At 40.9% G+C, this 57,671-nt stretch carries 51 protein-coding genes (1 of these 51 running past the window's edge); 13 read left to right on the forward strand and 38 right to left on the reverse strand.

Going from position 1 to position 57,671, the window contains the following annotated elements:
- Positions 1 to 188: cold-shock protein (locus tag DWA30_RS10125; RefSeq protein ID WP_136073187.1), on the forward strand; the 188-nt coding region annotated here is incomplete at its 5' end.
- A gap of 52 nt (positions 189 to 240) precedes the next feature.
- On the opposite strand, the gene DWA30_RS10130 is transcribed toward DWA30_RS10125, so the two are convergent.
- On the reverse strand, positions 241 to 690 hold the full coding sequence (locus DWA30_RS10130) for a nucleoside deaminase (protein ID WP_114492427.1): 450 nt from the start codon (positions 688 to 690) through the stop codon (positions 241 to 243).
- Between the two features lie 116 nt (positions 691 to 806).
- Here DWA30_RS10130 and dxs point away from each other — a divergent pair, with 116 nt between their 5' ends.
- Positions 807 to 2,582 carry a 1-deoxy-D-xylulose-5-phosphate synthase gene (dxs, locus tag DWA30_RS10135; RefSeq protein ID WP_114492505.1) on the forward strand — a complete coding sequence of 592 codons (1,776 nt, stop codon included), beginning with the start codon at positions 807 to 809 and terminating at the stop codon, positions 2,580 to 2,582.
- A gap of 47 nt (positions 2,583 to 2,629) precedes the next feature.
- Here dxs and DWA30_RS10140 read toward each other — a convergent pair whose 3' ends face one another.
- On the reverse strand, positions 2,630 to 5,254 hold the full coding sequence (locus DWA30_RS10140; protein WP_114492428.1) for a T9SS-dependent M36 family metallopeptidase: 2,625 nt from the start codon (positions 5,252 to 5,254) through the stop codon (positions 2,630 to 2,632).
- 139 nt (positions 5,255 to 5,393) lie between these two features.
- On the reverse strand, positions 5,394 to 6,731 hold the full coding sequence (locus DWA30_RS10145) for a deoxyguanosinetriphosphate triphosphohydrolase (RefSeq protein WP_114492506.1): 1,338 nt from the start codon (positions 6,729 to 6,731) through the stop codon (positions 5,394 to 5,396).
- A 173-nt stretch (positions 6,732 to 6,904) separates the two neighbouring features.
- Between DWA30_RS10145 and DWA30_RS10150 the strand changes: the two genes are divergently transcribed.
- Both DWA30_RS10150 and DWA30_RS10155 read left to right on the forward strand, forming a co-directional pair.
- A complete protein-coding gene (locus DWA30_RS10150; protein WP_114492429.1) occupies positions 6,905 to 9,685 on the forward strand; it encodes a TonB-dependent receptor in 2,781 nt (926 codons plus the stop codon).
- Positions 9,686 to 9,715: 30 nt separating this feature from the next.
- Positions 9,716 to 10,927, forward strand: coding sequence for a beta-helix domain-containing protein (locus tag DWA30_RS10155; RefSeq protein WP_114492430.1), 1,212 nt, complete (start codon positions 9,716 to 9,718; stop codon positions 10,925 to 10,927).
- A 76-nt stretch (positions 10,928 to 11,003) separates the two neighbouring features.
- On the opposite strand, the gene DWA30_RS10160 is transcribed toward DWA30_RS10155, so the two are convergent.
- A complete protein-coding gene (locus DWA30_RS10160; RefSeq protein WP_114492431.1) occupies positions 11,004 to 11,366 on the reverse strand; it encodes a toxin-antitoxin system YwqK family antitoxin in 363 nt (120 codons plus the stop codon).
- A 428-nt stretch (positions 11,367 to 11,794) separates the two neighbouring features.
- Here DWA30_RS10160 and DWA30_RS10165 point away from each other — a divergent pair, with 428 nt between their 5' ends.
- Both DWA30_RS10165 and DWA30_RS10170 read left to right on the forward strand, forming a co-directional pair.
- Positions 11,795 to 13,018 carry a porin gene (locus DWA30_RS10165; protein ID WP_114492432.1) on the forward strand — a complete coding sequence of 408 codons (1,224 nt, stop codon included), beginning with the start codon at positions 11,795 to 11,797 and terminating at the stop codon, positions 13,016 to 13,018.
- 74 nt (positions 13,019 to 13,092) lie between these two features.
- Entirely contained in the window at positions 13,093 to 15,336 is a 2,244-nt protein-coding gene (locus tag DWA30_RS10170) for an inorganic phosphate transporter (RefSeq protein WP_114492433.1), read from the forward strand.
- A gap of 384 nt (positions 15,337 to 15,720) precedes the next feature.
- Here DWA30_RS10170 and DWA30_RS10175 read toward each other — a convergent pair whose 3' ends face one another.
- The 5 genes from DWA30_RS10175 to DWA30_RS10195 all read right to left on the reverse strand — a co-directional run bounded on the left by DWA30_RS10175 (position 15,721) and on the right by DWA30_RS10195 (position 23,038).
- A complete protein-coding gene (locus tag DWA30_RS10175) occupies positions 15,721 to 18,141 on the reverse strand; it encodes a ribonucleoside-diphosphate reductase subunit alpha (protein ID WP_114492434.1) in 2,421 nt (806 codons plus the stop codon).
- 125 nt (positions 18,142 to 18,266) lie between these two features.
- Positions 18,267 to 19,244: a ribonucleotide-diphosphate reductase subunit beta gene (locus tag DWA30_RS10180; protein WP_114492435.1), complete on the reverse strand. Its 978-nt coding sequence runs from the start codon at positions 19,242 to 19,244 to the stop codon at positions 18,267 to 18,269.
- A gap of 448 nt (positions 19,245 to 19,692) precedes the next feature.
- The gene (locus DWA30_RS10185; RefSeq protein WP_114492436.1) at positions 19,693 to 21,456 is read right to left on the reverse strand and encodes a T9SS type A sorting domain-containing protein; all 1,764 of its coding nucleotides are present in this window, start codon (positions 21,454 to 21,456) and stop codon (positions 19,693 to 19,695) included.
- Between the two features lie 293 nt (positions 21,457 to 21,749).
- Positions 21,750 to 22,352, reverse strand: coding sequence for a hypothetical protein (locus DWA30_RS10190; protein ID WP_114492437.1), 603 nt, complete (start codon positions 22,350 to 22,352; stop codon positions 21,750 to 21,752).
- A gap of 119 nt (positions 22,353 to 22,471) precedes the next feature.
- Positions 22,472 to 23,038: a DUF3109 family protein gene (locus tag DWA30_RS10195; RefSeq protein ID WP_114492438.1), complete on the reverse strand. Its 567-nt coding sequence runs from the start codon at positions 23,036 to 23,038 to the stop codon at positions 22,472 to 22,474.
- Between the two features lie 122 nt (positions 23,039 to 23,160).
- Between DWA30_RS10195 and DWA30_RS10200 the strand changes: the two genes are divergently transcribed.
- Complete coding sequence (locus DWA30_RS10200) at positions 23,161 to 23,742, forward strand: MarC family protein (protein WP_114492439.1); 582 nt, start codon at positions 23,161 to 23,163, stop codon at positions 23,740 to 23,742.
- 9 nt (positions 23,743 to 23,751) lie between these two features.
- Positions 23,752 to 23,946 (forward strand): hypothetical protein, encoded by a 195-nt coding sequence (locus tag DWA30_RS10205; protein WP_114492440.1) that lies wholly within the window; start codon positions 23,752 to 23,754, stop codon positions 23,944 to 23,946.
- Here DWA30_RS10205 and DWA30_RS10210 read toward each other — a convergent pair whose 3' ends face one another.
- From DWA30_RS10210 to mfd, 4 genes are all read right to left on the reverse strand, one after another.
- Positions 23,947 to 25,545, reverse strand: a complete 1,599-nt coding sequence (locus tag DWA30_RS10210) for a S41 family peptidase (RefSeq protein WP_114492441.1) — start codon at positions 25,543 to 25,545, stop codon at positions 23,947 to 23,949.
- Entirely contained in the window at positions 25,546 to 25,977 is a 432-nt protein-coding gene (locus DWA30_RS10215) for a deoxycytidylate deaminase (protein ID WP_114492442.1), read from the reverse strand.
- Between the two features lie 135 nt (positions 25,978 to 26,112).
- A complete protein-coding gene (locus tag DWA30_RS10220; protein WP_114492443.1) occupies positions 26,113 to 26,691 on the reverse strand; it encodes a HupE/UreJ family protein in 579 nt (192 codons plus the stop codon).
- Positions 26,692 to 26,761: 70 nt separating this feature from the next.
- Complete coding sequence (mfd, locus tag DWA30_RS10225) at positions 26,762 to 30,115, reverse strand: transcription-repair coupling factor (RefSeq protein ID WP_114492444.1); 3,354 nt, start codon at positions 30,113 to 30,115, stop codon at positions 26,762 to 26,764.
- Between the two features lie 103 nt (positions 30,116 to 30,218).
- Here mfd and DWA30_RS10230 point away from each other — a divergent pair, with 103 nt between their 5' ends.
- Positions 30,219 to 31,571, forward strand: coding sequence for a dihydrolipoyl dehydrogenase family protein (locus DWA30_RS10230; RefSeq protein ID WP_114492445.1), 1,353 nt, complete (start codon positions 30,219 to 30,221; stop codon positions 31,569 to 31,571).
- 8 nt (positions 31,572 to 31,579) lie between these two features.
- On the opposite strand, the gene DWA30_RS10235 is transcribed toward DWA30_RS10230, so the two are convergent.
- The 6 genes from DWA30_RS10235 to DWA30_RS10260 are packed head-to-tail and all read right to left on the reverse strand — an operon-like array spanning position 31,580 to position 39,266.
- Entirely contained in the window at positions 31,580 to 32,722 is a 1,143-nt protein-coding gene (locus DWA30_RS10235; protein ID WP_114492446.1) for an aminotransferase class V-fold PLP-dependent enzyme, read from the reverse strand.
- Complete coding sequence (locus DWA30_RS10240; RefSeq protein ID WP_114492447.1) at positions 32,722 to 33,519, reverse strand: TspO-related membrane protein; 798 nt, start codon at positions 33,517 to 33,519, stop codon at positions 32,722 to 32,724. The genes DWA30_RS10235 and DWA30_RS10240 overlap by 1 nt, the downstream gene beginning before the upstream one ends.
- 38 nt (positions 33,520 to 33,557) lie before the next feature.
- Positions 33,558 to 34,202, reverse strand: a complete 645-nt coding sequence (pdeM, locus tag DWA30_RS10245) for a ligase-associated DNA damage response endonuclease PdeM (RefSeq protein WP_114492448.1) — start codon at positions 34,200 to 34,202, stop codon at positions 33,558 to 33,560.
- Entirely contained in the window at positions 34,199 to 36,655 is a 2,457-nt protein-coding gene (locus DWA30_RS10250; RefSeq protein WP_114492449.1) for a ligase-associated DNA damage response DEXH box helicase, read from the reverse strand. The genes pdeM and DWA30_RS10250 overlap by 4 nt, the downstream gene beginning before the upstream one ends.
- Positions 36,652 to 38,244 carry an ATP-dependent DNA ligase gene (locus DWA30_RS10255; RefSeq protein ID WP_114492450.1) on the reverse strand — a complete coding sequence of 531 codons (1,593 nt, stop codon included), beginning with the start codon at positions 38,242 to 38,244 and terminating at the stop codon, positions 36,652 to 36,654. Before DWA30_RS10255 ends, DWA30_RS10250 begins: the two co-directional genes overlap by 4 nt.
- Positions 38,241 to 39,266 carry a ligase-associated DNA damage response exonuclease gene (locus DWA30_RS10260; protein WP_114492451.1) on the reverse strand — a complete coding sequence of 342 codons (1,026 nt, stop codon included), beginning with the start codon at positions 39,264 to 39,266 and terminating at the stop codon, positions 38,241 to 38,243. Before DWA30_RS10260 ends, DWA30_RS10255 begins: the two co-directional genes overlap by 4 nt.
- Before the next feature lie 170 nt (positions 39,267 to 39,436).
- Here DWA30_RS10260 and DWA30_RS10265 point away from each other — a divergent pair, with 170 nt between their 5' ends.
- The gene (locus DWA30_RS10265; RefSeq protein ID WP_114492452.1) at positions 39,437 to 39,865 is read left to right on the forward strand and encodes a tellurite resistance TerB family protein; all 429 of its coding nucleotides are present in this window, start codon (positions 39,437 to 39,439) and stop codon (positions 39,863 to 39,865) included.
- A 4-nt stretch (positions 39,866 to 39,869) separates the two neighbouring features.
- On the opposite strand, the gene fbp is transcribed toward DWA30_RS10265, so the two are convergent.
- Positions 39,870 to 40,880, reverse strand: coding sequence for a class 1 fructose-bisphosphatase (fbp, locus tag DWA30_RS10270; RefSeq protein WP_114492453.1), 1,011 nt, complete (start codon positions 40,878 to 40,880; stop codon positions 39,870 to 39,872).
- An 82-nt stretch (positions 40,881 to 40,962) separates the two neighbouring features.
- Here fbp and DWA30_RS10275 point away from each other — a divergent pair, with 82 nt between their 5' ends.
- The 3 genes from DWA30_RS10275 (at position 40,963) to DWA30_RS10285 (ending at position 44,584) form a co-directional block, all read left to right on the forward strand.
- Positions 40,963 to 41,445: a GNAT family N-acetyltransferase gene (locus DWA30_RS10275; protein WP_114492507.1), complete on the forward strand. Its 483-nt coding sequence runs from the start codon at positions 40,963 to 40,965 to the stop codon at positions 41,443 to 41,445.
- A complete protein-coding gene (locus DWA30_RS10280) occupies positions 41,442 to 42,698 on the forward strand; it encodes an aspartate kinase (protein ID WP_114492454.1) in 1,257 nt (418 codons plus the stop codon). Before DWA30_RS10275 ends, DWA30_RS10280 begins: the two co-directional genes overlap by 4 nt.
- 68 nt (positions 42,699 to 42,766) lie before the next feature.
- Positions 42,767 to 44,584 (forward strand): GNAT family N-acyltransferase, encoded by a 1,818-nt coding sequence (locus DWA30_RS10285; RefSeq protein WP_114492455.1) that lies wholly within the window; start codon positions 42,767 to 42,769, stop codon positions 44,582 to 44,584.
- An 11-nt stretch (positions 44,585 to 44,595) separates the two neighbouring features.
- Here DWA30_RS10285 and DWA30_RS10290 read toward each other — a convergent pair whose 3' ends face one another.
- The 18 genes from DWA30_RS10290 to DWA30_RS10375 form a co-directional block, all read right to left on the reverse strand.
- Positions 44,596 to 45,564: a YitT family protein gene (locus DWA30_RS10290; RefSeq protein WP_114492456.1), complete on the reverse strand. Its 969-nt coding sequence runs from the start codon at positions 45,562 to 45,564 to the stop codon at positions 44,596 to 44,598.
- An 83-nt stretch (positions 45,565 to 45,647) separates the two neighbouring features.
- Positions 45,648 to 46,361 carry a flavodoxin family protein gene (locus tag DWA30_RS10295; protein ID WP_114492457.1) on the reverse strand — a complete coding sequence of 238 codons (714 nt, stop codon included), beginning with the start codon at positions 46,359 to 46,361 and terminating at the stop codon, positions 45,648 to 45,650.
- A gap of 35 nt (positions 46,362 to 46,396) precedes the next feature.
- Entirely contained in the window at positions 46,397 to 47,377 is a 981-nt protein-coding gene (locus tag DWA30_RS10300) for an MBL fold metallo-hydrolase (protein WP_114492458.1), read from the reverse strand.
- Positions 47,378 to 47,485: 108 nt separating this feature from the next.
- Positions 47,486 to 47,923 carry a hypothetical protein gene (locus DWA30_RS10305; RefSeq protein WP_114492459.1) on the reverse strand — a complete coding sequence of 146 codons (438 nt, stop codon included), beginning with the start codon at positions 47,921 to 47,923 and terminating at the stop codon, positions 47,486 to 47,488.
- Positions 47,924 to 48,279: 356 nt separating this feature from the next.
- Positions 48,280 to 50,385, reverse strand: coding sequence for an ATP-binding protein (locus tag DWA30_RS13505; protein ID WP_245933900.1), 2,106 nt, complete (start codon positions 50,383 to 50,385; stop codon positions 48,280 to 48,282).
- Positions 50,386 to 50,447: 62 nt separating this feature from the next.
- A complete protein-coding gene (locus DWA30_RS10315; protein ID WP_210725402.1) occupies positions 50,448 to 50,864 on the reverse strand; it encodes an arsenate reductase ArsC in 417 nt (138 codons plus the stop codon).
- Positions 50,865 to 50,876: 12 nt separating this feature from the next.
- Positions 50,877 to 51,368, reverse strand: a complete 492-nt coding sequence (locus DWA30_RS10320) for a DUF6428 family protein (RefSeq protein WP_114492461.1) — start codon at positions 51,366 to 51,368, stop codon at positions 50,877 to 50,879.
- Between the two features lie 4 nt (positions 51,369 to 51,372).
- Entirely contained in the window at positions 51,373 to 51,732 is a 360-nt protein-coding gene (locus DWA30_RS10325; RefSeq protein ID WP_114492462.1) for an ArsR/SmtB family transcription factor, read from the reverse strand.
- 112 nt (positions 51,733 to 51,844) lie between these two features.
- The gene (locus DWA30_RS10330; protein WP_114492463.1) at positions 51,845 to 52,243 is read right to left on the reverse strand and encodes a TM2 domain-containing protein; all 399 of its coding nucleotides are present in this window, start codon (positions 52,241 to 52,243) and stop codon (positions 51,845 to 51,847) included.
- Between the two features lie 17 nt (positions 52,244 to 52,260).
- On the reverse strand, positions 52,261 to 52,623 hold the full coding sequence (locus DWA30_RS10335) for a TM2 domain-containing protein (RefSeq protein WP_114492464.1): 363 nt from the start codon (positions 52,621 to 52,623) through the stop codon (positions 52,261 to 52,263).
- A gap of 77 nt (positions 52,624 to 52,700) precedes the next feature.
- On the reverse strand, positions 52,701 to 53,087 hold the full coding sequence (locus DWA30_RS10340) for a VOC family protein (protein ID WP_114492465.1): 387 nt from the start codon (positions 53,085 to 53,087) through the stop codon (positions 52,701 to 52,703).
- A 1-nt stretch (position 53,088) separates the two neighbouring features.
- On the reverse strand, positions 53,089 to 54,045 hold the full coding sequence (locus DWA30_RS10345; protein ID WP_114492466.1) for a 2-hydroxyacid dehydrogenase: 957 nt from the start codon (positions 54,043 to 54,045) through the stop codon (positions 53,089 to 53,091).
- A 3-nt stretch (positions 54,046 to 54,048) separates the two neighbouring features.
- Positions 54,049 to 54,414, reverse strand: a complete 366-nt coding sequence (locus DWA30_RS10350) for a cupin domain-containing protein (protein ID WP_114492467.1) — start codon at positions 54,412 to 54,414, stop codon at positions 54,049 to 54,051.
- A 10-nt stretch (positions 54,415 to 54,424) separates the two neighbouring features.
- The gene (locus tag DWA30_RS10355) at positions 54,425 to 54,817 is read right to left on the reverse strand and encodes an acyl-CoA thioesterase (protein WP_245933901.1); all 393 of its coding nucleotides are present in this window, start codon (positions 54,815 to 54,817) and stop codon (positions 54,425 to 54,427) included.
- The gene (gene mgtE, locus DWA30_RS10360) at positions 54,814 to 56,163 is read right to left on the reverse strand and encodes a magnesium transporter (RefSeq protein WP_114492469.1); all 1,350 of its coding nucleotides are present in this window, start codon (positions 56,161 to 56,163) and stop codon (positions 54,814 to 54,816) included. The genes DWA30_RS10355 and mgtE overlap by 4 nt, the downstream gene beginning before the upstream one ends.
- Positions 56,141 to 56,977 carry a 16S rRNA (adenine(1518)-N(6)/adenine(1519)-N(6))-dimethyltransferase RsmA gene (rsmA, locus tag DWA30_RS10365; RefSeq protein ID WP_114492470.1) on the reverse strand — a complete coding sequence of 279 codons (837 nt, stop codon included), beginning with the start codon at positions 56,975 to 56,977 and terminating at the stop codon, positions 56,141 to 56,143. Before rsmA ends, mgtE begins: the two co-directional genes overlap by 23 nt.
- Positions 56,967 to 57,275: a DUF4286 family protein gene (locus DWA30_RS10370; RefSeq protein WP_114492471.1), complete on the reverse strand. Its 309-nt coding sequence runs from the start codon at positions 57,273 to 57,275 to the stop codon at positions 56,967 to 56,969. Before DWA30_RS10370 ends, rsmA begins: the two co-directional genes overlap by 11 nt.
- Positions 57,276 to 57,671 carry the 3' portion of a hypothetical protein gene (locus DWA30_RS10375; RefSeq protein ID WP_114492472.1) on the reverse strand. 264 nt of this gene lie beyond the right edge of the window, so 396 of the gene's 660 nt are visible here — the last part of the coding sequence; its start codon lies off the right edge, out of view; it ends in the stop codon at positions 57,276 to 57,278.

Here is a 57,671-nt window from a genome sequence, read left to right on the forward strand (position 1 = left end):
CAGTAAAGTTTTTTAACGAATCAAAAGGGTATGGTTTTATCACCAATGATGACACCGGAAAAGACATTTTTGTACACGTTACCGGTCTTAATGGTGAAGCCCTTAATGAAGGTGACAAAGTAGAATATGTTGAAGAAGAAGGAAGAAAAGGAATGGTTGCCGCTCAAGTGCGCGTAATTCATGACTAAGATATACGAACAACCACCAAACGAACAAAAGCCCGCTAATAGCGGGCTTTTTTTAATTTAAGTTTCGCTTCTCTATAAAAAACCGCGTAAGCAACTTCGAAGCTTCCTCTGCCATTACGCCCCCTTTCATTACAGTTTTTGGATGCAAGGTTGTTTTTAATGCTATACACCCGCGTTGCTCATCTCGAGCGCCATATACGATTTTAGAAATTTGACTCCAAAACAAAGCCCCGGCACACATTTGGCAAGGCTCGATGGTTACGTATAATGTACAATCCTTAAGGTACTTCCCTCCTAAAAAGTTAGCAGCCGCTGTAATCGCTTGCATTTCGGCATGCGCCGTAACATCGTTTAACAATTCCGTTAAATTGTGCGCTCTTGCAATTATTTGATTATTCGCTACTATAACCGCTCCAATGGGAATTTCTCCCTTTTCGAAAGCAATATTGGCTTCTTGAAGCGCTTTTTTCATAAAATAAGTGTCGTCGTGGGGCTCTATCATTATCTATTTTCTTTGAATATCAAAACTACAAAATACACCCTAGGATGCCTAATGAAGCTTTTGGAAAACTCGAGCGAGCTGATTCATTATCTCAATTCAAAATGTATCTTTGTCCTGTGTCAACAAAACTCTTAGATAGTATTCAATTCCCTGATGACCTTCGGAAACTGCAACGGTCTCAATTGGATTTGGTAGCACAAGAATTACGTGAATTCATTATAAACATTGTGGCGGTTAAAGAAGGACACCTTGGTGCCAGTCTAGGAGTGGTCGAATTAACCGTTGCTTTACACTATACCTTTAATACACCCGATGATGTTCTAGTGTGGGATGTGGGACATCAAGCCTATGGTCATAAGATCATAACCGGTCGAAAGGATGTATTTGATACGAACCGACAACTACACGGAATTAGTGGCTTTCCGAAGCGAAAAGAGAGCGAATACGATGCTTTTGGGACCGGACATAGCAGTACAGCCATATCTGCTACACTCGGAATGGCCATCGCCGCGAATTTAAAGGGCAACATGACGCGTCAACACATTGCCGTTGTTGGAGATGCTTCCATAGCTAGTGGAATGGCATTCGAAGCTTTAAATCATGCCGGCGTCACTAACACCAACCTCCTAGTTATTTTAAACGATAATGCGATAGGAATCGATCCCAGTGTTGGTGCTTTAAAAGCGTACCTTTCTAAGGTTACCTTAGACGGTGCGCCTGAAACCGATAACATTTTCGAAGCCTTGCATTTTACGTATTCCGGTCCCGTAGATGGCCACGATCTTGAGCAACTATTAAAGAAACTGGAAGAACTTAAAGAGATACCAGGCCCTAAACTCTTACACGTAATCACCAAAAAAGGAAAAGGATTACGACAAGCCGAGGAACAGCAGATCACGTATCATGCACCCGGAAAATTTGATGCAAAAACCGGAGAACTACATCCAAAAGATACAGCAAATCTTCCCCCAAAATTTCAAGATGTTTTCGGAAAAACACTCGTTCGTTTGGCAGAAAATAATCCGAACATCGTGGGGATTACTCCTGCAATGCCAACAGGAAGTTCGCTAAAATATTTGATAGAGGCCTTTCCCGATCGTGCCTTCGATGTTGGAATAGCCGAACAACATGCTGTGACTTTCGCGGCTGGTCTGGCAACACAAGGGCTACATGTTTTTTGTAATATCTATTCCACTTTTTTACAACGTGCCTACGATCAAGTAATACACGATGTGTGTTTGCAAAACTTAGCGGTTATTTTCTGTTTAGACCGGGCAGGAATTGTGGGGCAAGATGGAGCGACACATCACGGTATCTTCGACTTGGCGTATTTACGCTGTATCCCGAATCTAATTATTTGTGCCCCCCGAAATGAGGTCGAACTGCGTAATATACTGTATACAGCCCAATTAGGACTTGAACATCCTATCGCAATACGCTATCCGAGAGGTCGTGGCACCATGGTTGAATGGGAAGTTCCTTTTTCTAAAATTCAAATTGGAAAAGGAGAAGAACTTAAGTCCGGTAAACATATTGCTGTTTTAACTATAGGCACCATGGCTACCAACGCTATGAACGCCATAGAAAAACTTTCCGAAGAAAAAGAAATTGCGTGCTACGATATGCGATTTGCCAAACCTTTAGATACCGATCTACTTCATACGATCTGCCAAAATTTTAATACCATCCTTACCATAGAAGATGGCGTGATCGCCGGTGGCTTTGGCAGTGCAATTTCAGAATTTATAACTACAAATAACTATACGGTCTCGTTGGAAATGCTTGGGGTACCCGACCTATTCCCGGAACATGGTTCGGTTGAAGAATTACATCATCTTTGTGGTATTTCTTCGGAAGCCATTTATGAAAAACTTTTATACTTACTTCCATAAAAAAAAGAGGCCATAAAGCCTCTTTTTTACTAGTGAATCCGGTCAACTTATTGTATCAACAACTTAGCTGAGTGGGTGTAATTATTACCATCGATTTTCACGACATACACGCCTGTATCTAAAGATCCTGCATTAATACTTACTATATTCTGCAGATCGGCTTGGGTTGTAAATACCTTTCTTCCGTTCAGATCAAAGATCGAAATCGTTACATCGCCAACTGCAACTACAGAGCGAATATTAATTTCTCCATTTGAAGGGTTCGGATAAATGATAAAGTTATTATCATAAGAATTGGTCTCTCCCACAGAAAGCGTACAATCGGGACCTTCAGGAATATCGAAGTTCTCTACTTGGTCACTTCTACTAAATCGACTCCCTTGATCGGCATCTACACCTAACCCGCGAGCTGCAAAAACTCCCCAGATCAAGCATCGGTTTGCGCCTCCATTTGCCAACTCGTCGGCTTGTAAGATAGCATCTCTCGCGTCTTCAAAACCTGGGCTACAGATTTGAAGTTTCATACCGTCAATAACTAATTGTAATGCTTTATTATTTCCACCGGTACCATTATAGATATCCGGATCATATCCGTCTTGGTCTATAAATGCCCACGTTAGATCCCATAACATGGTCGCCCAAACGAATCCAATCCCATGAGGTTGTGAAACTCCGGCGTTGGTATCGCCGTAGGTAAAATCGTTTATAGCAAAATCAGTACTATAAGGTGCATTTCTGTCCGGCAATCCGGTTCCTTGCGGCGATTGTCCAAGGACATAGGTTCCAATTCCGCGAACATCGTCGCCTTGGTCACCTGGCTTCATGGTCAACATAAGGCCTAAGTAATCACTCCAGCCTTCTCCCATTTGCTCATCGTTCTGTAAACATCCCGCTTGTCCAGGTCCACCGGTTAATCTATTTGATACACCGTGACCGTATTCATGGGCTATAATTACATTATCTAAGTCGCCATCACGTTGAAAAGGGTCTTCACCGGACCCATCATCTTCTAATGTCGCATTGATAGTATCTCCATTTAATAATGAGGTAATGATTGGTTCTCCATCTGCTTCAAAGATCATAATTGCAGGGATTCCTATACCGGCACCGGTTCCTCCCATCGGGATAGGGTCTGTTGGTACATTATTAACAACAACTACGGCAATTGCGCCTGCTGCTTCAGCAGATGCTACTTTAACCGTAAAATTACACTCGCCTCTTCGCACCACGGCAATATTCCCGTTTAGTGCTCCGGCATTGGTTATATTGTCACATCCGTCGTAAGGATCGGTCGATGCTCCTGCATCGTCGTCTTCCATAACAACAAGGTCTGCTGTAATTGGTGTCGTTGGTAACGGTGTTCCTCCAAAATTAGAATCGAATGCCAAGTACTGCCCAGCCAGTGGTCCATTATTAACCGTCAAAAAAGTACCTAATACTTCTCCCGGTGCACTCCACAAGAACATTTGCATGACACCATTTTGTCCATCTGGCGGCGTTCCGAAGTTAGCATTGTTCAGACCTCCACCGTCTTGTGATTGCGCAAATACAAAATCGGATTGTGCTCCACCATTTCCGTAGTTATTCTGTTGGAAATTTCCACTGGGCTCATCAAAACCATATTGATACATTACATCGTGCATGATATTGTTCCAGTAGAATAAGTTGGTCGTTGCAGCGTCTAAGAAATTAATAGGCTGCTGTGGTAAGCCATACGGAAAATCAAACTCTAAAGTTGGTCCTCCATCGGGTCCAAATACTACATCGTTGTTTCCATTTATATCGTCATGTGCGTCTACATTATTTCCTTTAGTTCTGGTAAACTCAGGTCCGGCGATACCATTAATGTCATGCCATCCAAAGGGTGACGCCGTCGCATCAGAAGGGTCGGAAACCAATTGGTCAGGTCCATCATTTGGACTTTCCAAAGGCAATGGAAACACTCTGTACGAGTTAGATCCAGCAATTATTTCAGCATCGCGATACGGATTAGGATATTTTGCTTCTAGCACGCTCATTTCGTTATTATGACCAGCGTGAGGTCCGGTACCTATGGTACAATTAACCACCCAATCATCTGTAGCGATCAAATTACCTGTAACGGCGTCTATACGTACGCTATACCAATGACTTCTATCGGTAAGATAGATGCTTAGGTCCCAAGCTAGGCGTAGGCTATTTTCCTCGGAGGGTTGAAACACCAATCGAACAGGAATTTCTTCCAATGAAATGGATCCATTCGAATACACGAACGAATGCGAATTAATTGTTTCTTCCAAAATCAAGCCCGACGGACTTGACAGTCCTAGTTGATTTGCGGCCTTGTTGATTGCTGTTTCGGCGGTAATTGCAGGAGTAACTGTGTTTATCTTATTCTGTAGTCCGGCAGTGAACGATAGATTGGCCACAACCACTTCGTTGTTTTTAATAGCCATTGGTGAACTAGAGTTTAGAATCTCTATGCCTTCAAAGCGTTGAGAGACATACACATTGTCCACATTCATACTTTGAGAATAACTTTGAGCGTTAATCACGAAATCGCTAACATCTTCAGGCTGTAAACCTAATGCTGAGCGATTCGCAGTTAAGTACGAACTAACAACTCCTTCATAATTTTGTGCACTCGAAATACCTGTAAATAGTACGACGAGTAAGAGTAATAATTTTTTCATAGTAAGTGTTTAATTAAAATGTGACCGAAAAGTACATCGACAATCACATTTGTTGTTGGAAATCATAATTTACTAAAAATATCACAAATGAACCAATTTTGCTATGATACTGTGCTATTTAACATTTTAAAACCCATTTTTAAGCGTTTCCTTTAATTTTCTGAAACATTTGTAGTGCATTTCCGTCAGTTAGCCTGGAAATATAGTTACAGCAATCCATAAGTTGCTCATAAATGGTTTGCTCTTCGGAAAAATTAGTGTTCAAACTTGCAAGCAGTAATGAATCGTAATGACGAAGTGATCCATTTCTATAATTTTCTGAAGCAGTAGTGTAGGCATCTAACAAGGTAGTTAGTACGGTGTACCCTGCAATTTCTTTTTCGATTACTTCATTGCTCTTATAGATCTTCTCGATACTGATCTTTAGTATATCCGCGATTTGTGCCTTATAACTACTATGCTCTAAAAGTGCCGCTTCGAAGGTGCCTTCGAGTATGGCTTCCTCATGTTCCAAAAAGATCATAGCAGCTTCAGAAATTAACGTATTAATCGCCAGCGATCGCAAATAGGCCAACCTGTCTGATGCTGTTTGTAGTGAATGGTATTTCGTCGTATTTATGGAATTGCTAACCAGTTTGATCAAATACTCTAACGCCATTTCTTCTTCGATAAGCCCGAGATTTATACCGTCTTCAAAATCGATGATGGTATAGCAAATGTCATCGGCAGCTTCTACTAAAAAGGTCAAGGGATGGCGCGCAAAACTCATGTCTTTGGTCGCACCTCGTTGAAGTAAACCTAATTCGGTTGCCACCTCATCGAAAAAAGCTGTTTCCGACTGAAACACCCCGTACTTTTTATCGGCAATGTGCTTCGTTGGTTTTTTTGGAAGTGATTCTTTTGGGTATTTCATAAAGGCCCCCAATGTGGCATACGATAGTCGTAATCCGCCTTCTACTCCATTTCTGCTTTCGGTTAAAATTTTAAATCCATTGGCATTGCCTTCAAAATCTACAAGATCCTGAAACTCTTTTTCCGATAACTGCGACTTAAATCGTTTTCCGTTGCCATTCAGAAAAAAGTCTCCAATAGCTTTTTCTCCACTGTGCCCAAACGGCGGATTCCCAATGTCGTGCGCAAGTGCTGCCGCTGCGACTATTGCTCCAAAATCGTTAAATTGAAATCCGTGCACTTCTTTTAATTGTGGGTGCTTCTGTAAAATAGATCGTCCAACGATTCGTCCCAAAGAACGCCCCACTACCGACACTTCGAGACTATGTGTTAATCGAGTATGTACAAAAGAGGTTTTTGACAAAGGAATAACCTGAGTCTTATCTTGGAGGCTTCTAAAAGCCGAAGAGAAGATAATACGATCGTAATCTACCTCAAACCCAAGACGTGTTTCGTCTTGCTCTATTCGTAAGCGTTTATTAATGTCACCTTTCCGTCGTAAGGACAACAATTTTTCCCATTGCATCATGGCTTATATTTTGAACAGCAAGATAGTGTTTTAGCCAAGTATTTCCCACTCCTGCTCCAATGTTATGTACTTAACATTGCCATAACCTTTCTATCATAGAGAGTTAATCTACACGTAACATCGACTTTACACTATCTAGGTTTCTTTGCAGCAGAAATCAATAAGTACTAATGAGAAAATACATATCACTTCTTTTACTAATTGTCACAGCCGGAGCAGTTGCTCAAACAGGCTCGATCGTAGGTAGTTTAACAGACAAAGATTTTAACAACGAACCCCTTGCGTTTGCAAATGTTGTTATTAAAGGAACCTCCACCGGGACTACCTCCGATTTTGACGGTCTTTATGCATTAGAAAATTTAGCTCCCGGCACCTATACCATAGTATATAGTTTTGTGGGCTACGAAACCGTTGAGATTGATGGTGTGGTCGTAGAAGCAAACAAGGTTACCACAGTTAATGTGCCTATGGGAGCGAGTGCCGCTGCGCTTGACGAGGTCATAATTAAGACTACCACAAAAAGAGAAAGTGAAATTGCGCTTCTCTTGGAACAGAAAAAAGCGACCACTATAAAACAAAATATTGGAGCCGATGAACTGAGCCGTAAGGGTATAAGTGATGCGGCGTCCGCAGTAGCTCAAATCGCCGGTATTTCGAGACAAGAAGGAGGTGGAAATGTCTACGTGCGTGGGTTGGGAGACCGATATCTTAATACGACCTATAATGGTCTCTCGCTTCCGTCGAATGATATAGAGAAAAAGAACATTGACCTCGATTTATTTCCTTCCGATGTGATTCAATACGTATCGGTTAGTAAAGCGTATTCAACCGCTTTCTACGGTGATTTCGCCGCTGGAAATGTTAATATTATTGCGAAAGAGTATTCCGGCAACGGATTTTTGGAAGCCGAATTAGGGAGCGGCTTTAATAGCAGATCTATAGGGGAGAATTTTGTAAAAAGTGAAGGCACCAGTTACTTCGGATTTTACAATCGTTATGACAACAATCCATTTGCCGTGGTTCTTTCGCACGGTGTTGATCCGGAGTCGGCTGGAGAAGCCATTCGAGCCATTGGAAGCTTAACAGGTGGTACATCTATTGACATAGGAGAAGAATCTAAGCTTAGCTTCTTCGCTACTGCGGCCTTTGATAATAATTTTGAGTATCGTAGTGGTAGTGCAGCCGATTTTACCACTGTTGAAAAGGTGGTATATCCGGCAATAGAAGAATACGAATACAGTACAACCACTACAGCCATGGCCAATATCATCTTTAGGGCCAACAGCGATCACAAGATTAGTTACAACTCCTTATTCATAAATAATGCAACCGATGAAGTGGGCTATTACGGTGTAAATGGCCAAGGTGCAAATCGTGACGCGATCCTGAATACCGATAAAGGATTCTATCAAATGAATGTGCAATTCGATCAAGACATGATTTTCGTAAATCAATTGCTTGGGACACACACCATAAACGAGAAGCTTAAATTAGACTGGGGAGTAGGTTACAATAAGGTATTTGCGCGACAGCCGGACAGAAAGCGAATTAGTTTAGAGCGCTACGATCTAGCATTAGACAACGATCCTGCAACAAATCCTTCGTTCTATAATAACATCCCATTCGACAACCAACGGTATTTTCAAAACATAGAAGATGAAGAGTTGAACAGTCGTATCAATCTTGAATATACAGCTTCAGAAAAGTTAACATTTAATGTTGGTTATAACGGAAGAACCAAAGAGCGTTACTTCGAAAATATTCGATACGGTTACAACTTTATCGAGCCTAACACGCCGGCACCGGATGTGAATAACTTTGATGAAATATTTTCCGTAGAAAACCTTGGAACCGTATATAATACCTTTGTTATAAACGCGATCTCACCTGAAAACGGAATAGATAATACCAACTATCCGGGTTTAAATGAGAACACCTTCAAAGGAAATTTAGATGTGTACGCAGGATATGTGAATGCCGAACTTATGGTTGGAGAGAAACTGACATTGGTTCCCGGAATTCACCTGGAGTCCTTTGCGCAAGAGATCGTCTACGATGTAATCAATATCTCACCAACCGATCCCGGATTCCGAACTGCTTACGAAAACTTCTATTTGCCTAGTTTAAACGTTAAATATGCCTTGACCGAGGATCAAAATCTTCGTTTCGCAGCCAGCCAAACCGTATCGAATCCGGAATTTAAAGAGGTGGCTCCTTATGTGTATGAGGACGTGACCCAGCGAATTGGAGGTAACCCAGACTTGTTAGACGACCCGTCTTTCTCGAAGATCTTTAATGCCGATATTAAATATGAATGGTTCTTCGGAAGAAGTGAACTGTTCTCTTTAGGCGCTTTTGCTAAGCAGATCAATGATCCTATCAACTTAGTGGTAGCCAATGACGCCACTGGAACCCAGCGCTACTTCCGAACCGGAAATAAAGCAGAAGTGATTGGTGGTGAACTTGAGGTTCGTAAAAATGTACTACAGGATGAAGATGAAAACAGCATCCTTTCGGTTGGAGCAAATGTTACTTATATGTACACCGAACAAGATCTTAAAAGCAATGAAGGCACTTTTACTTCAACGTTCGAACGAGCAACCGATGAGCTGCAAGGAGCATCACCATTGTTGATCAATGCCGATGTTAATTACAGTCCTACCTTCGGAAGCTATAAACCTACCGCGAACCTTGTATTTTCCTATTTCTCCGATCGTATAGCAGCCTTAGGGTCGGGACAACTAGGTAATATCGTAGAAAAGGCTGTTCCGGTTCTTGACTTTGTATGGAGAAACAAAATAGGAAACCATTTTGAAATAAATGCAACGGCAAAAAACCTATTAGACCCAACCATAGAACGCATTCGTGAAAATACATCACAAGGAGATTTTGTGATTTCATCATATAAAAGAGGCATCAACCTTTCATTACAACTTAAATACAATTTTTAATAACTAAACAATTAATTAATACTAGAACATATGAAGACTAATTTTTTATTTTTAAGCTTTGCGTTTATTGCCCTCCTTCTAGGTGCATGTGAAGCCGACGACACCGCTGAGATCGTAATCAATAACACCGATAACAGCGTAGATAATAGTACCACGAACAATAATCAAGGTGGAGATGGAAATAGTGACACCACACGATTTATTGGAGGAACACAAACAACAGACCTTGAGCTGGATGCAGCCTTTGATTATGTGTTGACCGAAGCATTGGTAATGACAGAAGGTACCACGCTTACTATTCCTGCAGGAACTGTGATTCGTGCAAATACCGGATCTGACGTTTATATCGCCATTGCCCAAGGTGCTTCTATAAATGCAAACGGAAGTGCGAACAATCCAATTGTACTTACTTCAAATGTTGCCACACCAAACGCAGGTGACTGGGGTGGATTGATCCTTTTAGGGAAAGCTCCAATCAACTCGGTTGCAGGTGGTGATGCTACTTCAACTTCAGAAATTGGTGGGCTGCCTTACGGTGGCAGTATCGTAGACGATAACTCAGGAACCATTCGCTACGTACGTGTTGAGTATTCCGGTGGTGCCGCAGACGGTCAAACAGAAAACAACGGATTCTCATTCTATGGTGTTGGAAACGGTACCACAGTAGAATATGTACAAGCCTATGAAGGTAAGGACGACGGTTTCGAATTTTTCGGTGGAACAGTGAATGCACGTTTCGTTGCCGTAAGTGGCTCTCAAGACGATTCGATAGACTGGACAGAAGGATATTCTGGACAACTAACCGATGTATATGTAGTTCACGGTATTGCTCATGACAAAGGAATTGAAGCCGATGGATTTAATACAGACATTGGAAACAACTCAAACCCGGTATTCTATTCAAAACCAACGGTTACTAATTTGACTATCATTGGACGAGGTTCTGCTACCGAGAACGAGGCAATTCGTTTACGAGCAGGAACACAAGGTATCTTTACTAATGTACTGATTCAAGGCTTTGAAGAAGGATTCGATCTTGACGGTGATATGGGCGACAGCCCAACAGGACAAGGTGTCCTAGACGGAGATCTTTCGGTAACCGATGTCACTTTTGTAGACGTATTAGTAAAACTAAAAAACGATACCGAATTCACATTTAACGAATCTGATTTTATCTCCGGTGACGGAAACGGAACAGGTACAGATTACGCAACTTGGAGCGTAGGTTGGACACGCAACTAAATTATTTGAAGAAATAGCCAAAAAAAAAGCTCCCAACTGTGGGAGCTTTTTTTATTCTTTATATAAATACGAACTATTATTTTCTATTAGAGACCACACGGGTATTGGTTAACTCCCAGGTCTTCACCTCTGCAATACGCGAATCGGTGTACGTTACTTCTTTAATATTATCTCCTTGATAGAACAACCAAGTTCCTACCTTTTGTCCATTATCGTAATAGGCAATTGCTGTTTTATTTCCTTCGGAATCATAACTAATCCATTCACCTTGCAGTTTGTTATCCTTAGAATACTGCCCTGTTTGCGCGATGACCCCATTGTCGTGATAGAGGGTTGCGCTAATAGATTCACCTTTCAATTCATAAGTATTCGAGATATCCTGGGCCATCACGGTAGTAACAGAGAGAACAACCGCTACTAAAAGCACTAATTTTTTCATAATGGGTTTTTTTAATCGTTATAATCCAAAGATAGAAAATAATTAACACTAAAGACATGTTTTGGTAACATTAAATTTACATTAAACCTGTATATAGCTCTTTTTCAACTATTTAAGATTCAAGATTTAACATTGGAGACTAAGAATAACGTGATTAGCCTTAATGATTTTTTAATGTTAGCATTACAAAAACGGTACATACATACGCGTTCTTTGTTAGGTATTCGAACAATTACACACATGCTTTTTTTAAATCGATTTAGTTTTTGTCGACTAGATTTAAATTAATGTGTAGGGGCTACTCTTAAGGAGTAGCCTTTTTTGCAGGTCCATAATTTAATAAAACGCCGTTCAAAGTTAATAATTAGGAAACATTAACTTAACATTAAGGTCGGTTCTTTGCAACGACAAAAACTAAAATCGACTTAATGAAAGTACATTATGCAATAAGTCTTGCCTTGTTGTGTGTAGTCTTTACTACAAAGGGCCAAGAAATCACTGATACTAAATTTGGTAAAGGGATGCTAAACTTCGTTGCCAAGGATAGTTCTTGGAGTGTAAAATTCGCACCGCGTATTCAATTTAGAGCGAATTCTACTTGGGATTACAACAACGATCAGTTTGGTAAGCCCGAACAAAATTTTCTTATTCGAAGAGCACGATTAAAATTTAACGGTTTTGCGTATTCTCCTAAATTAAAATACAAGATCGAACTCGGTCTTTCCAATCGCGATATTTCTGGTGCAAATCAGTTTACAAGTAATGCTCCCAGAGTTATTCTAGATGCGGTTATTATGTGGAATTTCTACGAAAACTTCGAATTGTGGGTAGGGCAAACCAAGCTCCCCGGAAACGTAGAACGAGTTGTCTCATCCGGAAACCTTCAGTTGATCGATCGCTCCTTACTAAATAGCCGATTTAACATTGACCGTGATGTCGGTTTCCAATTGCGTCACCACCTATATCTTTCAGAAAAATTTATGATCCGTGAAAAACTTGCTGTTTCTCAAGGGGAGGGTAGAAATATCACGAGTGGAAATCTTGGCGGCCTTCAATATACCGGACGAATAGAGGCATTACCTTTTGGAGAATTCGAAAGTAGCGGTGATTATTCGCAAGCAGATTTAAAACGGGAAGCTACCCCAAAATTAATGATCGGACTTACCTACGATTACAACCAAGATGCCGTTAAGACAAGAAGCAATTTAGGTTCTTATATGCAAACAAGCACCGGGTTTTATGAGACCGACATTAGCACCCTATTCGTAGATGCGATGTTTAAAGTACAAGGATTCTCTTTTATGGCCGAATATGCCAATAGAGCTGCAGACGACCCTATCGCAACCGAAAATGACGGTACACCAGCTGTTGACGCAGACGGAAACCTTACAGGTGATGTAGTGCTGGTTGGGGATGCCATAAACCTACAAGCCGGATATTTATTTAAAAACAACTATGAAGTCGCCGGTCGTTTTACCTCTTTGAGTTTCGACGAAGTAACCGGTAGGGATTCTCAAGAACAATATACACTTGGCGTATCGAAATATATTGTTGGACATAAACTCAAAGTACAAAGTGATTTTAGCTATTCTACATCGGGGAATGACCCTAGCGGGCTTGCCTTTAGACTGGGCTTTGATCTACATTTTTAAGCTATATCATAACCTTGTGGTAACAATCAATTTCTTTTTTATTATGAAATTTGCACCACTTAATTTGAAAAAAAATGGATAATATTTATTTATTAATGCTCGTTGCCTTGGCAGTACTCGCAATAGCCGATCTTGTTGTTGGAGTTAGCAACGATGCCGTAAACTTTTTGAACTCGGCAATTGGTTCTAAAGCGATCTCTTTTAAAACGATCATGATCGTTGCAAGTTTGGGTATCTTTATTGGTGCAGTATTTTCCAGCGGGATGATGGAGGTCGCACGTAAAGGGATTTTTGTCCCAGGCCAATTCTATTTCGAAGAGATCATGATCATCTTTATGGCTGTAATGATCACAGACATACTGTTGCTAGATTTCTTTAATACCCTCGGAATGCCGACCTCTACCACAGTATCTATTGTGTTCGAATTATTAGGTGCAGCGGTTGTTATGGCACTCATAAAGATAGGGGCTAACAATACTGAAACCTGGGGAGATCTGGGTAACTATATCAACACAGCGAAAGCAACTGAAATTATCTTAGGAATACTGCTCTCGGTGGTCATTGCCTTTACAATAGGGGCACTGGTACAATGGATATCACGCGTGGTGTTTACATTTCATTACGAGAAAAAGATCAAAAATTTTGGAGCTCTGTTTGGAGGTGTTGCTTTAACAGCAATTGGGTATTTCATCTTTATGAAAGGGCTGAAAGGCACACCGTATTATGGTGATTTTAAAGAGCTCATCGAAGGGAATGAACTTATTTATATTTTGGCCTCCTTCGTTTTTTGGACCCTTTTCTCCTTTCTGTTTATGAAGATCTTCAAGAAGAGCATCCTTATTATTGTAATCGCTATTGGAACGTTCGGATTGGCACTCGCCTTTTCAGGGAATGACCTGGTTAACTTTATCGGAGTTCCTATGGCTGCTTATCACTCTTATGAAGCTTGGGCTGCTTCGGGCGAGGCTGCCTCAGCCTTCTCGATGAACATTCTTGAAACTAAAGTACCTGCAGAGCCTATATTATTGTTTATCGCAGGTGGGGTCATGGTAATTACACTATGGTTCTCTAAAAAAGCACGTACCGTTGCCGATACAGAAATTGGTCTTTCACGTCAAGGAGAAGGACACGAAAAGTTTCAGCCAAATATGTTATCGCGTGCTGTAGTTCGAGGTAGCACACGTTTGTCACAAGCACTCGGTCTAGTTCTTCCGACTAAAACTCGTGAAAATATCAATGCACGATTTGAAAAACCAGTGGTAGAGCTTCCGAAGCACAAAACCTACGAATTACCTGCTTTCGATATGATCCGTGCCTCGATCAACCTTGTTGTAGCGGGTGTGTTGATCTCGATTGCAACCTCTATGAAGTTACCGCTATCCACTACCTATGTCACCTTTATGGTAGCGATGGGTACTTCTTTGGCAGATCGCGCTTGGGGACGTGAAAGTGCCGTATATCGCGTAGCCGGAGTTATCAATGTGATTGGTGGTTGGTTCTTTACTGCATTTAGCGCATTCGTAGCTGCCGGAACCTTGGCCTACATTATCTATCTAGGTAAAGGTGTCGCAATCGCAGTATTGTTGTTGTTAGCTGTTCTTTTACTAGTTCGCAACTATATTTCTCACAAAAAGAAACGAGACTCTATTGTTGGAAAAGACGGATTAAAGAAGACCGAAAGCAATACGGTTCAAGGAATCATTCAGGAAAGTGCCGATAACATCGCCAATGTAGTGAGCAGAACCAATAAGATCTATTCTGACACACTTCGCGGTTTGGCTAAACAAGATACTTCCAAACTTAAAAAGAGTAAAAAGGGAGTTAAGAAGTTAAACGACGAGATCGATGAATTACGAGATAATATTTTCTACCTCATTCGAGATCTTGATGACAAGAGTGTACGTGGAAGTAACTTCTATATCATCATTCTTGGGTATTTGCAGGATGTAGCACAATCGTTAGAATATATTTCTAAGGCGAGTTACAAGCACGTGAATAATAATCACAAGGCCTTGCGTTTTAACCAAATTAAAGACCTTCAGGAGATCGATCAGTCCTTAGAAGACTTATTGGCCGAGATAGAAGTGATCTTCAACAATAAGGAAATTCAACGTATAGAAGGTGTCTTAGATAAGAAGCAGCAATTGTTCGAATATGTTTCAGAAAAGATAGAAAAACAAATTGCACGCACGCGTACGGAAGAGTCTAGTCCTAAGAACACAACGCTGTATTTTAGCCTGTTGTTAGAGACCAAAGATCTGGTAACTGCGATTATGAACCTGATGGAAGAATATTACATGAGCTATAAGAAGCAATAATATATGCCTCCACGAACAAAGCCTCATACTGTTGCTACCAATAGTATGAGGTTTTTTTATACTTATAATTATCTGTTTTTTTTTCTTCGGAAATGTTCTATAGTGGCTTCGGAAAGTGTAGTACTCAAATCGCATAGTTCGCAAAAATCACCAAGACAGATAGAATTATTTCCTCGGAAACTGCCAGCTCGCCTTCAACTGCTGCATGCTTCAGAAGCACTTTTAAAAATATAAATAGCCTTCCTTATAAAAATCAGGTCGTAGTTGCAAGCAACAATTTCTTCCGAAGCAATCCCTATCACTACCTTTTAAAAAATAGTGGGTACTACGCATAAAAAAAGGGAAGATTTTCACCTTCCCTTTTTATTAAATAACACTTAAAATTTAAGAGCCGCACATGAGGCAATCATCGTCCTCTTGACCTTTAGATTTGGCCAATAACTCACGCAATTCTTGCGGAGTAAGCGGCTTGTCTGATGCTGCCGAAGTAGCATCAACCTTGGTTTCTGCTACTGCAGCCACCGGTTCTTTTTTAGCTTCTTTCTTTAAGGTAAACTTAATCGCATCAACTGCACTCTTGGTACGCAGATAGTACATTCCCGTTTTTAAACCGCTCTTCCATGCGTAAAAATGCATTGAAGTAAGTTTTGCAAAATTGGCGTTCTCCATAAATAGGTTGAGCGATTGCGACTGATCGATAAAATAACCTCTGTGACGAGACATATCGATAATGTCTTTCATGCTAAGTTCCCATACGGTTCTGTACAATTCTTTTAAGTCTTGAGGGATCCCATCCACATTTTGAATGGATCCGTTGGCACGCATGATCTCTTCTTTAAGATCGTCATTCCAAAGTCCTAAGGACACCAAGTCTTCTAATAGGTGTTTGTTTACTACAATAAATTCTCCCGAAAGCACACGGCGTGTATAAATGTTTGAGGTGTAAGGTTCGAAGGCTTCATTGTTTCCAAGGATCTGTGAAGTGGAGGCCGTAGGCATAGGCGCCACTAACAATGAGTTACGCACGCCGTGCTTCTTTACATCTTTGCGCAGCTTGGCCCAATCCCATCGCCCGCTTAGTTCGTCGTCTTTAATTCCCCATAAATTGTGTTGGAACTCTCCCTTAGAGATCGGTGATCCTTTATAAGATTCGTACGGTCCGTCTGCTTTGGCTTCTTCCATAGATGCAGTAACAGCAGCAAAATAAAGGGTTTCAAAAATCTCTTGATTCAATTTCTTAGCTTCATCGCTTGTAAACGGCATACGAAGCATGATAAACGCATCGGCCAATCCTTGAATACCTAATCCTACCGGACGGTGACGGAAATTCGAATTTTCCGCTTCCTTTACTGGATAGTAGTTGCGGTCTATCACACGGTTCAAGTTCTTAGTCACTCGTTTTGTAACACGGAACAATTCTTTATGGTCAAAGGCCCCGTTCTTAACGAACATAGGTAATGCAATAGAAGCTAAGTTACATACCGCCACTTCATCCGGTGATGTGTACTCCATGATCTCGGTACATAAGTTCGATGAACGAATGGTCCCTAAGTTCTTCTGGTTGCTCTTACGGTTAGCTGCATCTTTGTACAACATATACGGAGTTCCGGTCTCGATCTGCGACTCCATGATCTTCTCCCAAAGTTCACGTGCCTTGATCGTCTTTCTTCCTTTGTTCTCAGACTCATATTTGTGATATAAGGCTTCAAACTCATCGCCATGACAATCAAAAAGTCCCGGACATTCATTTGGACACATCAAGGTCCACTCCCCATCTTCTTGTACTCGCTTCATAAACAAGTCTGGGATCCACATTGCATAGAATAGATCTCGAGCACGCATTTCTTCTTTACCGTGATTCTTTTTCAAGTCAAGGAAATCGAAAATATCGGCATGCCATGGTTCTACATAGATCGCGAAAGATCCTTTTCGTTTCCCGCCGCCTTGATCTACATAACGAGCTGTATCGTTAAACACTCGTAGCATAGGTACAATCCCGTTGGAGGTTCCATTGGTTCCCGAAATATAGGAACCGGTAGCGCGAATGTTGTGAATAGACAACCCAATTCCTCCGGCAGACTGTGAGATCTTTGCCGTTTGCTTTAAGGTATCGTATATACCATCAATACTATCATCTTTCATGGTAAGCAAGAAACACGACGACATTTGTGGTTTTGGTGTTCCACTATTGAACAAGGTTGGCGTTGCATGTGTAAAATACTTCTTAGACATAAGTTCATACGTCTCTTTTACCGCAGCAAGATCGTCTAAGTGTATCCCTACCGAAACACGCATAAGCATGTGTTGTGGTCGTTCTACGATCTTCCCATTTAATTTTAGCAAGTACGAACGCTCTAATGTCTTAAAACCGAAGTAGTCATAGCCAAAGTCACGGTTATAGATAATGGTCGAATCCAACTCGTCTGCGTTCTCTTGAATGATCTTATATACCTCATCGCTAAGCAATGGAGCGTCCTTTCCTGTTCTCGGATTGACATATTCGTATAGATCTGTCATTACTTCGGAAAAGGTCTTCTTTGTATTCTTATGTAAGTTTGAAACAGAAATTCGTGCCGCCAAACGAGCATAATCTGGATGTGAAGTAGTCATCGTTGCAGCAACCTCAGCGGCAAGATTATCTAGTTCACTTGTGGTTACCCCATCGTATAATCCTTCGATAACGCGCATGGAAATTTTTACAGGATCTACCAATTCGTTTAAGCCGTAGCACAATTTACGCACTCGCGAAGTGATCTTGTCGAACATGATAGGTTCTTTGCGGCCGTCTCTTTTAATTACATTCATTTTATCTTGCTTTTGAGGTTATTTTGTTTTTTGAAAAAAGTGTGCTTAGGCGAGATTGCTACACCTCACATTATCAGCACTATATAGTGAAAAGCCCGCCCTTTGGGGGGAGAACGGGAGCTTTTCTAAAAATCTGCGTCGAAACTAATTTTGTTAGACTCCTTGTCTTTGTTGGTCACACCCGCCTTTTGATATTCGGAAACTCGTTTTTCGAAGAAATTCGTTTTTCCTTGTAGTGATATCATGTCCATAAAGTCGAATGGATTGCTCGCGTTGTATTCCTTCTCGCATTCCAACTCCACCAACAATCTGTCGGTTACAAATTCAAGGTATTGTGTCATCAACTTGGCATTCATCCCGATAAGACTCACAGGAAGTGACTCGGTAATGAACTCTCGCTCTATATTCAAAGCATCCACGATGATCTCGCGAATACGCTCTTTTGGCACTTTATTAATTAGGTGGTGATTGTGCAAGTGTACTGCAAAGTCGCAGTGAACACCTTCATCTCTTGAGATCAACTCGTTCGAGAATGTTAATCCGGGCATTAAGCCTCTTTTCTTTAACCAGAAAATTGAACAGAACGCACCCGAAAAGAAGATTCCTTCCACGGCCGCGAACGCGATAAGACGTTCTGCAAAACTTGGACTTTCAATCCATTTTAAGGCCCAATCGGCTTTCTTTTTGATCGCCGGAAAGTTTTCAATAGCATTAAACAATTGATCTTTCTCTTTATCGTCTTTTACATAGGTGTCGATGAGCAACGAATAGGTTTCAGAATGAATATTTTCCATCATGATCTGGAAACCATAAAAGAACTTCGCTTCGCTATATTGTACTTCATTTACAAAGTTTTCGGCCAAGTTCTCGTTTACAATTCCGTCGGAAGCTGCAAAAAAGGCAAGAATATGCTTGATGAAATAACGTTCATCATCGGTTAATTTTGAAGTCCAATCGGTTAAATCTTGGTGTAGATCGATCTCCTCCGCAGTCCAAAAACTAGCCTCCGATTTTTTATACCAATCCCAAATGTCATGATGTTGAATTGGAAAAATTACAAATCGGTTCTTGTTTTCTTGTAAAATGGGTTCTACTGCGCTCATTGTCCTTCGTTTTAATTTATATGAATAATTTCTTGTTACTCGGGACTAACAAATATGAAAATTATTTGATGGAAAATGAGGGAAATTGAGTTTAGGTTTTCAACAAAGTTGTCAACACAGCCTATTTTAAAGTGTTCTTATTATTTTGTTAAACATAAGACTTATTCTTTTGGTTTTTAGGTGTTTACAATCTTAAAGAAAGGTTATGAACAATTTGCACTACGGTCGTTGAAAACCCTCAAAAGCTTCCGTTTTATGGTAGTTTACATTGTGTTTTCGTAACGTTTTCATAACATGGTTTTCAACAAAAAATCTACCGCGAATTTTCAGAAAAAATAAGCTGAAAAAAGCGATTCGATCTTTTTTCCTTCAGAAAAAAAGGAAGCCGCCTAACAGTTTTGACGACTTCCCACTCACAAAAATTAAAATTGAAAAAAATACTCCCTACTTATTTCTTAATAATTTTATAAGATCCCGTGGCGCCATTCGATGCTACTTGTACCACATACATGCCCTTAGCAAAAGTGGAAGTATCTAACGTTACACTCGTCGTGTTTGGAAGGATAGATAATACCTCTTGCCCTAGTACGTTAAAGACACTAATTTTTTCGATATTTTCTTGAGCGTCTATATGTAATCTGTCTTGTACCGGATTCGGGTAATAGGTTAAACCGCTTATAGTGTGCTCATCGGCACCTAAAATCACTGCTTTGGCATCGAAATAGAGTCCGTAACCAAATCCACCACCACCACTGGTTCCGGCAAAGGCCATACATGGCAAGTCATCGTTCGTTTCGGCCACCGCGGCTGGAAATTCATTCCAAACATCTATATTCGAATCGCTTACCGTTTCGTTAGTGGTTAAATCGGTACCATCATAAAAAAAGGACTGACTTCTATTATTCTCAGATTCGTCTATAATATCCACGATATAACTTGTTCTAATTTCTTCGGAAGCATTATCCTTACGAATCCAAGTATCCATGTGAGCGATACTTTGGTTTGGCAGAGCTATTCCCGTAAATAAATTGGTGAAGGCGGCTCCATTCTCACGTATATACCCTAAATGATTATACCCCGTGGTAGCTCCTGTATTTCGTGAAGATGTTAGCAAAAGCACTTCATCTGAAGCGAAGGCCTTTCTGGCCGCAATAATAGTTGGGTTGACAGACTCTTGAACTCCGCCGGTTTCTACGGTTTCGCGACCTACCCATGAGGCGGGATCGTTATAGTCGTCATTTGCATTGGCATATAAATTACCTGATGCTGCCCCGGTATAGGTTGTATAGATAGCTCCGTTTAATCCATAGGCTATATCTACTTGCTCACCACAAGTGCTGCTTTCAGTTACCTCATCGACCCAGTCGAAGCCGTAGCTTCCCGCAGTACTTCTGGCCGAATGTATTTCGGTACATGAAGTCGTTTTTTGATAGGTTGCGAATACGCGCTGAGTATTGGTGTTTACAGGATAATTTCTATCCACCCCGAAATCGCTTACATCGCCGGAAATAGCTTGGGCATCGAAAGCGCCGGTGTCCATATTCCATCGCCATGCTTGAAAAGTTTCCGAAGCTGTAAGTATATAGGCCACTAAGTACTCGTCGCCAGTCCCATCTAGCGAAATAAGTTGCATCTTTCGCATAGGTGCAGTCACATCGGCTACTTGCCATTCTTCGAAGGTCATTCCGCCATCCAGCGATCTAAAAATATATATTTGATCGAAGGTCGCACCTTCATTCTCGATATCATTTTGAAATGCTGAAATATAGATATCGCCATCAGCAGTCACTTCAATATCGACACCGCCGTCTACCCAGTCATACAGTAACAGCCTATCCTCATCCCAGTCACGTGTTTGCCCAGGGCGCTCATCTCGTTCGCGAAGTTGAGTTGCTTGATAGGTTCCGTTTATCACTAAGTTCTCGACAGTTTCTGGTAACCTGCCACCGGCATCTACCGGTTTGTATAGTGATGCAATTTCTGGATCGATTTGTTGCCAAGCTGCTTTAATCGCAAGGCGATTGGCATTAATTTCGGCAGGGGTACCGTTTAGTTCGAGTGACTTTGCTTCTTGATACAACTGCTCCAGTAAAGGAGTTCGCTGCGAAAGCAAGGATTGCACATTTTCTTGTAGGTTGTCTGTATTGGTTTGACCCAACATGGTTAATGACAACAGTAGTAACATAGGTAAAGTAATAGCTCGTTTCATCATACGTTCTTTTATAGTTTCCTTACTCTGTTCTTAGGCTTTTCAGGTTCCGCCGTAGATTCTTTTCATAATCAACAACAAAACTAAAGAGCGAGCTTAGAAGTTTTGGGGAGTGTTCAACCCATATTTGTAGGGGTAATTTCATGTTTTTTAAAGGGGGTATTTCCTGTAAGATCCTAAAAACCACTGTTAAAAGAATTTTTTTGGCTGTTTAGAAGTTCAGGTCTTTCAGAAAAAAACATAAAAAAACCGGAAGCAAAATGCCTCCGGTCGTATCGTATAATTATGTACGTGTTTTATCCTAGATCGTCTGCGTCTAGTTCATCTATGGCATCCCAAGTTTCATCTATATCCATATTGGTGCCATTGACCTTTATATAAAAACGATTGTCCTGCATAAATTGAATCTCGCTTTTGTTATTTTGTTTATGGTATTCTTCAATTACCTTCATACCATTTTTCTTGGTGGTTCTACGTGTTTTGTATTCATCTTCTTCTTCAAAATCTTGTGAGAACAGCATACGCATTCCGGCGGTTGCGGTTGCACCTACAGTTCCTGCGCCGTCCATCACTTGTACCTTGAATTTTTTACTTTTATCTTCATTGGCATATGTGGCTTCAATAGAAGCAATTTGCATATACGAGGTTTGACCTGCTTTATAGCTAATTCGCTTCATTCCTTCGACCTCATCGGGCAACCATGCTTTCAACTCGTCATTGGTAAGCGGCTCTATATCTTTTAACTCTTCAATATCCTCTTGCATTTTGTTGAGTTCCTTTACGGCCTTATTCGTGTTGCTTACATTTTGTCTGGTTTCTTTAATCTTTTCACTCACCGGATTGTCCTTGCAGGAAACAAAGCAAGCTGTTACAACGAGAATCGCTAAAAATTTTTTCATGGTAAACTGTATTTAAATGTGTTACTAATAGTTATAACTAATATACTAATTATAAGATAATTATACAATTACATGAATGAGTGGTGATGGAATGTGCGGAAATTGTGAGATAATGGATGTTACCTATTCTCCTCAGCCACCTTTTCTAAGGCAGCATACCAAGGAGCACCGAATTTTCTAATTAAAGCATCCTTGACAAATTTATAGACCGGCACCTTAAGTTCCTGTCCTAAGACGCAGGCATCGTCGCAAATAGGCCAACGGTGATAATTCACCGCTGCAAACTCACTGTAGTCTTGTACACGAACCGGGTATAAATGACAAGAGATCGGTTTTCGAAACTCAATTTCACCTGCATTATAGGCGTCCTCGATCCCACAACTTGCTGTTCCGGTTTCTGTAAACGTAACGTAAGCACATTCTTTGCCATTTACCAATGGAGTCTCCAATTCATCTAAAGGAGAAGTAATGTGGGTGCCTTGACTTTCGATAGCCGCGATCCCTTCGGCACGCAGGAACGGTTTTACCTTAGGGTAGATATCTTTTAGTATGCTTACTTCGGCAGGAGTAACCGGTGCCCCGGCCTCACCTTCTATACAACACGCCCCTTTGCACGCACTTAGATTGCACACAAATTCTTTCGCAATGATGTCTTCGGAAACTATGGTCTTACCTATCTGAAACATGGCGCAAAGATACATGCTTTTGCATGTTTTATTCTGAAAAAAATTATGTTTTAATTAACCCATTTCCGAAGCAATTTGTCTAAAGAATATCACTAATTTTGCAGCCTGTAAAAATCGTGGGTATGGAATTAAATTTTAAAGAAATCATTACGGGGACCATGGTACTTTTTGCCGTGATCGATATAATTGGAAGTATTCCTATTATTATTTCTTTACGTGAAAAGGCCGGACATATTAGTTCGGGTAAGGCCTCTATTATTGCTGCTGTAGTAATGGTCGTCTTCTTATTTATAGGAGAAGAGATCTTAAAGCTTATTGGTATCAACGTAAACGAATTTGCGGTGGCCGGTGCCTTCATCTTGTTCTTTATAGCATTGGAGATGATCTTAGGTATCACCCTGTTTAAAGAGGAAGATACCAGCCCGGATATGGCATCTATCTTTCCTTTGGCCTTTCCTATCCTTGCAGGACCGGGAAGTTTAACTACGTTGCTGTCGCTTCGGGCAGAATACCATATTGAGAATATTATTGTCGCTATCATCGTCAATATCATTTTTGTTTTTATTGTTCTAAAAACCTCCGGCAAGCTTCAGAGGTTGTTAGGAAAAAATGGTATTGCCGTAATTAGAAAGGTGTTTGGGGTAATTTTATTAGCGATTGCAGTAAAATTATTTACTTCCAATATTCAAGAATTGTTTAACTAACTTTGCGACATGAAAATTGGTATCTACATACTTATCGCGATCGCCGTTTTTTTAATGATCTTTAACGCGACAAAATTAGAGTTCAATAATCTATTTGAAGGTGATAGCGCCGTAGCCGTTATTAGTATACTTGCGGCTGCTTGTGCCATATTATTGCTCATCATTTTATTGATGTCGATCAAGATCGATAAGAAGGCAAAGTAATTATTTTTCGAGCGTCGTCTTTCCTTCTAACTGCAGTACTTTGGTAAGCATTGGATCCCCGTCGTTCAAAATGAACTCATAGGCATTTGGACCATACAGCTGTTGTGCGATATTTGCTTTTAAGGCTCTTTTCAGCGCAGCGTCGTAATTCCTAAGATCAATTCGTGCTTCACTAAATCTGGAGTAGTCTAAGAATTCTTCGGAAAGTGCTGTAGACACTTCAAAATTCTTCAGAAAAGAAGCAAAAGACATACCCTTAAATTGTGATCGATTCTCCTCGAGATATTCGAAGATAAAATAACTCATAAATCCACTACGCGACACATACTGAAGGGTCTCATTCTCAACACTTGTGTCTTTCGGAATAAATACATCGGGAATGATACCTCCACCGCCGTACACAATATTTCCTTTGGGTGTTATATATCGCAGTGAATCTGCTACTTGTATACTATCGGCATGCAATAGCTCACCGTTGTTATAGCGTTTTTCATATTCGCTGTAATAGGCTTCATTCCCGTTTCCATAAGGGCGTTGGATAGATCTTCCTGTTGGTGTATAATAACGTGCTATGGTTAATCGTACAGCGCTCCCATCTCCTAAGGCCATTTCACGTTGTACCAGTCCTTTACCAAACGAACGACGACCAATAATGGTACCCCTGTCATTATCTTGTATCGCACCTGCAACGATCTCGCTGGCCGAGGCTGAGTTCTCATTTATGAGCACATATAGCTTCCCATCTTCAAAATCACCACTACGACTGGCATAGGTTCTTTCTTCTTCTCCGTTCTTATTTCTCGTAATGAGCACCAATTTATCATTGCCTAAGAATTCGTCCACCATCTGTTCGGCCACACCAATATAGCCTCCGGGGTTGTTTCTTAAGTCTAAGACCAGTTTTGAAATGCCTTGATCGATTAGGTCGTCTAACGCCTCTTCAAATTCATCGGTGGTACTTTCAGAAAAACGATTCACTTTGATATACCCAATGTCATCCATAAGCTTATACGATGCATCCACGCTTACTAACGGCACTTCTTTTCTACGCACCTTCACATCCATCATTTCACCATTCGACTTGCGAAATACCTTTAGTTTCACTCTTGAATTTATTTCTCCTTTTAGATAGTGCGAAATGCTGTCTCTATCAAATTCGCTCCCGAACAATTTACGGCCATCGGCATATAAGATTCGATCGCCTCCTTTTATACCTGCCTTTGCCGCAGGGCCACCTTCAATGGCCCTAATGACAGCGATAGTATCATTATATACATAAAAACTTATACCTATTCCGGTGAAATTCCCACGCATATCATCAGCATTATCTTCGTATTCATCAACGGGTATGTAGACCGAATGCGGATCAAGATTCTCCAGTATTCCGTTCACAGTTACGTCTACAATACTATCGGTGTTTACACGATCTACGTATTCATAATCGATGTAATCGATGAGCCGGTTCAGTTTATCTTTCTTAGAATTGGTTGCAAAGATCTTCTCGTTGCTGTCGTTAAAATTTAATTTTGAACCAATAAAAATACCCGCAGCCAAAGCTGCTCCAATAAGTAAAGGCAGGTATTTTTTTTGATATCCCATTTATAGTTCTAAGGTTTTGATGTGCGTTATAGTAACGCCAGCTTTCTTTAAAAATTTTATTCCGGAATCGTCTTTGTATTCTTCAAAATAGACCAATCGTTTAATTCCGGCTTGATGAATTAGCTTGCTACACTCTCTACACGGTGACATGGTAATGTATAAGGTTGCACCGTTAGCCGATTGTGTGGAGGAGGCTACTTTTAAGATCGCGTTTGCTTCGGCATGAAGCACGTACCATTTGGTGTACCCCGCCTCGTCTTCACAAAAATTTTCAAATCCGGTAGGCGTTCCGTTATATCCGTCGCTAATTATCATCTTATCTTTCACAATAAGCGCGCCAACTTGTCTTCGTTCACAATAAGAAAGCTTACTCCATTCTATCGCCATACGTAAATAGGCGATATCGTATTTTTTTTGTTTACTCGGTACCATTCAATTAAATAAGTAGCGAAAGTAGCAGGAAGTTACATTTCGTCAAAATTTTGGGTGTTAACTTCTTGCAAAAGCCTATTGAAATATTCAGTTATTTTTCTGAAAGTTAATCAATTCCGCAGCCAGCCAAAAATCCTAGAAGATCCAAGTAGCGACAAGCATAGGAATGACCAAACCAATTACAATAGACGAGACCACTAAAATCCAATCGCGTCGATTAAGTCGTAAAAACGTTTGAAGCAAGAACGCTAGGAATAAGACCACTAAAACCACAATGAGTTGGGCAATTTCCACACCTAAAGCAAATTCGAGTAAAGGTGCAATCTCGTTCCCTTCGCTTATCATTCGATAATAATTCGCAAATCCAAAGCCATGAATAAGCCCAAAAAACAGGGTTACTATATACAATACTACAGCGTTCTCCCCTTCTTTAGATTTTGCTGCTGTCAAGACATTATACACTACCGCAACCAGTATGGTGATTGGGATCAAGAATTCTACATACTCACTTTTCACTGCAACAACATCATAATTTGCCAGCAGCAATGAAAGCGTGTGTCCTACGGTAAACAAGGTAACCAAAAGGACAAGGCGCTTCCATGACGAAAAGGTGTAGGAAGCACTTAATACGATTAAGAACAACACGTGATCGTAGGCGGTCCAATCCAGCACGTGCTCTAAACCCAAGGTTACATATAACCAAAAATCACTCATAGTAGTTGGAAGTTAATAAAGGATAAAGGTATAAAACGCACCACTATTTTCATATCGCATTTTTTCATTTTCAGTTCATCCCTTGTTCTTGTTTCTGAAATTTTTCTAAAATAGCCAGCGCATTTGCGACCGATGTCACCTTATCTATGGTTAATAGCAATCGCAAACCATTACGTGTTTGTTTCTCTTTCATTTTTACGCGTTGCGAATGATTTTGAACAAACTGAAGCACTTGCGAAAATACGGCACTTTGATAATAGGCACTTTGTTGGTCACTTACGAAGTATCCAACCAGTTTTCCTTTCTTCATAACAACCCGCTCTAAGCCCATTGCCAAAGCGATCCATTTTATTCGTACACTATTTAACAAATCGATTACCGGTTCCGGAAGCGCCCCAAAACGATCAATTAGTTCCTTTTCAAATGTTTTAAGGCCGGCTTCGTCGGTTATCGCATTTATTTTGGTGTATAAATTCAAACGTTCGGTAATATTGTTAACGTAGTCATCGGGGAACAACAATTCAAAATCGGTATCGATCACCGTTTCTTTTACAAAGTCTTTTTTCTCATGTTCGGTTCCCGAATACAAGTCCTTAAACTCTTTTTCCTTTAATTCATCTATGGCCTCTGCTAAGATCTTTTGATAAGTTTCAAAACCGATCTCGTTAATAAATCCACTTTGTTCACCTCCTAACAAATCTCCGGCCCCGCGAATCTCAAGGTCTTTCATTGCAATATTAAGACCGCTGCCCAGTTCACTAAATTGTTCTAGAGCGGTAATCCGTTTTCTTGCCTCCTCGGTCATGGCCGAATATGGTGGCGTAATAAAATAACAAAAGGCTTTTTTGTTACTTCTCCCCACGCGCCCTCGCATTTGATGTAGGTCGCTCAACCCAAAATTGTTGGCGTTATTAATAAAAATGGTGTTCGCATTTGGCACGTCCAAGCCACTTTCTATAATCGTAGTAGAAACCAAAACATCAAACTCATTGTTCATAAATCGCAACATGAGCTGTTCTAGTTTTTTGCCCTCCATTTGTCCATGGCCAATACCTATCTTTACGTCGGGTAACAACCGTTGCAGCATTCCTGCCACTTCTTTTATATTTTCAATTCGATTATGTACAAAAAATACTTGACCGCCTCGGGAGACCTCGTATCGAATCGCATCACGAATGGTTTCTTCGCCAAATCGTATCACGTGGGTTTCTATTGGATACCGGTTGGGTGGAGGTGTAGTAATTACACTTAAATCTCGTGCGGCCATCAAACTAAATTGCAAGGTTCTTGGAATGGGTGTCGCAGTTAAGGTAAGCGTATCCACATTCTCCTTTATGGTCTTTAATTTGTCCTTAACGGCCACTCCAAATTTCTGTTCCTCATCAATGATCAACAATCCTAGGTCTTTAAATTCAACCGACTTGTTCACAAGTTGATGTGTGCCAATTACGATATCTAAGCTTCCGGATTTCAATTCTTCTAATACCGTTCTTCTTTCTTTAGCGCTTCGGAAGCGGTTGAGATAATCTACCCGCACCGGCATTTCAGAGAGTCGTTCACCAAAAGTTTTAAAATGCTGAAACGCCAATATGGTCGTAGGCACAAGCACAGCTACTTGTTTACCGTTATCTACCGCTTTGAACGCGGCGCGAATGGCCACCTCGGTCTTTCCGAAGCCAACATCCCCACACACCAATCGATCCATTGGCTGCTCACTTTCCATATCGCGTTTTACATCCTCGGTGGCCGAAGATTGATCAGGGGTGTCCTCATAAATGAATGACGACTCCAATTCGTGCTGCAAGTAACTATCGGGATCGTACTGAAATCCTTTTTGAAGCCTTCGTTTGGCATATAATTCGATGAGGTTGAAGGCAATTTCCTTAACCCTTTTCTTGGTCTTTTGCTTTAATTTTTTCCAGGCGGCACTTCCTAATTTGTAGATCTTAGGTTCCTTGCCGTCCTTTCCGTTGTACTTGGTGATCTTGTGTAAGGAATGGATACTGAGATACAAGATATCACGCTCTCCATAAATTAGTTTTATGGCTTCTTGTTGCTTTCCTTCTACATCGATCTTTTGCAAGCCACCAAACTTTCCTATTCCATGATCTATGTGGGTTACGTAATCGCCCACCTCTAAATTAGTTAGTTCCTTTAAGGTAATGGCTTGCTTTTTGGCATAGCCATTCGTTAGCTGGAACTTGTGATATCGCTCAAATATCTGATGGTCGGTGTAGCAAACATTTCTATTTTCGTAATCTATAAAGCCTTGATATAACGGAAATACGATGGTTTCATACGCATCCACTTTCTGGTCCGCGTCTTCAAAAATATCGTGAAATCGCTTTGCTTGTTGTTCGCTGCTGCAAAAGATATAGTTGGTATACCCGTCGGCTACATTGGCATTCAAATTCTCTATTAGCAAATTGAACTGCTTATTGAAGGAGGGTTGTGGTGCAGTCTTAAAAAGTATATCACTGTCTTTAGCATTGGTCTGCAAGGTGACCGATGTAAACGATTGCAATTGTTCTTTTAGCAATTGTGACGTACAAAACAACTCGGAAGGCTCGTTCATTCTTACTTCACCTTTGGTTTCCCCATAAGCTGTTTCAGCTTTAGCGAACAACCCGTCTACACTACTGCTTAGTAATTCTTCATTCTTTAAAAATACGACGGTCTTGGCATCTATATATTCTAGAAAGCTAAGCCGCACACTTTGTGTAGTTGAAGCATCCACATTGGGAATGATCGCAATCTTCTTGACCTTTTCTAACGATAACTGGGTTTCAACATCAAACGTACGAATACTGTCAACTTCATCGCCAAAGAATTCGATGCGATAGGGTTCGTCGTTGCTAAAACTAAACACATCTAAGATCCCTCCACGTACAGAGAACTCTCCCGGTTCGGTCACGAAATCGGTTCGCTTGAATTTATATTCGAACAACACTTCATTGACAAAATCGATAGAAAGCTCATCCTGCAATGAAATCTTTAAGGTGTTGCGATCTAATTCTTTACGTGTTACAACCTTTTCGAACAGTGCTTCGGGATAGGTAACGATAAGGGCCGGTTTTCGTCTTGAGTTAATACGATTTAACACCTCCGATCGCAGCAATACATTTGCGTTGTCGGTCTCTTCTATCTGGTAAGGCCTGCGATAACTGCCGGGATAGAACAATACATTTTGGTCGCCTAATAGATTTTCAAGGTCGTTAAGGTGGTACGCTGCCTCTTCTTTATCGTTTAAGATCACTAAAAAAGGCCTTTCAGCCTTCTTAAAACTGTTAGCAAGCACAAGACTTACAGAAGATCCCACCAAGCCCGAAACCGAGACCGAAGCTTGTGAATTGGATATAGCATTCCCTAGTTTTTCAACCGAAGAAGACTTTTCGAATAACGACCGAACAAGGGTTTTGCTCATAGGGGGGCAAAGATACTGTCTTCTTTAAAAAATCGCTATCTGCATTCTCACTTTTATCATTTTAATAACATAAAATAGGCGGTGCTTTTACTACTTTAACCTAATGGGAATTAAAGAATACGATGTTTTTGTTATTGGTACAGGAACCGCCGGGAAGAATGTAGCTTACGACTGTGCCGCTGAAGGTATGCGCGTGGCCATTGCAGACAATAGGGAATTTGGAGGCACATGTGCCAATCGCGGGTGTGATCCAAAAAAAGTATTGGTGGGAATTACCGAGACCCTACAATTAGCCGAAAATTTACAAGGAAAAGGAATTACTAATATTCCAGAAGTTAATTGGGAGGCCTTGCAACAGTTTAAAAGCACATTTACCAACGCTGTTCCTGCGGCCACCGAAAAGAAATTAAAAAAGGCAGGGATTGCCATGTACCATCAATCGCCTACTTTTCTTGACGAAAACACCTTAAGTGTGGAAGGAAAGACCGTTCGGGCAAAAAAGATCGTAATTGCAACCGGGCAAAAGCCTCGAGAGCTCAAAATTCCTGGGCGCTCGCATTTGCTTACTAGCGACGATTTCATGGAACTTCCAAAATTGCCAGAAGAACTAATTTTTATAGGTGCCGGCTATGTAGGTATGGAATTCGCGCATATCGCCGCACGTTGCGGTGCTTCAGTTACCGTAATAGAATTCGAAGACCGTCCACTGGCTCAATTTGAAGAAACTGTTGTTTCCTATCTTACCGAAGCTTCCGAAGCATTAGGAATCAACTTTATCTTTAATGCAGAAGTGACCAAAGTAGAAAAACTTCGTAAAAATTACCGAGTTCATTTTCGGAAAGATGGAAAAAAAGAATCGGTCACGACTCGTATGGTCTTTAACACCGCAGGTAGAGTTCCTGCCATCGATGCCCTCGACCTAAAAAAAGGAAATGTCGCTTTTGAGAAAAAAGGCATTAAAGTAAACGAATATTTGCAGAGTCCAACCAACGCTTCAGTCTATGCTTGCGGCGATGTTTCGGCTAGTGGAAGCTTACCGCTTACTCCTACCTCATCCCAAGAAGCACGGATCGTCTCCAAGAACATTCGCAATGGCAACCGGACGAAAATGGATTTCCCGCCCGTGCCTTCGGTTGTATTTACCTTTCCGCAGTTAGCGTCTATCGGACTCACCGAAGCGGAAGCAAAAGCACAAGGTTATACTATTTCCGTTAAATCTAAAAGTGTCCCCGATTGGTATAACGCAAAACAGATCAACGAGGATACCTATGCGTTTAAAACAATTATCGACACCGAGCGAAATCTCGTATTAGGAGCTCATATAATTGCCCCTCATGCCAGTGAAATGATCAATTTATTTGTAGTTGCCATGTGTGGAAAACTTCAGTGTAAAGACATAAAAGCCATGATCTTTGCGTACCCCACATGGGGGAACGACATCAAGGGAATGGTATAAGTAATTTGCTAGAAACAGCTATATAGCTTTTCAAGATCCCTCTGCGAATTATACACATTAGGCGAAACACGAATTGCCTCTCCACGATACGAAACAAGTATGTTTTCTTCGGAAAGTTTTGACTTAAGCGCAGCCATTCGTTGCTCTTTTGGCAAGTAGATGCCAAATAGATGGTGTGCACGCGCATTTGGAGCTTCGATAAAATATCCTTTTTCCTGAAGCATCTGTACTGCCTTAGTATTTATTTGCTCACAGTATTTCTGAATGGCAGCCGGAGTCCATTCCAGCAGTTGTCTTATGGCTTCGGAAAGCATGGGTGTTAAAATAAAATTGCTGGATTCCCCAACATCGTATCTTGTCGCTTTCGGCTTAAAGGTTTCGTTGTATGTGACCAAATTCGAAAAATCCTCACTGCCTTGGTGATTCATCCAGTTGTTCTCAATAGGGTTCCCATGATGAAAACGTTCGCCAAAATATGCGACCCCTAGACTATAAGGACCCAGCAACCATTTGTATCCACCACAAACTAATGCGTCCGGTTGTATCTCTTTAATTGAAAATGGCATGGCTCCTACACTTTGAGTACCATCAACGATCAAAAAAGCACCCACATCCAACGTCCTTTTTCTCACGCTGACCAAATCGAACTTAGTCCCGTCTGCCCAATGTACATGTGGTATGGCTACACATTTTGTTTTGGTTGTTATAGCTTCCAACAGCTGAATATTCCATTGTTTGCCACGACCAGAAACAATTGGTGGAGCAACGATAGTTTTAATTCGAACTCCTTTTTGCTTTTCTAATTGCTTCCATGCATAGTAATTACTGGGAAACTGCTCTTCTAACACGATGATCTCATCACCTTTGTTAAACGGAATATTATGAAGTGCTGTTGCGATTCCGTAGGAAACAGAAGGAATGATTGCAATACTCTCGGGATCGTTGCACTCGATTAGTTTTGCAAATCGTTGTTTTAAAATTATTTTTTCAGAAAAGAAATCAGATTCGCTAATGGTATAAGGTTCCGATTTCCGTTTTAAATTTTCGATGCCGATCTTTTCTACCGATCGTAGTTGAGGAGACATATACGCTCCATTTAAGTAAGTTACGTTTTCGGCAAGTGCGAATAAATCTTTTTGATGTGAAAGCATTAGCGATTAAGGTATTGTTTTAGTTTGATTGCCGGACTGGTGTCGCGATTCATATAAGCGTGAATGGCGCTACTACTAAACAACATAGCGGCCACAAAAATAGCCGAATATGTAACAATTTCATTCGATTCCCAATTGGCAACTGCGATCGCGGCCAAGGCCCATGCTCCTACCAAGGCAAATTCACGCATGTTTCGTTTCCATGTGACAGCCAAATTAATAGCTCCGACAATAGCGATCAACAACACCGTCCAACTCGTTTCTGAAACGCCCCAGCCATTCCAGCCAATACTGGTTAAATAGGCCGCAACATTTGCAATGGCCGCAACCGTGATCCAACCGCTGTAAAAAACAAAAGGCCACCATAAAAAAGCAATCACCGATATGGGCGCATCCCAAAGCTCCATTTTATTGTTGAGCACAATCTTTAGCAGTGAGAACAACAATACAAACATCGCGAGTATCGAAAAATTAAAATACCCGTACAACCAAAACACCACCCAAAGCATATTCGCCAAACACGACATTGCAAACCACCAGCCGGTTTTTAAGATAAAGGCATCATCTTTTACCTTGACAAAAAGGCTTCTCGATTGATAGATCACAAAACCTAATAGCAACAAATAAATAAGACCCCAAATGGAGAAGGCGTAACCGGCAGGAGTAAAAAGATTGGTCGTTGCCGCAGAAACCTCTCCAATAGTAGTGTTATTAATAGCACCCGTATTCGAGCCGTAATTCACAAGGATCACAGCTATAAACATGATAATATTAGCAATTTGAAATGTCTTTTTCATCCTTATCTTTTTTTTCGAGTTGTATAAAGTTACTGAAATTATGATTGGCTAGAAACACAGAGCACTTCCCCATCTGCAATAGCAAAAACCTCATCGGTCTCCACAGGCGAAACAATATGCTTACCGGTAAATGCACCAAAGGCCGGAAGGATAAGCTGGTTCTTGGTCTTGTAAAAGCATGAGAATCGATGCTGCTGCCGCCCCACACCACGTAGTCGAACACCGGGATGAACGTGTCCAGCTATATTGAACAACTTGGGGTCTTCTATTGGGTGATGCGTAAATATAAACGCATCGAGCTGTAATTGCATCTTCACTTCGATGCCGATGTCTTCAAACTTAAACACCGGTATAATGTCATGATTTCCTTGAATCAAAATGACGTCGATGTTAGTTTTACCTATCCATTCTTCAAAAAAGTTCCATTCGTTGTTGATACTACTGTGAAACAGGTCGCCTAGAAAGCAGATGGATCTAGGTTCGTAAACAGCTAACATTTCATCTAACTTTTTAAAGTTTGTACGTGTAGCTTGAGCAGGAATGGCAGCACCATGTTTTCTGAAATGCGCTACTTTTCCGAAGTGCACATCGGCAATAAGCAACATCGCTCTATCTTTCCAATAGACCGCACCACTTGGATGTAACTCAAATGTGTGGCCGTGTATGTGTATGGTTTGTGTCATTCTAATCTCAATTTCATTTTCTTGATGCGATCTGCTAATTTTTCCGAAGAGAGCTTTTCCCGCAACCTATCGGTAATTATTGGAAAGCTAAACGGGGTTGGTTTTTTACATTGTTTCCAAACGATCTGTTGGGTACGTATGCGTTCTAAGGCCATGCGCAATCGCCCTTCTTCCAGTTGATGCTCAAAGGTCTCCCGAAAGGCTTGTTGGTATAATAAATTTTCGGGTTCGTAATCGCGAAACACGTCGAACAGCAACTGGGAATTGCTTTGTAAATGTTTTGTTTTGATCATTTTATTCGGATACCCTTGAAAGACCATTCCACTAATGACTGCAATATCACGAAATTTTCGTCTGGCAAGTTCGGTCGAGTTCAAGCTCTTTTGAAGGTCATCAAAAAGATAGTCGGTTGTTAAAAGGTCATTGTCGATCACTTGTTGCATATCGATAGGTTGATCGCTCAATAATTCAAATCCGTAGTCATTATACGCCAACGAAAAACTGATTGGTTTCAACAAACTAATTCGATAAGCGAGCAATCCACTCATGGCCTCATGTACAAATCGACCTTCGAACGGATAAAACAAAGCGTGGTAGCCTTCTCGTGTTTTAAAGGTTTCTATTAAAAATTCATTTTCGCCCGGTACGATCGATTCTACCTCTTGGCGATCGAATAGTTGACGCAGTGCTTTTAATTCGGGTGTATTTCGTTTATGGTCGGCTTCACTTTGCAATTCTTCCCGTAGAATTTTACTCATTTGTGAAGATAGCGGCAAGCGCCCACCCATAAAACTCACCACATTTGCCGTTCGTTTAGAAGACCTTCGCACTTGAGCCGTCATATTCCGAAGACGGACCAACTCGAGTGTTCTTCCTGCAAACACGAAGGTATCACCGGGTTTCATTTTCCCAATAAACCACTCTTCTATGGTGCCAATAAATCCGCCGGACACATATTTTACCAAAAGCATACTGTCACTAACGATCGTCCCAATAGACAGGCGGTGCATCATCGCAATACGTCTGCTTTCAACCTTGAACAATCCTTCCGAAGTCACCGCCACACGTTTGTATTCGTCGTAGGCTTGTAGGCTCTGACTTCCAATAGTGATAAAATTAAGACACCACTGCCATTGTTCTTCGGTCATACCTTGGAAGCAAAAGGTCTTTTTTACTTCGGAAGCTATTTCCTTCGGAAAGAATCCATTGCTTACTGCCAGGGTAACCAGGTATTGGATCAACACGTCGAAGCTTAATAAGTAGGGAATGCGATCTTCTATCACTTCCTCCTTTACAGCGCGTTTTAAAGCGGAAGCTTCCACCAGTTCCAGCGCATGGGTTGGCAAAAAATAGATCACTGATGCTTCTCCGGGTCTGTGATTACTTCTCCCGGCTCGTTGTAAGAACTTTGCCACTCCCTTTGGTCCCCCAATTTGTATGATGGTTTCTACGGGGGCAAAATCGACCCCTAGATCTAAACTTGACGTCGCCACTACGGCAGTTAGCGATTCATTACGTATGGCTTGTTCCACCCACAGGCGTGTATCCTTTGCAATACTACCATGGTGCATAGCGATCTCACCAGCAAATTCGGGATGTGCTGCCAGTAATTTCTGAAACCATATCTCGCATTGACCTCTGGTATTGGTAAACAATAGCGTGGTCTTGCTCTTTTTGATAATGGGTACAATATCTTCCAATAAATGCAATCCCAAATGTCCGCGCCACGGAAAGGTTTCCATTTTCTTCGGTATGATGGATCGCACTTGGATCTTTTTTTTGATCTTAGCCTTGATAAGCACTGAATTCTCACGAAATGAGGCGTCCATTCCCAACAACACATCTTGCGCCTGTTCTAAGTTTCCAATGGTGGCCGAAACGCCCCAAATTCGAAGTTTAGGTGCTACCGTTTTTAATCGGGACAGGGCCAATTCCATTTGAACCCCGCGTTTGCTACCCAATAGTTCGTGCCATTCATCTACGACTACCGCTGTCAAAGTTGAAAAGGTCTTATCGTAGCCTTTAGAGGCTAACAACAACATCAAGCTTTCCGGTGTGGTGATTAACAGATCGGGCATTGCTTTTTTCTGTTTTGCTCGTTCGCTCTGTGGTGTGTCCCCGGTTCGAATGCCAACGGTCATTCCCGTTTCCAGATCGTCTGCAAACCGTTGTGCGGCCTGCTGTATCTCTACAGAAAGGGCGCGTAGGGGAGTGATCCAAATTGCTTTAATTCCTTTGCTGCGCACCGATTTGTAATCAGGGTTATCTTTTATGTAATTCAATACAATTGGAGCCCAAAGCGCATAGGTCTTACCACTACCTGTAGGTGCGTTTAGCAGACCGTGCTTGCCTTGTAAAAAAGCATTCCAAGTTTTTGTTTGAAAAGGAAATGGTTTCCAGTTTTGCTGCTGAAACCACGCTTTTGCCATTGCTATAAGCTGAGACCTGTTCATTTGGGGATTAGTGCTTTTAGGTCTGCCAAGGTATTCGCCTCAGCAATTGGTTTATCGTGTCGCCAGCGTAAGATCCTAGGGAATCGGGTAGCGACACCACTTTTATGACGTTTGCTTTCTGCAATACCTTCGAACGCGATCTCGAAAACATGATGAGGCGTCACGCTTCGTACCGGTCCAAAACGTTCTATCGTATTCTTTTTGATCCATGCATCTACTTTTCGAAATTCGGCATCTGTTAATCCGGAATAAGCCTTTGCAAAGGTGACCAATTCATCTCCATCCCACAATCCGAAGGTATAATCGGTATATAAATTGGCACGTCTGCCATGACCTCTCATCGCATAGGTGAGTACCGCATCTATGGTAAACGGGTTGGTTTTCCACTTCCACCAATCGCCTTTTTTTCGTCCAACCAAATACGGGGAATCTTTACGTTTTAACATTAATCCTTCGCTGCGTTTTTCGCGAGCCTGCATACGTTCTTTAGCTGCAGCTTCCCAATTGGCGAACGACATAGTTTCACTTAAATACAAACCAATTTCATCGCAGTTGCAATTTTTTATGAGCATATTTAAAAGTTTTCTTCTTTCTGAAAATGGTCTATTCCGAATGTCCTCTCCCTTCCACTCTAATAAATCGTATGCGGTGAGAATAACCGGTGTTTTTTCGAGTAGCGCTTTCGAAATATTCTTTCGTCCAATACGGGTTTGCAGTGCATTGAAATTAGCGATCTCACCATCGACGAACGGAAGGATCTCGCCGTCTAGCACTGTCCCATTTGGTATCTCTTTTAGAAATCGTTGAAACTCCGGATATTTATCGGTAACCAGTTCTTCACCTCTAGACCATGTAAAAACCTCATCGTTCCTAACGATGACTTGTGCTCGAATTCCATCCCATTTATGTTCAAAGCTCCAATCTTCTATTGGGTCTAGTGCTGATTGAAAATCGTCCTCTACAGCATAGGCCAAGTAAAAAGGATAGGGTTTTGATAGGTAATCGGCTTCGTTTTCTTCAAGTATTAATTGCTGAAACGTGGTAGTTTGCGGTGTCCAATCGCCCATTAATTTGTATGCGAGAACGTCCTCATCAATTTCTGTGGCTTTGGCCAATGCACGGGTCATTAGTTTCTGGCTTACACCAATTCGGAAACTCCCGGTGATTATCTTGTTAAAAACAAATCGCTCATAATAGGATAACTTTTGCCATTGTTGTTGTAGATATGCTTTTTTTTCTTGTTCCGGAAGTTCTTTTAACGCAATAATTTCAGAAATATATTCAGAGAGCGATGCATCCGATTCTTCTTTAGCGGTAGGTACGATTAGGGCGATCGTTTCTGCTAGATCTCCCACAATATGATAACTTTCTTCAAACAACCATAATGGGATACCACTAATTTCGGTAGCCCATTCTCGAAGCAATGTGGTATTTACCGGTCGTTTTGGCCTTCGATGGGAAAGTATAGCGATAGTCCATAGTTTATCACTTTCCGAAGCAGACAAGAAATAATTCGTAAGCGCTTGTACTTTTAAATTCGTTTTATTGGTGCTATCGATCGTTTTGATGAGTTGCGCAAATTGTTTCATGATTCAACCTCTTCTTTTTTTGGTTCCAATTCGCTTTGTTCTCCTTCGTACTGCGTTTTTTCAGTACGTGCATCGTATCCTAGTTCTTCCCTTAAATAGCGGGAGAAGATATCGGTATATCCATGAGTTGCGATTACTTTTTCACAACCGGTTTCTTTAATACTTGAAAGTAATCCCTCCCAGTCGGCATGGTCACTTAGCACGAATCCTCTGTCTACAGCTCGTCTTCTTCGCGCCCCTCGAAACGTCATCCAACCACTAGCTGTCGCTGTTACATAGGGTACCATTTTTCGAATCCAAGTGCCACCGTGTGCACTGGGTGGCGCGATAACCAAATTACCTAGTAACTCCTGTTTTGTCGTATCACGCGTAATTCGAGTTGTTTTAGGAAATACATAGTGTTCACGTAGCACTTCTGTCATATTCTCTACGGCACCATGAGTAAATATCTGTCCAATGGCGGGGTCGACATGTTTCAGTAATCGTTGCGCTTTGCCCAGGCTATATCCAAAAAGAACTGAGGTTTTACCCTCCGCTTTGTTATTTGCCCACCATGAATTAATATCATCGAATACTTCGGCTTGTGGAATCCACGAAAAAGCCGGTAATCCAAAAGTACATTCAGTAATGAATGTATTGCATTTAACTGGCTCATAAGCTTCGGCCAATCCATCGTTTTCAGTTTTAAAATCACCGGTAAAGACCCATACTTCGCCCTTGTATTCTACTCGAACTTGCGATGAAGCCACGATATGACCTGCCGGATGTAAGGAAAAGGTCACCCCATTGATTGTAAATGTTTCATTCCATTCTTTCCCGGTAACGGTAATATCTCCCAGTCTATGCTTAATAATGGGAACGTTCTTAGAATGGGTAATGTATTGTTTGTGTCCCCATCGACTGTGGTCTGCATGCCCGTGTGTGATAATACATTTATTGACCGGACGCCAAGCATCGATATAAACATCGGCTTGTTCGCAGTAAATTCCGTTCTTATTAAATACGAGTAAGGGTGGTCTCATCTTCCAATTTCGATAGCTCCATAAAATTACTAAAAGTGAGGCTTGCTGTTGAAGCAATTAAGAAAAGTTTGGGGGTATTCGTTAAAAATGCTAGGAACTAAAAAAAGATTTATATAGTTAGTTCGGAAATGAATACCGCAACGATTATATTTGTAGTTTAAAATTAACCTATGTCATTTACAGATCTTTTTGAGAGCGGAGAACACGGAAGAAATCTTGGTCACTTTGCATCTATCGCCAATATAGCTTCGATTGATGGAGCCATAAATCCGGAAGAGGAAAAACTTTTAAAACGTTTTGCCATTAAATTGAATATTGAGGAGTCTGAATATATTGAAGTCTTAAAGAATCCTTCTAAGTATCCTATCAATCCACCAAATAGTGCAGATCGTAGATTGGAGCGTATGCATGATCTGTTCGAAATGATCTTTGCCGACCATGAGATCGATGATCACGAGCGGTTTCTAATCGAACGCTATGCGATTGGTTTAGGATATTCTACCGAAATGGCCCAGAAACTAATCAAGCGATCTATAGATATTTACGATGGCGGTTTAAGTCTTGAAGATTATCGTTTTCTTTTAAATAGAAGAGACTAATATCCTACTGTTTCGCTTGCCGCATATGTGCTTCGGCAGTTTCAACCATTTTTTTACTTCCACAGAAAAAAGGCACACGTTGGTGTAGTTCTGTGGGCTGAATATCCAGTATTCGAGTAAAACCATCACTTGCCTTACCACCGGCTTGTTCGGCTAAATAGGCCATCGGATTACATTCGTATAGCAAACGTAGTTTACCGTTTGGATCTTTTGCCGTATTCGGATAAATGTAAATCCCACCCTTAATCATGTTCCTGTGGAAATCGGATACGAGCGATCCAATATAACGAGAGGTATAGGGACGATCGCCTTCTTCTTTTTGACAATATTTTATATAGTCTTTCACTCCCTGAGGAAAATGCACATAGTTCCCTTCATTCACCGAATAGATCTTACCGGTCTCGGGAAACTGCATGTTTGGGTGTGACAAATAATATGTTCCAATAGCAGGGTTTAGAGTAAACCCATTCACGCCGTGCCCTGTTGAATACACGATCATGGTTGAAGTACCATACACAATATAACCGGCTGCTACTTGTCTGTTTCCGGGTTGTAAAAAATCATCTAGTGTTACGGGGGTCCCTTCGGGAGTAACTCTACGATAGACTGAAAAAATAGTTCCCACAGAAACGTTTACATCAATATTAGAAGATCCATCTAGCGGATCGATAAGCACCACGTATTTATTGTCGTTCTTCTTGTTTCGACCTTGAATTGTAATAAAGTCATCTTCTTCTTCACTGGCGATCCCACAAACGATCTCTCTATTGGTAAGTGTCTTGATAAAGGCTTCATTGGCATAGACATCTAATTTTTGCTGATCTTCTCCTTGTATGTTCGTATCACCTGCTGCACCTAATATATCGACCAATCCCGCTTTATTAACTTCGTGATTTACCACCTTGGCGGCGAGACGAATGGAGTTAATTAGCCTGGAAAGCTCGCCAGAAGAGTATTTAAACTCGCTTTGGTTTTCAATAATAAATTCTCCTAAAGTCTGATTTTGTTTCGCCATGATGGTGGATTGTCGTGAAATTGCTGCAAATATCGGGTTTTTTAAGAAAATGAAACGATATTTGCAACGCAAAACTTTCCCTATGGATATACACATTAGAAAGGCTGAAAAAAGCGACATGCAAGCGGTTTTAGACCTAATAATTGAATTAGCGGTCTATGAAAAAGAGCCCGATGCGGTTCAAATTACGGTAAGCGATCTGGAAAAGGCAGGGTTTGGAGCTAATCCTTTATTCACTTGCTTTGTTGCCGAGGTCGATGCGGAGGTAGTTGGTATGGCATTGGTGTATTTTCGGTTTTCCACCTGGGTAGGGCAAACTGTACACCTGGAAGACCTGGTGGTGCAAGAGCGCATGCGAGGAAAAGGTGTAGGTGAAGCCTTGTATACGAAAGTAATGGAATATGCCGATGAACAAGGTGTAAAAAGAGTGCAATGGGTTGTTCTCGACTGGAACAAGGGCGCAATAAAATTTTATGAACGCAGTGGCGCAACCATTTTGAACAACTGGTGGCAAGTAGAAATGAATGAAGCAAGTCTTCACAATTATTTGAAACGAAATAAATGAAAATTTTCAAATTTGGAGGGGCATCGGTAAAGGATGCAGAAGGTGTAAAGAACTTAGTGACCGTGCTGGAAAAGACCGGTGAAAGTGATCTGGTAGTGGTAGTGTCGGCTATGGGTAAAACGACCAATGCCTTGGAAACCGTGGTTGCCGCCTATTTTAAGGATGCTTCGGAAGCCACCGCCGCAACGGGAGAAGTGTATAATTACCATAAGAAGATAATGAACAACTTATTTTCTAATGCTTCGCATCCGGTGTATCAAAAAGTAAGTGCCTATTTTAACGATCTTAGTACCTTTCTGAAGAGCAATAAATCTAAAAATCACGCTTTTGTTTATGACCAAGTTGTAAGTTTTGGAGAACTCGTTTCCACCACCATCATCTCCGCCTATCTTTCCGAAGTAAACATTAAAAATAACTTTCTCGATGTTCGCGAATGTATTATCACCGATGCAAATTATAGAGATGCGAATTTGGATTGGGATGCAACTCAAAAACAGATTGCGAAGGTTGTCGCTAAAAAAGGAATTACAGTGACCCAAGGATTCTTAGGTGCCGAAAAGAACAATAACTTCACGGTTACTTTAGGCCGTGAAGGAAGTGATTATACCGCCGCCATCTTTGCGTATTGTCTCAATGCAGAAAGTGTCACAATTTGGAAGGATGTTCCGGGTGTGTTAAACGCAGATCCACGACACTTTGGTAGCACCCAACTATTACATCATATCTCCTACAGAGAAGCTATTGAGTTGGCGTTCTACGGCGCTTCTGTAATTCACCCAAAGACCTTGCAACCCTTGCAACGCAAGGAGATCCCGCTCTTTGTAAAATCCTTTTTAAATCCGTTAGATGCAGGAACTTGTGTAGGAAAAGGGGTGACACTAGACCCACTGGTTTCCTGTTTTATTCTGAAAAAGAACTTAACACTTATCTCACTTTCATCTTTAGATTTCAGTTTTATGATGGAAGATAATATTGGCGATGTATTTAAATGGCTACACACTTATAAAATGAAAGTGGAACTTATTCAAAATTCTGCGATTAGCTTTTCGGTTTGTGTAGACGATAAATACAATAATTTAGAGCTCTTGCTCTCAAAACTTCGAGCGACCTTTAAAGTAAAATGGAACGAAGGGGTTACCTTATACACGGTTCGTCATTCTAAACCTTCAGAAATTAAAGCACTTACGCATAAAAGAGCGGTACTATTAAAGCAGGAAAGCCGAGAAACCGTACAGCTTGTGGTAAAAGAATAGTACGGATTCTTTCCTTATATTTGTGCTGGTTCGTCATACTTGGCAGCCTGTAAAAACGTACCAACCTCATGGGATTAGTGAATGCGAAAGAAGTGGCACAAGCCATAAAAGTTGATAAACTCGGCTTTTTAGGGACTTCTATGGGATGGATGTTGCTAAAGATGCTCAATATTTCTACGCTTAACAAGATCTACGACCGCAATAAACACCTAAGCGATCTTGAGTTTATCAATGCATTGCTAGACGAGTTCGAAATCAATTTCGAGATCCCGGAAGAAGACCTAAAACGCATCCCCAAAACTGGACCTTTTATCACCATATCCAATCATCCGTTGGGAGGGATCGATGGCATTCTCTTGCTAAAAGTATTGCTGGAAAAACGTCCCGATTTTAAGATCATCGCTAATTTTCTCTTGCACCGTATTGAACCGTTGAAACCTTATGTAATGCCGGTAAACCCGTTTGAGGATCACAAAGACGCCAAAAGCAGTGTAATGGGATTTAAGACCGCATTAGGTCATCTTCGAGACGAACATCCGCTAGGTATTTTCCCTGCTGGCGAAGTCTCTACCTACAAAGATGGAAATTTGGTGATCGACCGACCGTGGGAACCGGCAGCCATGAAATTGATAAAAAAAGCCAATGTCCCGGTGGTTCCAATTTATTTTCACGGGAAGAATAGCAAGTTCTTCTATCGATTGGCGAAACTAAGCGACAAATTGCGCACTGCAAAACTTCCAAGCGAACTACTTACACAGAAAGAGCGAGTGATCAAGGTACGAATAGGTTTGCCCATTTCGGTGTCTGATCAAGCCGAACACGAATCGTTAGAAGCTTTCACCGATTTTCTTCGGAAGAAAACGTATATGTTGGCTAATCCGTTTCAGAAAAAAAACATATTAGATACCATTCCAAAGACGTTGAAGATCCCAAAGGCACCCAAAAAAATTGCTGGTGCCATTCCGGTAGAAGCGATGGAGCGCGAGATCGACAAACTACGCAATGAGGACAAACGATTATTAATTAGTAAAAACTACGAGGTATTTTTAGCGTCGGCAGAGCGTATTCCCTACATCTTACAAGAGATTGGAAGACTTCGTGAGATCACCTTTCGCGAAGTTGGGGAAGGAACCAACAATGCCACCGACCTCGATAAATTCGATTCGCATTATCACCATATGTTCTTATGGGATAATGACGCACGTAAGATCGCCGGTGCCTACCGCATGGGACTTGGATCTAAAATATTTCCGCAATACGGTATCGATGGCTTCTATTTGCAAGATCTGTTTCGTTTCGAGCCCGAATTGTTCGATATGATGAGCAAGTCGATTGAGATGGGCCGTGCTTTTATAATTTCAGAATACCAACAAAAACCCATGCCGTTATTTTTGCTTTGGAAGGGAATTGTACACACGACCTTGCGTTTTCCTGAACATCGCTATTTGATTGGCGGCGTGAGTATTAGTAATAAATTCTCCGAATTCTCTAAATCGTTGATGATCGAGTTTATGAAATCGAATTATTACGATCCGTATGTAGCTCAATATATCAATCCGAAGAAAGAGTACAAAGTAAAGTTGAAAGATGCCGATAAGGACTTTATTTTCGACGAGAGCGAGGCCGATCTAAACAAATTCGATAAGATCATCGATGAAGTAGAACCGGGAAGCTTACGATTACCGGTATTGATAAAAAAGTATATCAAACAAAACGCAAAAGTAGTGGCGTTTAATGTAGACCCATTGTTTAACAATGCCGTAGACGGATTGATGTACATACGTATCGCCGATCTTCCCGAAAGTACTGTTAAGCCTGTAATGGAAGAATTTCAAGCCGAGCTAGAGCAGAAGTTTATGAATGGTGGCTCAAAAGAAGAAGAGTAATTAACTGTCCCTTATTTTAACGGACGTTTTTTGATCATTCCTCCCTTGGCATCTTTAATACTGTGCATTACCAAAAAAGCATTCTTATCGATCTTATCGATCTCGGTATACAACTTAGCCAGTTCGAGGCGGGTGAGCAAGGTGTAGACAATATCGGTGTCTTTTAAGGCTTCCCCTTCCTTCGCAAATCCGCGTTTCCCTTTGTACAAGGTACAGCCGCGGCCCATATGCTCGATGATCGCTACACGAATCGCTTCACTTTTTTCTGAAATAATGGTCACTCCTACGTATTCTTCAATCCCCGAAACCACATAATCTACAGTTCTAGAGGCCACCAAATAGGTAAGAATTGCATAAAGTGCAGTTTCCAAATTAAAGATATAGGCGGCAAATCCGAAGATCACAATATTAAAAACCAAGATCACATCCCCAATGGTAATATGTAACTTTCGACTTACAAATACTGCTGCTACCTCGGTACCGTCGATCACAGCACCACCACGAATGGCAAGACCAATTCCAAGTCCGAGAAAAAAACCACCAAAGACTGAGATAAGCAATTTGTCATCGGTTATAAGTGGGAATGGAAAATAATGAACTGTAAGTGCTAGAACGAGTATTGCTAAAAAACTTCGAAGAGCAAATTGCCTGCCTATGGTGCGATATGCTAAAAATATAAACGGAATGTTTATGGCTACGAGTAACACCGAAAGTGAAAGACCTGTGATCTCGGCAACGATCAACGAAATCCCCGTAACACCACCATCTATAAAGGAGTTGGGCAATAAAAATCCGCTCAATCCAAATCCAGCCGAGAGAATACCCAACATTACCAGTGGGATCTCATGCAGTAAATGAGCAAACTCTACGGTGGTATTCTTCACTTGTTTTGCGAATTGAAATCCGGCCAAGGGCTTAGCCGTACGTTTCAATTTGCGTTTGGTGGCTTCAACCACTAAGAATTTAAAAAATGGATTCATACTAAGTGTAGGGTTTTAGCGAAACTACAAAAATTAAGTGTACCGTAAATTGTAAAGTAAAAGTTCAAAAAGAAATTTCCGAACTAGCGATATTCCGGGTTTTCAAAGTTCCATCGAGTCCCATCATCCCAATCACTGCGAGAGTTTCCGTAGGCCGGGTACCCACCATGATCTTTGAGCATTTTAGCCAAATGCAATAGGTTATAGGTCATAAAGGTGGTGTTCCTATTCGTAAAGTCGTTGCTTTTCGCCTCACTTTCGGCATCGTTGTAACTAGGACCGGGTCCGGCTTCTCCTATCCAACCACAATCTGCCTGTGGTGGTATGCTATAACCAATGTGTTGCAGTGCATAGAGAATGCTCATTGCCACGTGTTTTATACCATCTTCATTTCCGGTTATGATCGCTCCACCTACCTTTCCGTAGTAATAATACTGCCCTTTATCATTCCGTTTTCCGCTTTCACCATACAACCGTTCTATAAGCTTGGTGGCAACACTCGATTTTTCTCCTAACCAGATAGGTGTTCCTAGTACCAGTATATCGGCATCTTGAACTTTTTGCCAAAGCTCCGGCCATTCGTCGGTTTCGGCACCGTGTTCGGTCATATCATGGTAAACGCCATATGCGATATCGTGATTAACCACTCGCAAGTACTCTACCGTAACTCCTTCAGATCGCATAATATTAATAGACACATCCATCAAGGCCTTGGTATGGCTCATTCTCGGTGTCCTTTTAAGTGTACAATTGAGATAAAGTGCTTTGAGGTTTGAAAAATCATGAGTTTTAGACATAGCATATTTTTTATTACCAACTAAGATAAAATAATTTATAGGGAGAGGACTTGATGTATGGTAGCAATATTGAAGCCGTTGGTTATTACCTTTTCTGAAGCCTTACTTTGTTTATCCAGCAAAGCATTGGTATGATTAAAATGAATAAAGTGTATTTTCTTTCTTTCTTCGGAAGGCAGCCCCTTAAATAGGGCCATACTTTCAATTACGAACGGATGTGGTATCTCCGAAATATCGCGCGTATTTAGTTCTTCGCCGTCATAAAAAGTAGCATCGATGAAAGCATAATCCACCGACTTTACCGCATCGATTATCGAAGTTTCCCATTTAGACCATTTATCGATGTCTGGAACAAACAAAACACGTTTATTAGGGCCTTCGATCCTGTAGCCAACGGTTTCCGAATATTCATCTCTATGCGGTACCACGAAAGGCGTGACACTTAGTTGTGGCGATAGTGTTATTGTCTCTTTATTTTGAAGTGGCCGCAACACTATGTTTTTTCTTGTTACCAATTGATCCCACGGACCATTACGCTCGAGAAAATCTTGCATTTTAGGCATGGCATAAACGGGTACTCGATCGGCATTAGTGGCTTCTTTGCCCAAATACTGTAAGCCCGTATAATGACCAATATGTGCATGGGTAAGAAAAATTCCATTGGGCAACTCTTGGTTGCGCCCGGAAAACTGTTTCAGTTGCTTGAGTTGTGTGCTAATGTCGGGAGTCGCTTCGAATAAAAATGATTGTTGTGAGTTTGTATCTATTATTCCTAAAGAGACCACTTTCCGAAGCGGGTCCGGTTCAGAAAACAAACTCACACAACAGGCTTTTGAACAAGCAATATGCGGTGATCCTGCGTCTTGAACTGTGCCTAACACCACTAAATACACATCCGATTGGGGAGAAATGACGGTTTTTGAAGTAGCCAATTCAGAAGTAGGTGTATTCGATTGCTTGCAACTATAAACAAGCGCAAGAAGACCTATTAAAAAATATAGTTTAAGAATCCTCATCAGAATTAAAATTACACATTACGATCCAAATAGCGTTGGGTTTATCTAACTCAAAAAAAAAGCCTATGCAGAACGCATAGGCCATAGTTAGTTGTGTATGAATCACGACTAATTAAGACGTCTCGCAATATCTGATTGCCACGTCTCGACATACGAATAGAATTCTTGCATTTTTTCCATGGCTTTGTCGGGTCCTCCGGCAAGCTTACTCATCTCTTGCATCCAGTCTATATCTTCTTGGGTCATTTCGTAATTAAGGGTTTCAATACCGTGTTCCAGAGGGAACATTACGATCATGTCGTATTCTCCAGAGGCCAATTCGAATGACATAGGCCCTGACCTACCAAGGTTTTTATCTGCTTTTGCAAAATAATTACGTATAATCTCTTGGGCTTTTTGCTTCATCATAGGCTTGAATTTCACATAGCCAACACGAATCCATTCGGGATTGTCGTACTTGGTCACTTTCATTTCCTGACTTTGCATTCCTTGCATTCCAATTATTAAAAGAATACAAAGCATAATTGCTGTTTTAATCGTTTTCATTGTTGTTAGTATTAAAGGTTAGTAAATCGTATGTAGATGGATGTTTATATCCAACGTTTTCATTTTTATTGAAAGCGTACATTAATCGCCATTACAAAAAACCTTTTGGGAGTAGTTGATTGGTTTTCAGTCTTTTAAATATACGAATTTTTTGTTATATAGTTAACCAAAATTTTCTTACAACCCCTTATTCTAAATCCGATGATTGGTCTATTTTTATTGAAGAAATGTAGTTTTAGACCAAATCAAATCTCGCATACGTTAAAACAGCGCTACTATTATAATGTTTCTTAAGTTCAATCAGCCCAACGAAACTAGCGCCTTAATGATGCATGATATGGAAGATATTCTAGCTATTATTTGGTCGCCGGCAATGCTAGTGTAAAGGTAGTTCCTTGCCCTTCTTTTGAAACAACGGTAAGTTCACCACCATGGGCCGTTACAATATCATAGCTAAGACTAAGGCCCAATCCTGTCCCTTCCCCTGTGGGCTTGGTGGTATAAAATGGTTGAAAGATCTTATCGATGATTTTCTTTGGAATCCCGTTCCCATTATCGGTCACTTCTATGCGGATCCAATTTTCCAATTTTTTGGTACGAACGCTAACTTCCGGTTTATAGTTTTTATCTGCTGTTGTTCGCGTCTGCTCCCTTACAGCGTAAAATGCATTGGTCACCAAATTTAACACAACCCTTCCCAGATCTTGAGGTACGGCTTGGATGGTATCGATCTTTTCGTCGTAATCGGTTACGAGATTCACATTAAAACTTTTATCCTTCGCGCGTAACCCATGATAGGATAGGCGCAGGTATTCATCGGCTAATTTATTAATGTTGACAGCTTCTCGCTCTCCGGTGTTCGTTCTACTGTGCTGCAACATCCCTTTTACAATTCCTTCGGCCCGTTGCCCGTGATGTAAGATCTTCTGCAGATTGGTATCTATATCTGAAATAAGTGCATTGATCTCTTCGGAATCTCCTTTTGCTATTTCTTCTTTCAATTCTTCAATGAGTTCGGTGTTCACTTCGGAAAAGTTATTGACAAAATTCAACGGATTCTGGATTTCGTGTGCAATGCCCGCCGTGAGTTCTCCCAGTGATGCCATTTTTTCAGATTGAATGAGTTGCGCTTGCGCTGCTTTTAGGTCGGTGATCGATTTCGAAAGTGCCTTATTAGTTTCTTCTACGGTCTTGCGCTTTTCATCGAGCTCACGATTCAGTTTTGCCAAAGCCTGTCGCTTTCGCCTAATATTCCGAAGTGAAAAGAACATAAACAAAAGCAATCCTGCTAATAATATTCCGATACCGATATAAAGAAACTGAATTTTGCGCTGGCGATCGATACGTTCCTGCTGCTCACTAATGGTAGCTTCCTTCTTATCGGTCTCATACTTGATTTGCAACTCAGACTGCAATCTTTTAATGATCGATTGGTTATAGGCTTCACGTTCTCTTGTGTAGAGGATATCGTATTCTAACGATTTTTTATAATCTTCCAGCATCTCATACGCAATGGAGGTATGCATGTAATTTTCCCAAAGGTTCTTTGTATTACCACTGGCCTTCATTATATCGATGGCTTGTAAAAGATAGGGAAGTGCGCTGCGGTACTCCTCCTGCATTAGGTGAACATGCCCAATATTTCCCAAGGCCGCACTGTACATGCCGGAATTATTTATTTCACCTGCGGCAGTAAGGCTCGCCTTATAATCTATCATGGCGTCATTAAATCGCTCTAGATATTTATAAATATTTCCTCTGGTATTCCTGCTGCTTATAAAATCGATATCGCTAATGTTGGCATCGATAAGAATAGCGACGGCCTTTTCGGCATTAGGTAAGGCTGCTTCAGGTTCTTCATTAAATAGCTGGTTGTTTGCTAAATAGCGATAGGCTTTGGCAAGGGTTCTTGGCTCATTTTTGTCCTCGAGCAATTGTATCGCATTTCTGGCATATTCCATGCCCTTGTCGTACACATCTTGATAATAAAAAAGGTCACTTAGCCTAAGATACGCTTCCGCAGTACCCAACACATCCTCTTCAGCTTCATAAAGCTGTAATGCCTTTAGCGCATAAGGTTCTGCCTTGTTATATTGCGCTCTTGCCTTATAACTATCTTCATACAATAAGTACGTTCTAGCCTCAAGACGTTTGTTGTTTAACTGTTTGGATAGGGCTTCAGACTTGTTCAAATAGAACAATGTAGAATCGATCGTCTTGGCGCCTTGATGCCATTCTGCTAGTTCGAGATACGCTTGAATGCGTTCTACAGATTTTGCTTCCGAAGTGCGAACCGCTTCAAACATTCTTTTGCGAATCGCAGTAGAATCAATTGTATTACCATTTATATTCTTGACCCAACTTGGTAGACTATCTAAAACTACGGATTCCTCTTGGGTGTTTTGAGCGACTATGTTTGGCACGAAAAGCGCCAAAGCACATAGAATTAGATAATATTTCATACCGGAAGCTTTTGATTAGCAGCCCTCTAAAGGTATGAAATTAAGTGGATTAAATAATTCGATTACAGATTTTGAGCAACGAAGGTCTTACAATAGTCTTTAATTTGATCTCGAGTCTTGGCAAATGCTTTTTTAACTTCAACATTAGTTCCTGAAAGTTTTGAGGGATCACTAAAGTTTTGGTGCAATCGTTTGGCATTAGGTGCCGGGATAAATGGGCAGTTCTCGTTGGCGTGGTCACAAACGGTAATAATAAAATCCCAGTCGATATCTTCGTATTCATCCACGTGGTTTGAGCTGTGGTTAGAAATATCGATCCCGTCCTCGGCCATCGTGGCCACCGCTTTCTGGTTTAACCCATGTGTTTCAATTCCGGCACTGTAAACGGCCGCGCGATTACCGGCAAAATGATCGAGGTATCCGTGAGCCATCTGACTTCTACAACTATTTCCGGTGCAAAGTACAAGTATATTTTTCATCGTATATATTTTTTAACAACATCCACTATCTGGTGTACAACAGCTTGTTTCGGCTACCATCGTTTTTTCTGAAGGCAGGCCACAAGCTTCTTTTGCTTTACACTCTGTTTTCTGAATCGCTAAATTAAGTCTCAATTCGGAACCGTATATTTCATAATCATTAACAAAAAGTTGCGCTGTATGAAATTCTTCATTTCCATATTCAAAACGTACTTCGGAAGCAGAATCATACGATCGCAGACGTCCTACTTTTTTTAATATTCCCAATGCTTTTAACGCACTCATTCCTTCGGTTTTATTTACTTCGGAAGGAGCCTCCCACAGCTGAATGATAGTTTCGTTCCAAGCATCTGTTCGCGCCCCACAATCGACCGAGTCAATTTGAAGGTGTTTTACTTCTGTTATGTGGTAGTTCTTACCAACGAATTTGTTGGTGTCGTATTGAAACATGAGTTCTTTTCCAGAGTGGGTTTCTAATAATGATAAGAGTTCTTGTATTTGCATAGTATTAAATAGTTGGAGAACAACATTTTTGTTCGGTGGTTTCGAAAAAATTATGAAATAGTTCTTTAAGGTCGCACAACCTCGATTTATTAATAAAATATAACTGGTTCTTACCTTTGAACCTACTTTGTAACAGCCCTGCCTTTTTTATTACTTGCAGATGCTGTGATGTGGTTGGCTGCGAGAGTCGGATCTTTTCGGCTATATCTTTGCACAAGCAACCTTCACAATCGCCTATATAGCTTAGAATGGATACACGCGCAGGGTGTGACAGCACTTTTGCCAGTGCTGCTAATCGGTTTTCTTCGGCTGTATGTAAAAAATTCTTTGAGGCTCCCATAGCGACCTGTTTTAACAATAGCATACAATAGGATGTTTAAAACTAGACCCCTATAAGTATATTGCAATATTACGATATTATACCTAAAAAACAATAGCTTTCAGCATAAATCCTTGCTAAAAGCTATTCAGTTTCTCTAGAACCAAGGTTTCTTACCTACTTGGTAGGTGTTGTAAAACTCCTCGTCACTTTTGGTCAAATAGATAATTCCTTCAATTAGCCCTATAATCCCAGGAATGTACATTGTAAACGCCCCAATAATTATACAGGTTAAAGGCAATGAAACTAAAAAGATTCCTAACAAGATGATGCCCTCTTTGTTATACCCTAGTATAAACTTATGAACACCAAAAGTTCCTAAGAAAATGGCTAACAAACCGGCGAGCATTTTTTTATTATCGGCACTGTTCGTTACCTCATTCCAGCTCTCCTTAAATTCGTTGGCAGTGTTTTTAGCTTCTTTCTCAAAAGAATCTGAAGAATCATCCGTTTGCTTTTTAGTACTGTCGAACTCTTCGTTGGTATTTTGCTCCATGTTACTGTTTTTTTAAATTAGAACCAGCCCTTTTTACCTACTTGGTACGTTTGGTAGAACTCTTCGTCACTCTTGGTTAAATAAATAATTCCTACTATCAACCCTATAATACCACCAATTCCACAAGTAACGATGGTAATCACAATTTGAATAATACCTTCTTGCGTATAGCCAAGTATAAACTTATGAATTCCCAGAGAGCCTATTACGATAGCTAAAATTCCGGCGATCATCTTTTTATTCTCCTCACTGTGAGTAACCTCATTCCAGCCTTCTTTAAAATCTTTGGCCGAACTCTTTGCTTCATTTCCTAGGTTGTCTGCACTGTCTTCCATACGTTTTTTAGTGCTGTCATATTCGTTATTTGTATTCTCTTCCATGTTGGTTTTGGTTTAGTTGTTTTTCAAATGTAAAAATTTTTAATTAGCTCTAAGTCATCCTACTCTCACAATTTTTCCTACAAGAACGCTTTGTCTACCGGTTCCCATAGTTCAATTTTGTTTCCTTCGGGGTCAAGAATCCAACCAAACTTGCCGTAATCGTATTCCTCAATCTCCCCTAGAACGGTTACCCCTTCATCTTTTAAGATTGCTAATAATTCGACTAAATTTTCCACTCGAAAATTCATCATAAACTCCTTTTTACTCGGATCGAAATACTTCGTTTCCTCTTTAAACGGACTCCATTGTGTGCTACATTTATTTCCCACTTCATCCTGCCACCAAAAAGTACATCCATACGCATCGGTGTTCAGCCCTAAATGTTTTCCATACCAATCTTTGATGGCATCGGGATCTTTGGTCTTAAAAAAAAATCCACCTAATCCTGTTACTCGCTTTTTCATCCTACTGTTTTTTTTCTGAAAATTGATTTTTAAACTGAATGATCTTCTCGACGATCACCTGTGCTAATTTTTGCTTGCTCTCTACTGTCCATCCCGCCACATGCGGACTTAACACTACATTGTCCATTTCTAATAATTCCTGAAATGCCTTCGGAAGCGTTTTAGAAAACAACGACTCAAACGATGCTTTTTCATATTCTAACACGTCCAATCCTGCTCCTAAAATCTTCCCGTTCTTCAGTGCATCCAACAAGTCGCTGGTAACAACACTCTTGCCACGAGCCGTATTTATAAACCAAAACGGCTTGCTAAAAGCCGCAATAAAATCACTGTTAATCATAGCGTTGGTCTCCGGTGTCAACGGTGTGTGCAAACTCAACACATCGGCCATTTCTTGAAGGGTACGCAACGAGACCTGCGTGGCATTTCGATCACCTACCTCATCCTTAATATCATAACATACTACTGTACAGTCGAATCCTTGCAGTTTTTTTGCAAATGCTTTCCCCATGTTTCCGTAGCCAATAATACCAACAGTCTTACCATCTAATTCTACACCTCGATTCTTTTCTCGATTCCATTGACCGTTCCTTACCTCTTTATCGGCTTGATTCAAGTTGTTGAACAACGATAACAACATTCCTAATGCATGTTCTCCTACTGCATTTCTATTGCCTTCAGGTGCTGCAATAAGATGAACCCCATTTTTCTCAGCATAGGCAAGATCGATATTCTCCAATCCGGCCCCTACTCTCGCAATAAACTTTAGCTTTTTTCCGGCATCCAAAAATGATCTATCAATAGTAAACCTACTGCGAATTACAATACCATCGTAGGCATGAAGCTGAGCTTCTACAGTTTCTTTAGAATCACTGTAGGCTTCCACGTTCTCAAATCCCGCTTTAGCGAGTTGCTCGAGCAATATCGAATGGTTCTTATCTAAATGAAGAATTCTCACCTCTTATATTTTTGGATAACTGGTTTGAGTGCGTTCATGATCTACATCACCGGTATGTTTGGTCGCTAACTTCTCAAAGAGCAATACACACACTTCTTTATCTCCTTGGGACTTCGGACAATGTTCTACACCTTTAGGGACCACAATGATCTCTCCTTGTCTTACAATTTCAACCCTATCTCGAAAATGCATTTCTAATGTTCCCTTCTGAACAAGGAATAATTCATCTTCCTCCTCATGTTTGTGCCACACAAACTCACCTTGAAGTTTGGCCAGTAGTACCTGCATATCGTCTACGACAGCTATTTGATGGGGATGCCATTGTTTGTTGAATTTTGAAAATTTCTCGTTTACGTTTATCGGTTTCAATAGCTTATATTTAGACAAATAAGGTACATATTTCTTCGGAAATTTTTGACGGACGATGTGTTTTTGCATTCACAAAGCACCAAACCGAACTCGCCTCTACGATCGTTTTACCATCACTGGGGCGTTCGATCCTATAACTGCGTTCACTTTTTACGCCTTCGGCAGAGCGAACCCAGGTGCTAATCGATAAGGTTTCCCCTTGAAAGGACGGATTCTTATAAGCTATCGTGTGCTCTAGTACAACCCAAACATGGTCTTCTCTTGTAGATGGATCCGTTTTTGCGATCCAGTGTTTTTCAGCTATATCGATACACCATTGTAGATATGTGACATTGTTTACATGTCCATTGTGATCGATGGCCGATTTGGGAACCCTAAATGTTTCAGAATAAATTTTCTTCAAAATCCAAGCACAACTTTTGAGATATAAAAGAACAGAAAAATTCCGAAGATATCATTGCTGGTAGTGATAAAAGGCCCTGTGGCAATTGCCGGGTCTATTCCTCGTTTGTCTAGAATTATAGGAACAAACGTACCAATTAGGGCGGCGACAATGATCACCGATAACATGGAAGCAGCTATGGTAATACTTACCAATTGTTCTTGCCCAACAATGGTTCCAAAAATAATTACTAAAAGTCCTAATGCAGTTCCGTTAATAAGTGCCAAGCCAACTTCTTTCACCAATCGATTGAACAAACTCCCTTTCACATTGTCATTAGCGAGTCCTTGCACAATGATCGCACTCGATTGCACCCCGACATTTCCTGCCATTGCAGCAATAAGAGGAGTAAAAAAGAAAAGAATGGGAAATTGCTCTAAGGCCTCTTCAAATCCTTGCATGATGTAGACACTCCCCAAACCACCAAACAGCCCTAATACCAACCAAGGCAAGCGGGCGCGGGTGAGTTCCCAAACGCTATCATCGGCTTCGACGACTTGAGAGATACCGGCTGCCATCTGGTAATCCTTTTCAGCTTCATCTTTTATAAAATCAACAATATCGTCTATGGTTATACGTCCCACTAATATGCCTTCCTCATCGATCACAGGAATCGCCTCTAGGTCATACTTTTGCATAATACGCGCTACTTCCTCATTTTCGGTATGTACGGTTACATAATCTACCTTAGGGATGAACACTTCACTAATATGTGCTTTTTCCGAAGCGGTCAAAAGATCTTTTAAGGACAACCTTCCTGTTAATTTTCCTTCTTTATTGGTTACATAGATAGAATGTACCCGAGTTACATTTTTAGCTTGTCGCCGCATTTCACGCACGCATCCTGCGACGGTCCAGGTTTCTTTTACACGAACCAATTCTTTTGCCATAAGCGCACCGGCCGTATCTTCATCGTACTTTAAAAGATCGACAATATCGGCAGCATGGTCTTCGTCAACGATCTGACCAATTACCTTTTGTTGGATATCGTCATCCAGTTCGGCGATAATATCGGCAGCATCATCGGTATCAAGTTCTTCTAATTCTTCTGCGATCTCCTTAGGAGATAAGCGGTCTAATATCTTTTCACGCACATCATCGTCCAGCTCCATTAACGCTTCCGAAGTGATCACCGTCTCCAGCAACTTAATTAAATACGTTGCCTCGTCGCTATTAAGCTCTTCTAAGATCTCGGCTATGTCGGCAAAGTGAAAATCTTGTAATAACTCACGTAAAGCATTTCCATCCTTAATGGCGATGAGCTGCTCTATCTGTTCAAGAAAATCAGTCGTGAGTTGAAATGGCATCGTCGGCTAGTTTTTGGGTTAGCGCAATAAACTGTGCAACCGAAAGTTGTTCCGGGCGCTTTCCAAAGATAGCATCTTCTTTTATTTTAGGCGAAAGATTAAAGCTTTTTAAACTGTTTCGCAATGTTTTTCTTCGCTGCTGAAACGCAGTTTTAACGACCTTAAAAAAGAAAGCGTCCGATACTGGTAACGAATAGTCCTTTTTTCGCAGCAAACGCAGTACACCACTATCTACTTTTGGTGGCGGATTAAAAACACCGGGGGAAACTGTAAATAAATATTCGGCCTCGTAAAAAGCCTGTGTAAGTACCGAGAGGATCCCATACGTCTTACTTCCCTCCTTTTCACAAATTCGCTGTGCTACTTCTTTCTGAAACATTCCCGAAAATTCAGGAATCTGATCGCGATATTCGAGCATCTTAAATACGATCTGTGTAGAAATGTTGTACGGAAAATTACCGGTGATCGCAAAAGGCTCATCTCCGAAGATCTCCCTAAGATCGGTCTTTAAAAAATCGGCTTCCAATACTTGTAAATTGGAATGTTGGTATTCAGCTTCTAGGTAGGTGACCGACTCACTGTCTAATTCCATCGCCACTACATCAACCTCTTTTTCAATTAGATATTTTGTTAGCACGCCCATCCCCGGGCCTACTTCCAACACGTTCGAATATCCTTGGAATTGTAACGTATCGCCTATTTTTCGTGCGATGTGTTCGTCATGTAAAAAATGTTGACCTAAATGCTTTTTTGGGCGAACACGCCCTCCTGATTTCCCTTCGGAAGAACTGTCATTTTGATTTTTACTGCTCATCTATCACCTCTAATTCGGTTCTAAAGGCAACGAATTTTCCCTCAAACGGTTTGCTTTGTGCGCGCAATGTATCGGCATCTTCTTGATAGTATTTCTGAAGCAATTCTTTGCTCTCGGTTCGATATTGAACCGAATAACTAATGCCTCCCATCTCTTCTTCCACCTGAACACGGGTCATAAGGGCCTTAGTGAACTTTCCTGTTGCAAGCATTGCAGGAATATGTCTCTTCTTCATCCAATCAAGCCATTCGTCATGTATCGATTCGTCTATGTTTATGGTTACGTTGTAAATATACATTTATTGATTTTCTAGTTGATGATAGGAAATAAACGTTTCGATCATCCGTAAGGTTTCTTTATTCTGATTAATTCGCATGGCTAAGGTATACCGATATCCGGCCACACTATTTTTGAACAACTTCGTATCGTACACTGCTATGTCCTGTTCTTTGCCTTGAGTAAGATCAAAATGTTCTACTAAATAAGGGTAATAATACTTTTGGTAGGTGTCCATTGTGACCTCATCTATACCTTCGGCCCACCTGTAAAATTCGTATAGCTGAATAATATCATTCTTCAAATCGAAGTCATTAATAAAGCGGACATCTCCCGATGTGACCAACGAATTATACGCATTCTTCTTTAGATACAACGGATTTATCGATAAAATCTGTAGTGAAAGTCTGTTCATGGT

Source organism: Candidatus Ulvibacter alkanivorans (assembly GCF_003333325.1).
In the GTDB taxonomy this organism is placed as follows: domain Bacteria; phylum Bacteroidota; class Bacteroidia; order Flavobacteriales; family Flavobacteriaceae; genus Ulvibacter_A; species Ulvibacter_A alkanivorans.

Bases quoted from the DNA above. Each gene is read 5' to 3' on its own strand.
- DWA30_RS10130 (WP_114492427.1), bottom strand. From the start codon at position 690: ATGATAGAGCCCCACGACGACACTTATTTTATGAAAAAAGCGCTTCAA.
- DWA30_RS10140 (WP_114492428.1), bottom strand. From the start codon at position 5,254: ATGAAAAAATTATTACTCTTACTCGTCGTACTATTTACAGGTATTTCG.
- DWA30_RS10145 (WP_114492506.1), bottom strand. From the start codon at position 6,731: ATGCAATGGGAAAAATTGTTGTCCTTACGACGGAAAGGTGACATTAAT.
- DWA30_RS10150 (WP_114492429.1), top strand. From the start codon at position 6,905: ATGAGAAAATACATATCACTTCTTTTACTAATTGTCACAGCCGGAGCA.
- DWA30_RS10155 (WP_114492430.1), top strand. From the start codon at position 9,716: ATGAAGACTAATTTTTTATTTTTAAGCTTTGCGTTTATTGCCCTCCTT.
- DWA30_RS10160 (WP_114492431.1), bottom strand. From the start codon at position 11,366: ATGAAAAAATTAGTGCTTTTAGTAGCGGTTGTTCTCTCTGTTACTACC.
- DWA30_RS10165 (WP_114492432.1), top strand. From the start codon at position 11,795: ATGAAAGTACATTATGCAATAAGTCTTGCCTTGTTGTGTGTAGTCTTT.
- DWA30_RS10170 (WP_114492433.1), top strand. From the start codon at position 13,093: ATGGATAATATTTATTTATTAATGCTCGTTGCCTTGGCAGTACTCGCA.
- DWA30_RS10175 (WP_114492434.1), bottom strand. From the start codon at position 18,141: ATGAATGTAATTAAAAGAGACGGCCGCAAAGAACCTATCATGTTCGAC.
- DWA30_RS10180 (WP_114492435.1), bottom strand. From the start codon at position 19,244: ATGAGCGCAGTAGAACCCATTTTACAAGAAAACAAGAACCGATTTGTA.
- DWA30_RS10185 (WP_114492436.1), bottom strand. From the start codon at position 21,456: ATGATGAAACGAGCTATTACTTTACCTATGTTACTACTGTTGTCATTA.
- DWA30_RS10190 (WP_114492437.1), bottom strand. From the start codon at position 22,352: ATGAAAAAATTTTTAGCGATTCTCGTTGTAACAGCTTGCTTTGTTTCC.
- DWA30_RS10195 (WP_114492438.1), bottom strand. From the start codon at position 23,038: ATGTTTCAGATAGGTAAGACCATAGTTTCCGAAGACATCATTGCGAAA.
- DWA30_RS10200 (WP_114492439.1), top strand. From the start codon at position 23,161: ATGGAATTAAATTTTAAAGAAATCATTACGGGGACCATGGTACTTTTT.
- DWA30_RS10205 (WP_114492440.1), top strand. From the start codon at position 23,752: ATGAAAATTGGTATCTACATACTTATCGCGATCGCCGTTTTTTTAATG.
- DWA30_RS10210 (WP_114492441.1), bottom strand. From the start codon at position 25,545: ATGGGATATCAAAAAAAATACCTGCCTTTACTTATTGGAGCAGCTTTG.
- DWA30_RS10215 (WP_114492442.1), bottom strand. From the start codon at position 25,977: ATGGTACCGAGTAAACAAAAAAAATACGATATCGCCTATTTACGTATG.
- DWA30_RS10220 (WP_114492443.1), bottom strand. From the start codon at position 26,691: ATGAGTGATTTTTGGTTATATGTAACCTTGGGTTTAGAGCACGTGCTG.
- mfd (WP_114492444.1), bottom strand. From the start codon at position 30,115: ATGAGCAAAACCCTTGTTCGGTCGTTATTCGAAAAGTCTTCTTCGGTT.
- DWA30_RS10230 (WP_114492445.1), top strand. From the start codon at position 30,219: ATGGGAATTAAAGAATACGATGTTTTTGTTATTGGTACAGGAACCGCC.
- DWA30_RS10235 (WP_114492446.1), bottom strand. From the start codon at position 32,722: ATGCTTTCACATCAAAAAGATTTATTCGCACTTGCCGAAAACGTAACT.
- DWA30_RS10240 (WP_114492447.1), bottom strand. From the start codon at position 33,519: ATGAAAAAGACATTTCAAATTGCTAATATTATCATGTTTATAGCTGTG.
- pdeM (WP_114492448.1), bottom strand. From the start codon at position 34,202: ATGACACAAACCATACACATACACGGCCACACATTTGAGTTACATCCA.
- DWA30_RS10250 (WP_114492449.1), bottom strand. From the start codon at position 36,655: ATGAACAGGTCTCAGCTTATAGCAATGGCAAAAGCGTGGTTTCAGCAG.
- DWA30_RS10255 (WP_114492450.1), bottom strand. From the start codon at position 38,244: ATGAAACAATTTGCGCAACTCATCAAAACGATCGATAGCACCAATAAA.
- DWA30_RS10260 (WP_114492451.1), bottom strand. From the start codon at position 39,266: ATGAGACCACCCTTACTCGTATTTAATAAGAACGGAATTTACTGCGAA.
- DWA30_RS10265 (WP_114492452.1), top strand. From the start codon at position 39,437: ATGTCATTTACAGATCTTTTTGAGAGCGGAGAACACGGAAGAAATCTT.
- fbp (WP_114492453.1), bottom strand. From the start codon at position 40,880: ATGGCGAAACAAAATCAGACTTTAGGAGAATTTATTATTGAAAACCAA.
- DWA30_RS10275 (WP_114492507.1), top strand. From the start codon at position 40,963: ATGGATATACACATTAGAAAGGCTGAAAAAAGCGACATGCAAGCGGTT.
- DWA30_RS10280 (WP_114492454.1), top strand. From the start codon at position 41,442: ATGAAAATTTTCAAATTTGGAGGGGCATCGGTAAAGGATGCAGAAGGT.
- DWA30_RS10285 (WP_114492455.1), top strand. From the start codon at position 42,767: ATGGGATTAGTGAATGCGAAAGAAGTGGCACAAGCCATAAAAGTTGAT.
- DWA30_RS10290 (WP_114492456.1), bottom strand. From the start codon at position 45,564: ATGAATCCATTTTTTAAATTCTTAGTGGTTGAAGCCACCAAACGCAAA.
- DWA30_RS10295 (WP_114492457.1), bottom strand. From the start codon at position 46,361: ATGTCTAAAACTCATGATTTTTCAAACCTCAAAGCACTTTATCTCAAT.
- DWA30_RS10300 (WP_114492458.1), bottom strand. From the start codon at position 47,377: ATGAGGATTCTTAAACTATATTTTTTAATAGGTCTTCTTGCGCTTGTT.
- DWA30_RS10305 (WP_114492459.1), bottom strand. From the start codon at position 47,923: ATGAAAACGATTAAAACAGCAATTATGCTTTGTATTCTTTTAATAATT.
- DWA30_RS13505 (WP_245933900.1), bottom strand. From the start codon at position 50,385: ATGAAATATTATCTAATTCTATGTGCTTTGGCGCTTTTCGTGCCAAAC.
- DWA30_RS10315 (WP_210725402.1), bottom strand. From the start codon at position 50,864: ATGAAAAATATACTTGTACTTTGCACCGGAAATAGTTGTAGAAGTCAG.
- DWA30_RS10320 (WP_114492461.1), bottom strand. From the start codon at position 51,368: ATGCAAATACAAGAACTCTTATCATTATTAGAAACCCACTCTGGAAAA.
- DWA30_RS10325 (WP_114492462.1), bottom strand. From the start codon at position 51,732: ATGCTATTGTTAAAACAGGTCGCTATGGGAGCCTCAAAGAATTTTTTA.
- DWA30_RS10330 (WP_114492463.1), bottom strand. From the start codon at position 52,243: ATGGAGCAAAATACCAACGAAGAGTTCGACAGTACTAAAAAGCAAACG.
- DWA30_RS10335 (WP_114492464.1), bottom strand. From the start codon at position 52,623: ATGGAAGAGAATACAAATAACGAATATGACAGCACTAAAAAACGTATG.
- DWA30_RS10340 (WP_114492465.1), bottom strand. From the start codon at position 53,087: ATGAAAAAGCGAGTAACAGGATTAGGTGGATTTTTTTTTAAGACCAAA.
- mgtE (WP_114492469.1), bottom strand. From the start codon at position 56,163: ATGCCATTTCAACTCACGACTGATTTTCTTGAACAGATAGAGCAGCTC.
- rsmA (WP_114492470.1), bottom strand. From the start codon at position 56,977: ATGAGCAGTAAAAATCAAAATGACAGTTCTTCCGAAGGGAAATCAGGA.
- DWA30_RS10370 (WP_114492471.1), bottom strand. From the start codon at position 57,275: ATGTATATTTACAACGTAACCATAAACATAGACGAATCGATACATGAC.